This is a genomic window from Qaidamihabitans albus (genome assembly GCF_016464705.1).
Classification (GTDB): Bacteria; Actinomycetota; Actinomycetes; order Mycobacteriales; family Pseudonocardiaceae; genus Qaidamihabitans; species Qaidamihabitans albus.
This window is the reverse complement of the sequence record NZ_JAEHOB010000008.1, coordinates 1-56,992: the sequence shown is the minus strand read 5'-3', so window position 1 is coordinate 56,992 and position 56,992 is coordinate 1. Positions and strand designations below refer to the sequence as shown.

Genomic DNA, 56,992 nt, shown 5'->3' with positions numbered 1-56,992 from the left:
CTCCACGATCCACAGGTTGCCGTCCTCGATCAGCCAGCACGGCGGGCTCATCCAGTTCAACGGCTTGTAGGCCCGGTCGTCCGAGTGCACGGACACCGACCCGTCCGCCTTGACGAGCAGGAGCCGGGTGGCCATCGGGAGGTGCGCGGTGAGCCGGCCGGCGTAGTCGACCTGGCAGCGCGCGATCACAAGTCGCACGGGCGAGAGATTAGGGCACGCGGTCCGGGCGTGCCCGCAGGGCCACGGACGTAACATCTGCTTTTCATCCGGGCGATCCGCGAAGCACGCACGATGCTAGCCCGTTAGTGTCTACCCGGATCCGAAGCCGATCACTGCCGGTCGCGACGGGAGGTGACCGGCCGACAGCCCGACGAGAGGTGGCCGAGCGTGCTCAGTCAACGCCACGGACCGCGCCGATCACAAACAGCGTGGAGAGGGTGAGCGAGATGGATGGACCCCCTGGCCTGCTCGACTGGGTGCCGAACCTCATGCGGGGCCTCGGCAACACGATGCTCGTCACCCTGTTCGGCACGCTGCTCATGCTCGTGCTGGCGGTGGTGCTGGGGCTGATGGCCCGTTCCCACCGGCTGCCCGTGCGTGGTGTCGCCCGGGTCGTCATCGAGTTCTTTCGGGGCACCTCGCTGCCGATTCAGCTGTTCTGGCTCTACTTCGCCCTGCCCATGGCCGGCTTCCGGCTGGAGCCCATCGTCGCCGGCGTGGTCGCCTTCGGCCTGAACTATGGCGCCTACGGGGCCGAGGTGGTGCGTGGCGCCATCAACGCCGTTCCGAAGCCACAGTGGGAAGCGGCGACCGCGCTGAACCTCTCGTCGCGGCAACGGATGACCCGGGTCATCTGGCCGCAGGCGATCCCGCTGATGATTCCCGCGATGAACAACCTGTTCATCCAGCTGTTCAAGAGCACACCGCTGCTGTTCGCGATCTCGATCTCCGACATCATGTTCATGGGTGAGTCGTTCCGCTTCGCCGGCGGCAACTCGACCGCGATGTACCTGCTGCTGATGGTGATCTACTTCGTCATCGCCTACGCGGTCACGTTGCTGGCCAACCTTGCCGAGGTCGCCGTGAAATCGCGGCTCGGCCAACACGAGGGCATCCGCAGTCTGTTCCGCACCCGCAAGCCTGTTCCGCAGGAGGTGGCCCCGTGAACTGGAGCTGGGAATTCGCCTTCGAGATCCTGCCCGAGCTGCTGGAGCACTTCGTCCAGTACACGCTGGTGGCCACCGTGCTTGGCACCATAGTCGGAGCCGCGCTGGGGCTGATCTTCGCGGTCATCCGCCAGCTGCGCATCCCGCTGCTGGCACAGCTCACGACGGCGTTCATCGAGTTCGTCCGCAGCACCCCGCTGCTGATCCAGCTGTTCTTCCTCTTCTACGCGTTGCCCGGCATGGGAGTCACCCTGTCCCCGATGTTCGTCGGCGTCCTGGGACTCGGCGTGCACTACGCGTGCTACATGGCGGACGTCTACCGCTCGGGCATCGACGCCGTCCCGAAGGGACAGTGGGAGGCCAGTGTCGCGTTGCACCTGCCGCCGCGGATCACGTGGCAGCGGGTGGTGCTGCCGCAGGCGATCCGGAACGTGCTCCCGGCGCTGGGCAACTACGCGATCGCGATGTTCAAGGAGACGCCGTTCCTGGCGTTCATCACGGTTCCCGAGTTGCTGCGCACCGCGCAGTCGATCGGCGGGGAGACCTTCCGGTACCTCGAACCGTTCACGATGGCCGGGCTGATCTTCCTGGCGGCGAGCTACCCGACCGCACTCCTGCTGCGCAGGATGGAGTACCGGCTCGCGGCCTACTGACAAAAGGTCGTGAGTGCCCAGCCGAGTTCTAACTCGACTGGGCACTCACGACCATGGGGGCGCGCTGACGGCGGCGCCTCAGCTCTCGGTGGCGCAGAGTTCCTCGGTGGTGGCCTTGCGGGAAGCCTCGGCGTCGAAGCCCCACTGGTTCATGATCTCCTCGAACTCCTGGGTCTCCTTGAAGGCCTTCATCTCCTGGTTGTACTTCTCGAAGAAGGTCTGGTCGCCCTTGCGGAACGCGTGACCGGAACCTGTGGTCGGGAACTGCTCGAGCGGTGGGGTCACCTCGAAGTTCGCGTTCTGCTGCTCCTTGAGCGACTCCAGGGTCAGCGTCGGCAGCAGGATCGCGTCCACCCGGCCGTCCTGCATGGCCTGCAGCGCGTCCGGCGCCTGCTGGTACGTGGGCAGCTTGCCCTCGTCCACGCCGAGCGCGAGAGCCGTCCGGCGCTCGTAACCACCGGCCAGCACGGCCACCTGCACGTCCTTGTTCATCAGGTCGTCCACCGTGCGCAGGCCCTCCGGGTTGCCCGGCGCCACCGCGAACGACTCCGTGGACACGAGGTCCGGGGTCGTGTACTGCACCTGCGCGCAGCGGTCCTTGTTCATGAACAGGCCCGCGGTGACGATGTCCCAGCGGTTCGCCTGCAGGCCGGGGATCATCGAGTCGTAGCCGGTCTGCTTGGGCTCGACGTTCTCGATGCCCATCCGCTTGAGCACGGCCTTGGCGATGTCGGGCGCGGCTCCGGTGAGGGTGCCGTCGGCCTCCAGCTTGGTGTACGGCGGCTCGTTGGCGATCGCGAGGCGGATCGGCTGGCCCGAATCGGCACGCTGCTGCAGGCCGCCACCGCCCTCACCTTCCGGCGCGCCCGTGTTCGGGTCGGTCGTCTGGCACGCCCCCAGAAGCGAGCCACCCCCGACAGCGGCAAGCCCCACTGCCGAGTAGCGCAGCATGGCTCGGCGGGAAAGGCGGTTCATCTTCAGTTCGGACACAGAACACTCCGTTCAGACGGACTCCTAGATCGTGTGACCCTACCCAATCGGACGCAGCAATGCGGCCGATCGTTACCGAATGACGATAGCGAGTACGCCGGATGTGTCTCCATGAGCGACGCGGGCAGAATCGGCGACATGGAAACGGTGAACTCGCACGAGGTGTACGCGAATGCCTGGATGACCGTGCGCGAGGACGCGATCCGCCGCGCGGACGGCTCGGACGGCATCTACGGCGTCGTGGACAAGCCGGACTACGCGCTCGTCATTCCTCTCGAGGGAAATCGCCTGCATCTCGTCGAGCAGTACCGCTATCCGCTTGGCCTGCGCCGCTGGGAGTTTCCGCAGGGCACCGCCCCCGGCCGGGCCGAGACCGCCCCGCTGGAGCTGGCGGCGCGGGAGCTGCGCGAGGAGACCGGGCTCTCCGCAGGCAGGCTGGTGGAGATCGGGCTCCTCGACGTCGCGCCGGGCCTGTCCAGCCAGCGCGGCCGGGTGTTCCTGGCGACAGACCTCACCGGCGGCGAGCCGGATCGCGAGCAGGAGGAACAGGACATGCGGACCGGCTGGTTCGACCGTTCCCGGTTCGAGAAGATGATCGCCTCGGGCGAGGTGACCGACGCTCAGTCGATCGCCGCGTACGCGCAGTTACTGCTGTGGGAAAAGGACTAGTCGGGCCATTCCGGCTTGCGTTTCTCCAGGAATGCCGCCATCCCCTCGCGCGCGCCCGGGAGCTGGGAGGCCGACGCCATCACCTCGATCGCGATCGCGTAGGCGTCCTGCTCGGTACGGTCGAGCTGTGCGTACAGGGTCTGCTTGCCGAGCGCCTTGGCCGCCCGGCTGCCGCGGGTCGCCCTGCCGAGCAGCTCCGCGACCGCGTCGTCCAGCTCCGCGTCGGGCACCACCCGGTTGACCAGGCCCCAGTCCAGTGCCGTCGCCGCGTCGATGGTGTCGCCGGTCAGCGCCATCTCCATCAGCCGTTTGCGGCCCACCGAGCGGGCCACCGGCACGGCAGGGGTGTGGCAGAACCAGCCGCCCTTGCCGCCGGGTAGCGCGAACCCCGCCGACTCGGCCGCGACCGCGAGGTCACACGAGGCGACCAGCTGGCAACCCGCCGCGGTCGCCAGGCCGTGCACGCGGGCGACGATGACCTGCGGGACCGACTGGATGGTGCGCATCAGCTCGGTGCACAGCCGCAACAACTCGCGCACGCCCGGCAGATCACGCGCGGCGACATCGCCGAAGTCGTGGCCTGCGGAGAACACCGGCCCCGCACCGGCGAGCACGATGCCGGTGGCATCGGTCTTCCCGGCCTCCGTGAAGGCCGCCAGCAGCTCCCGCAGATGCTCCTCGGACAGCGAGTTGCGCCTGCTCCCCCGGTTCATCGTGATCGTGACGGTGTCACCGTCCCGCTTGCTGAGGAGATGCTCGTACTCGGCCATGACACGACCGTAACCGAGCCGACACGGCCGCGGGAAGCTCAGCGGCAGGTCAACGGTCGTGAGTGAGGAGCCGCGTTCTAACTCGGGTGCGCACTCACGAGCGGTGACCAGGCACAACGCCGCGCCTGCACGGGATCAAGGACAGGCTCTCAGACCTCGCGGTCGATCACCGCGTGCAGGAACTCCTTGGTGCGCTCGTGGTCCGGGTCCGTGAAGATCTTGTCCGGATGGCCCTCCTCGACCACCTGGCCGTGGTCGAACATCATCACGCGATCGGACACGTCCCTGGCGAACTGCATCTCATGGGTGACGCACAGGAAGGTGATCTCGGTGGTCAGCGCGATCTGCTTGAGCACGCTCAGCACGCCGGCCACCAGCTCGGGGTCCAGTGCCGAGGTGACCTCGTCCAGCAGCAGCACGTCCGGCTCCATCGCCAGCGCCCGCGCGATCGCCACCCGCTGCTGCTGGCCGCCCGAGAGCTGCGAGGGGTGGGCGTCGACCTTGTCGGTGAGCCCGACCATGTCGAGCAGCTCCCGGCCGCGCTCCTCGGCCTCCGCCCTGGACTTGCCGAGCGTGCGAATGGGCGCCTCGGTGATGTTCTGTAGCACCTTCATGTTCGGGAACAGGTTGAACTGCTGGAACACCATGCCGATGCGCCTGCGGACCCGGCGCAGGTGGCGCTCGTCCGCCGGTACGAGCTTGCCGCCGCGCTCCATGTGGCTGAGGTACTCGCCGCCCACCTGGATGGTGCCCCCGTTGACCTTCTCCAGCGTCATGAGCAGCCGCAGGATCGTCGTCTTGCCCGAACCGCTGGGACCGATCAGCGCCACGAACTCCCCGGGGGCCACCGTGAAGTCGAGCTCCCGCAGCACGACGTTGTCGCCGAACTGCTTGACGACCCCGTCGAAACGGATCATCTCGCGGTCGGCGGTGGCAGTGGCCGCCTGCGGTTCGGTGTGCGGCTGGTGAGAATCCAAGGCAGCGCTCCAGTGTCGAAAAGTAATACGCGGCGACGGGGGCAGGATAACCCCGCGCGGCGAGGAACGGCCGCCGGACCGGCCCGCGTCGTTGCGAGAACGAGATCAAGCGGCCAGACCGCGCGCCTCCCGGATGACAGTCACGATCTCGTCCATGATCTGGGTCAGCTCGTAGTCCTTCGGCGTGAACACCCGGGTGATGCCGCGGTCGGTCAGCAGCTTCGCGTCCTCGGGCGGGATGATCCCGCCGACGATCACCGGGATGTCCCCCGCGCCCGCCGCGCGCAGGCCGTCCACCACCTCGGGAACGACCTCGAGGTGCGAACCGGACAGCACCGACAGTCCCACCACGTGCACGCCCTCCTGGACGGCCGCCGCGACGATCTGCTCCGGCGTGAGCCGGATGCCCTGGTAGACGACCTCGAAGCCGGTGTCCCTGGCCCGGACGGCGACCTGCTCGGCACCGTTGGAGTGCCCGTCGAGACCCGGCTTGCCGACGAGGATGCGCAGCCGCTCACCGAGCTCCCGCCCGGTCGCCCGCACCCGCTCCCGTACGCGGGTGATCTCGGTGGCACCGTCTTCCGAGGCCGACGCGGCGGACACGCCGGTGGGCGCGCGGTACTCACCGAAGACCTCGCGCAGCGCGCCCGCCCATTCACCGGTGGTCACCCCGGCGCGGGCGCAGGCCAGCGTGGCCTCGAACAGGTTCGCGGTGGTCCGCGCGGTCGCCCGCAGGTGCTCCAGCGCACTCGCCACGGCGTCGTCGTCCCGGCTCTCCCGCCACCTTTCGAGCGCCGCGACCGCCTCCTTCTCGACGCGCGGGTCGACGGTCTCGATCGCCTTGGCTCCCTCGGCTTGCAGGGGACTCGGCTCGGTGGTCTCGAACCTGTTGACGCCGACCAGAATCCGGTCGCCGTTCTCGACGCCGCGCCGGTACTCGGCGAGTGAGGAGACCAGCTGGGACTTCATGTAGCCGCTCTCCACGGCGGCCACCGCGCCACCCAGATCCTGCACGCGCCCGATCTCCTCGCGTGCCCCGGCACAGATCTGCTCCACCTTGGACTCGACGACCTTCGAGCCGTCGAAGAGATCCTCGTACTCCAGCAGGTCCGTCTCGTACGCGAGCACCTGCTGCATGCGCAGCGCCCACTGCTGGTCCCACGGCCGCGGCAGGCCCAGTGCCTCGTTCCACGCCGGGAGCTGGATGGCGCGTGCCCGCGCGTTGCGCGACAGCGACACGGCCAGCATCTCCAGCACGATCCGCTGGACGTTGTTCTCCGGCTGCGCCTCGGTCAGCCCGAGCGAGTTGACCTGGACGCCGTAGCGCAACCGGCGCGCCTTCTCCTCGATCACGCCGTAGCGCTCGCGGGTGATCTCGTCCCAGAGCGCGGCCAGCGCGCGCATCTTGCACATCTCCTCGACGAAACGCACGCCCGCGTTGACGAAGAAGGAGATCCGGCCGACCACTTTGGCCATCTCGGCCTGCTCGACCTGGCCGGAGTCGCGCACCGCGTCCAGCACCGCGATCGCCGTGCTCAGCGCGTAGGCGACCTCCTGCGTCGGCGTCGCTCCGGCCTCCTGCAGGTGGTAGCTGCAGATGTTGATGGGGTTCCACTTCGGGACGTGGTGCACCGTCCAGGTGATCACGTCGGTGGTCAGCCGCAGGCTCGGCCCCGGCGGGAAGATGTAGGTCCCCCGGGACAGGTACTCCTTGATGACGTCGTTCTGGGTAGTACCGGTGAGCTTGGCCAGCACCTCCCCGGCATCCCGGCCCTCGGCCAGGGCCTGTTCCTCCGCCACGGTCACGTACAGCGCGAGCAGCCACATCGCCGGGGCGTTGATGGTCATCGACGTGTTCGCCTCGGCCAGCGGGATCCCGTCGAAGAGGCGGCGCATGTCACCGATGTGCGCGATCGGCACCCCGACCTTGCCGACCTCGCCCCTGGCGAGCTTGTGGTCGGCGTCGTAGCCCGTCTGCGTCGGCAGGTCGAAGGCCACCGAGAGGCCGGTCTGCCCCTTGGCGAGGTTGCGCCGGTACAGCTCGTTAGACGCGGCGGCCGACGAATGGCCCGCGTACGTCCGCATCACCCACGGGCGATCCCGTTCACGATCCGCTGGATAGGGCACGCCAACCTCCCTGGGACGAATCCGCTGAGTGTACTTGCCGGTAACATCCCGCCGCGAACACTGTGACGGAAATCCGCGAGCCCGGCCAGGGGGCTACCGATACCGTTGGCGTACGTGACGTGGAGTTCGTACGGCAGCTATCTGGTCTTCGTCGTCATCGTGGTGCTGGCGCCCGGCCCGGACACGATGGTGACGCTCAAGAACTCGCTCGCGGGCGGCTTCCGTGGCGGGCTGCTCGCCACCTCCGGCATCGCCTTCGGCAACGTGCTCCAGGGCACCGCCGTGGCACTGGGGCTCGGCGCGCTGATCGTACGCTCGCAGCCGGTGTTCACGACGCTGCGCTGGTTGGGCGTCGCGTACCTCTGTTACCTGGGATTCCAGGCGCTGCGCTCCGCGTGGCGCGGCGACTACCGGGCAATGGAGGAGGCGAGCGGCAGGGCCACCGGGTTCCGCCGCTGGCGGGAGGGCTTCCTTTCGAACGTGACCAACCCCAAGGTGCTCGCGCTGTACCTGTCCGTGCTTCCGCAGTTCCTCGACCCGGTGCACGGCACGGCGTTCGACGCCCTGCTCCTCGCCTACACCGTCGCGGTCCTGGGCGCACTGTGGCTGCTGCTCCTGCTGCTGTTCGTGCACCGCGTGCGGGGCTGGCTCAAGCGCAGGCGCGTACGGCGCACACTCGACGCGGTGACCGGCGGTACGCTCGTCGGCTTCGGCGTCGCCCTCGCCGCGGAGTCCTGACCGGCGCGCAACCCGTCGATCGTCGGATGACTTCACGCCCCTCTCCGGGTTGAATCCGCGGAATGAAACCTCAACTCCGCCGCGCGGCGCTGCTCACCGCCGCGGCCACCGCGACGCTGCTGGCCGCCACCACCGGCGCTTCGGCCATCAGCTCCTACAACTCCGAGCCTGCGCCCGAACGCACCGAGGTCGGGGCACTCGTGGCGCAGTGGGACAACGACGCGGACCCGGCCACGCCCGACCGCATCGACTGGGTCTGCTCCGGCACGATGGTCGACCCCGGCACGTTCCTGACCGCCGCGCACTGCACCACGGGGTGGCCCGCGGGCGTGCGCTTCTACGTGTCCCTCGCACAGGACGTGCAGGGCGGCCTCGATGACGCGGGCGAGCGGTTCCCCGGCGACCCGGCGGCGATCGGGCAGGCGGTCGGGGTCGAGGGCACCGCGCACAGCGCGCCCGGCTACCCGGGCAACTCGGCTGACTCGCACGACATCGCCGTGGTCGAGGTGCCCGCGGACGAGATGGCGCAGCGCTGGTCGTTCACGCCTGCCACGCTGCCGTCCGCGGGGGCGCTCGACGAGCTCGGCCCGCGCGGGCTGAACGGCACCGACTTCGTGGTCGCCGGCTACGGCACCCAGGAGGCGCAGCGCGGCCCGGGCGGGCACACGCACCCGGGTGGCGGGGTCCGGATGAAGGCACCCGTCACCTTCAACGCGCTGAACAAGACGTGGGTCCGGCTGGCGATGACCGAGCCGCAGGGCAACGGCGGCGCCTGCTACGGCGACTCGGGCGGGCCGAACTTCGCGGTCCTCGACGGACAGCTGGTGCTCGTCTCGACCACGATCACCGGCGACGCGCCGTGCTACGCGACGAACGTCACCTACCGGCTCGACGCACCCACTGCCCGCGCGTTCCTGGGCCAGTACGTCGACCTCCCCTGACCCGCGCCCTCGTGAGTGCGCACGCGAGTTCTAACTCGCGTGCGCACTCACGAGCGGTCGGGCTGGGTGGCGACGCGGTCGATGCGGGCACCGAGGCGGTTCAGGTTCTCCACGAAGTGCGGATAGCCGCGGTCGATGTGGAAGACGTCCCACACCTCGGTGACCCCGTCGGCACAGAGCCCGGCGAGCACGAGCCCGGCACCCGCGCGGATGTCGGAGGCCCACACCGGCGCGCTGGAGAGCCGGTCGATTCCCCGGACGACCGCGTGGTGGCCGTCGGTACGCGCGTCCGCGCCGAGCCGGATCATCTCCTCGATGAACCGGAAGCGCGCCTCGTAGACGTTCTCGGTGATCATCGACGTGCCCTCGGAGACGGAGGACAGGGCGACCGCGAACGGCTGGAGATCGGTGGCGAACCCCGGGTAGGGCAGCGTCACGAAGTCCACCGAGCGCGGCCGGTCGGCCTGCACGATGCGGAAGCCCTTGTCGTCGTACGCCGTGACCTCCGCCCCGGCGAGCCGGAGCTTCTCCAGCACCAGGTCGAGGTGATGCGGGTTCACGCCGGTGACCGTCAGGTCACCGCGCGTCATCACCGCCGCGAAGGCCCACGTCGCGCCGACGATCCGGTCGCCGATCACCCGGTGCTCGGTCGGGTGCAGTGCCTCCACACCGTGCACGGTGAGGGTCGAGGTGCCCCCGCCCTCGATCTTGGCGCCCATCTCGGTGAGCATCGTGCAGACGTCGACGATCTCCGGCTCACGCGCCGCGTTGTCGATCACCGTGGTGCCCTCGGCCAGCACCGATGCCATCAGGATGTTCTCGGTCGCACCGACGCTGGGGAAGTCCAGCCAGATCTGCGCACCGTGCAGGCCGTCGGACTCGGCGACGACACAGCCGTGCTCGATCGCGCTCGTCGCGCCCAGCTTGCGGAGACCGTTCTGGTGCATGTCGAGCGGCCGCGAGCCGATCGCGTCGCCGCCCGGCAGCGCCACGACGGCCTTCTTCAGCCTGCCGACCAGCGGGCCGAGTACACAGACCGAGGCGCGCAGCTTGCCCATCGCGGAGGAGTCCGCGCGATGCGACAGCTCGGCCGGCGTCGTGATGTAGGTGGTGTCCCCGTCGAGCACCACCTCACAGCCGACACTGCGCAGGACGTCGGCCATCAGCGGCACGTCCAGGATCTGCGGGCAGTTGGTGATGGTGGTGGTGCCCTCCGCGAGCAGTGCGGCGGCCATCAACTTCAGCACGCTGTTCTTCGCACCGACGACCTCGACCTCGCCGACCAAACGTGCGCCGCCATGGACGTCGAAGTGCTCGCTCATGGTCGCCCATCATGCCCGTCGCACTCGGCGCCGCTGCGGTGGGGCACAACAGAACTGAGCGCGGCCACAATCCGGCAGAAGTGTGAAACACCGGGGCCCGCCGCACCGATAGTCCCTTATGGGCTCCGGAACTCCGCCGTAGACTTCGGACATGCCCGTACGGATCAACCGCGTGTACACCAAGGTCGGCGACAACGGAACGACCGCGCTGGGCGACGGCGCCCGGGTCCCGAAGACCGATCCCCGCCTCGGCGCCTACGCCGACGTCGACGAGACGAACTCGGTGGTCGGCGTCGCGATCGCGCTCGGCGGGCTGCCGGACGAGATCGCCGACGTGCTGCGCTCGGTCCAGAACGACCTTTTCGACGTCGGAGCGGACCTGTGCACCCCGGTGGTGGACAACCCGGAGTTCCCCCCGCTGCGCGTCACCGAACCGTACGTGGAGCGGCTGGAGGGCTGGTGTGACGAGTTCAACGAGCGGCTCGGCAAGCTGACCTCGTTCATCCTGCCGGGCGGCACGGCAGGGGCCGCACTGCTGCACCAGGCGCGGACCGTCTCCCGCCGCGCGGAGCGCTCCGGGTGGGCGCTACTGGAGGCGGACGGCGAGCGCACCAACATCCTCGCCGTGAAGTACCTGAACCGGCTCTCCGACCTGCTGTTCATCCTCGCCCGGCTGGCCAACCCGGATGGCGACGTGCTCTGGAGGCCGGGTGGCGACCGCTAGCGTTGTGACCGGTCAGCTCGCCCTGGGGACCCTGCGGCCGGGCGGGGCCGACTCCAGCCAGGAGAGGAAGCCGGTCAGCGCGCCGGGGCCCATCGCGATCTCGATGGCCTCCTGGGCGATCGACTCGCAGCGCAGCACGGTCGAGCCCGCGGGAACGGCGTAGGACTCGGTGCCGATCGGATCCCGCCGGTCGGTGATCTCCAGTTCCTCGCGGTGGAAGACCCGGTCCGGGCCGGTGCGCAGGCTCCAGACCCGGTACCAGACGAACTCCTCGCCGTGGTAGCGGCCGATCCCCAGGTGCCAGCCCGAGCGGTCCCGGTCCGGCTGCCAGCGCAGCGCGACGCTCACGCCACCGAGCCGGCGCATCCGCACCCAGCGCAGCGAGTACCAGGCGGCGACGACGAGCAGAACTAGCAGGACGGCTAGGAGCACCAGTGCGATGTCCATGGCCGGCCCCCGCTCGTCGTCCGGCTCAGACCGAGTGACCGGCCGCGCGGAGCCTCGCGCTCGCTCTCGTGCGCTCGGCCTCGTCCTCGCCGGACAGCGCGCGCCTTGCCGCGTCGATGTCGATCTCCTCGCCGAGGTCGGCCGACTCGGCGAGCACACTCACCTTGTCGCCCGTGATCGAGAGGAAGCCACCGTGTACCGCGGCCGTGACCGTGTCACCGTCGGTGGTGGTCACCTTCACGATGCCACCCTCGGCCAACTGGCCGAGCACCGGCTCGTGGCCGGGAAGCACACCGATCTCGCCCTCGGTGGTCTGCGCGACCACGAACGTGGCCTGACCGGACCACAGGCGGCGCTCGACGGCGACAAGCTCGACCGACATCGCCGAATTCTCAGCCACGTAGCTCTCCTTCCGCCTCGGGCGCTGCCATCAAGTGTAATGGCTGCGCCGAGACGACTCAGCACGACCGAGCGAACGGCGGGGCCGCATCCACAGTGGACACAGACCCCGCCGGTCGCCGGCCGTCACTTGCCGGTGATTTCCTTGTACTTCTTCTCGAGGTCCTCGAGCCCGCCGATGCCCAGGAACGCCTGCTCCGGGTAGCTGTCGAAGTCGCCCTTGGCGATCTTGTCGAAAGCCTCGATGGTCTCGGCAAGGGGCACCGTCGAACCCGGCTGGCCGGTGAACACCTCGGCGACCAGCATGTTCTGCGAGAGGAACCGCTCGATGCGCCGCGCCCGGTTGACCGTGAGCTTGTCCTCCTCGGAAAGCTCGTCCATGCCGAGAATCGCGATGATGTCCTGCAGCTCCTTGTACTTCTGCAGGATCCGGATGACCTCGGAAGCGACCCGGTAGTGCTCGTCACCCACGATGGCCGGGTCGAGGATCGTCGAGGAGGAGGCCAGCGGGTCCACGGCCGGGAAGATGCCCTTCTGGAACACCGACCGGGAAAGCTCGGTGGTGGCGTCCAGGTGCGCGAACGTGGTGGCAGGCGCCGGGTCTGTGTAGTCGTCCGCGGGCACGTAGATCGCCTGCATCGAGGTGATCGACCGGCCCCGGGTCGAGGTGATCCGCTCCTGCAGGGTGCCCATCTCGTCGGCCAGCGTCGGCTGGTAACCCACGGCCGAGGGCATGCGGCCCAGCAGGGTCGATACCTCCTGGCCCGCCTGGGTGAACCGGAAAATGTTGTCGATGAACAGCAGCACGTCCTGGTTCTGCACATCGCGGAAGTACTCCGCCATGGTCAGCGCGGACAGCGCGACACGCAGCCGGGTGCCGGGCGGCTCGTCCATCTGGCCGAACACGAGCGCGGTGTCGTTGATGACACCGTCCTCGCTCATCTCCAGGAACAGGTCGGTGCCCTCACGGGTGCGCTCGCCCACACCGGCGAACACCGACGTACCGCCGAAGTTACGGGCGACACGGGTGATCATCTCCTTGATGAGCACCGTCTTGCCCACACCGGCACCACCGAACAGGCCGATCTTGCCACCCTGCACGTACGGGGTGAGCAGGTCGATGACCTTCAGCCCCGTCTCCAGCATCTCGGTCCTGCCCTCGAGCTGGTCGAACGCTGGCGGCTTGCGGTGGATGCCCCACCGCTCCAGATCCGTGCCGTAGCCGGGCTCGTTGAGGCAGTCGCCGAGGGCGTTCCACACGTGGCCCTTGACCTTGTCGCCGACCGGCACCGAGATCGGGCCGCCGGTGTCGGTCACCTCGGTACCACGGACGAGACCGTCCTGCGGCTGCAGCGAGATCGTGCGGACCAGGTTGTCCCCGAGGTGCTGGGCGACCTCGAGGGTCACCGTCTTGCGCAACTGCTCGAACTCGATCTCGGTCCTGAGCGCGTTGTAGAGCTCGGGCACCGCGCCGCGCGGGAACTCGACGTCGACCACCGGACCGGTCACGGAGACGATGCGGCCCTTGGTGGCGGTTGCTGTGTCCTGGGTAGCCGTTTCCTGGCTGACAGTCATTGCTTACTCATCTCCTGTGTCATTACCGCGCACCATCACCCATCGCTCCCGGCCCCTGAGAGCGCATCGGCGCCGCCGACGATCTCGCTGATCTCCTGGGTGATCTGGGCCTGGCGGGCCTGGTTCGCCATCCGGGTGTAGGTGTCCACCAGCTCGCTGGCGTTGTCCGACGCCGACTTCATCGCGGTCCGGCGCGCGGCCAGCTCCGACGCGGCCGATTCCAGCAGCGCCGCGAAGATCCTCGTGTTGATGTACTTCGGCAGCAGGGCGCGGAGCAGGGTCTCGGCGCTCGGCTCGAAGTCGTACGCAGGCAGGATCGTCTCGGGCGTCTCCTCGGAGTACTCGACCTCGAGCGGCGCGACCCGGCGGGCCGTCGGCGTCTGGCTCAGCATGGACTTGAACTCGGTGTAGACGACGTGCAGCTCGTCGACCCCGAGAACCCCGTCCGGGCCCGGCCGGTCGCCCTCGTCGTCGGCGCCGGCCAGGAACGCCTCCACCAGCGCCTCGCCCGCCGCCGCGCCGTTCTCGTAGTGCGGCTGGTCGGAGAAGCCGGTCCAGCTGGCCGCGATCTCCCGGCCACGGAACCGGAAGTAGTTCACGCCCTTGCCGCCGATGACGTAGATCACCGGCTCCTTGCCCTGCTCACGCAGCAGCGCGAGCAGCTCCTCCGTGGCCCGCAGCACGTTGGCGTTGTAGCCACCGCACAGACCCTTGTCACTGGTCACAACCAGGACGGCGGCCCGTCGCGGGTTCTCCCGCTCGGTGAGCAGCGGGTCGTCCAGGTTGGACGCCGCCCCGGCCAGCGCGGAGAGCACGTCGGTGATCTCGTCGGCATAGGGCCGGGACGCCTGCACCCGGGCCTGCGCCCGGCTGATGCGCGACGTGGCGATGAGCTCCATCGCCTTGGTGATCTTTCCGATCGACTTCGTCGCCCGGATCTTCTGCCGTAGTTCGCGGAGTTGCGCGGCCATCTACTTACCGATCACTTCTTCGGAGCAGGACGGTGGACCTTCACCGACTCCTGCCCGACCTGCTCGGCGTCCATGGCCTCGGCCTCGCTCCGGTCGACCAGCGTGCCGCCCTCCGAGGTGGTGAAGCCCTTCTTGAACTCGGCGGTGGCCGCGACGACGCGCTCGGCGAGGTCGTCGGTCCACTTCTTCTTGTCCCGGATCTCGGTGAGGATGTCCTCGTGCTTGTGCCGCACGTTGTCCAGCAGCTCGCGGTTGAACCGGGCGACGTCCTCGGTCGGCACGTCGTCGAAGTGCCCGTTGGTGCCCAGATACACGGTGACGACCTGCTGCTCCACCGGCACCGGCGAGTACTGCGGCTGCTTGAGCACCTCGTAGAGCCGGGCACCGCGGTCCAGCTGGGCGCGCGAGGTCGGGTCCAGGTCCGACGCGAACGCCGCGAAGGCCTGCAGCTCCTGGTACTGCGAGAGGTCGATCCGCAGCGAACCGGAGACCGTCTTCATCGCCTTGATCTGCGCGTCACCACCGACTCGCGAGACCGACGTGGTCACGTCGACCGCGGGGCGCTGGCCCGAGTTGAACAGGTCCGACTGGAAGAAGCACTGGCCGTCGGTGATCGAGATGACGTTCGTCGGGATGTAGGCCGAGATGTCGTTGGCCTTGGTCTCGATGATCGGCAACCCGGTCAGCGAACCGCCGCCCAGCTCGTCGTTCAGCTTCGCGCAGCGCTCCAGCAGGCGGGAGTGCAGGTAGAAGACGTCGCCGGGGAACGCCTCGCGGCCCGGCGGGCGGCGCAGCAGCAGCGAAAGCGCACGGTATGCCTCGGCCTGCTTGGTGAGGTCGTCGAACACGATCAGGACGTGCTTGCCCTGGTACATCCAGTGCTGGCCGAGCGCCGCACCGGTGAACGGCGCCAGCCACTTGAAGCCCGCGGAGTCCGACGCCGGCGCGGCGACGATCGTGGTGTACTCCAGCGCGCCCGCGTCCTCGAGGGACTTGCGCACACCGGCGATGGTGGAGCCCTTCTGACCGATCGCGACGTAGATGCAGCGCACCTGCTGCTTGTCGTCGCCGGTCTCCCAGTTGGCCTTCTGGTTCAGGATGGTGTCGACGCAGACCGCGGTCTTACCGGTCTTGCGGTCGCCGATGATGAGCTGGCGCTGGCCGCGGCCGATCGGGGTCATCGCGTCGATCGCGGTGATACCGGTCTGCAGCGGCTCGGACACCGGCTGCCGCTGCACCACCGACGCGGCCTGCAGCTCAAGTGGACGGCGCTCGTTCGCCTCGATGTCACCGAGGCCGTCGAGCGGATTGCCGAGCGGGTCGACGGTCCGGCCGAGGAAGTTGTCGCCGACCGGTACCGAAAGAATCTGGCCGGTGCGCTTGACCTCCTGGCCTTCCTCGATCCGCTCGAAATTACCGAGGATGACGACGCCGATCCGGCGCGGCTCCAGGTTCTGCGCCACACCGAGGATCCCGCCGGGGAATTCCAGCAGCTCGTTGGCCATGGTGGACGGCAGCCCTTCGACGTGGGCCACGCCGTCACCGGTGTCGACGACGACGCCGACCTCTTCCCGGCTCACATCCGGGGAGTAACTCGAGACGTAGTTCTCGATCGCACTGCGGATCTCATCCGAGGAGATCGTCAGCTCCGCCATGTCGTTCCCGCTCTCGCTTCGTTCTTGCCAGTGTCCAGAAGTATGTGTGCTGTCGCTGTGAGCGTCAGCCGGCCAGCCGCCTGCGCAGCGCCTCGATCCGCCCCGCGGCGCTGCCGTCGATGACCTCGTCACCGACCCGCACGACCAGCCCGGCGCCGAGTTCGCTGTCCAGCTCGACGTGCAGCACGACCTGCCGCCCGTAGATCTGCGCCAGCTTCCCGGCCAGCCGCTCCCGCTGCTCGTCGGTCAGCTCGGTCGCACTCATGACGTACGCCACAGACCGGTCCCGCCGGGCCGCGGCCAGCTCGACCAGCTCGTCGATGCCCCCGGCGATGTCGCGGCCACGCCGGCGGAGCACGACGTGCTCGACGAGCACCTCCGTGATCGGGTCGGCCTTGTCGGCGAACAGTGAGCGAATCAGGTTGCGCTTCGCCTCCACCGGCGCCGCCTGGTCGGACAGTGCCCGCTCGAGGTCCGGCTCGTTCTCCACGATACGGGCCGCCGAGAAGAGCTGACCCTCAACCGTGTCCAGTTTGTCGGCTTTCTCCGCCCCGGCGAGCATCGCCGCCCGGCCTACGGTTTCCACACCGTCGACGAGCTCGAGCGGGTTCGACCAGCGCCTGCCGATCACGGCGTCGAGCACCTCGAGGGTCGGCCCGGAGACCTTGCCCTCCAGCAAGGACCTGACCAGCCGCTTGCGGGCCTCGGGATCCGACGAGCCGTCACCGACGGCCCGGCGCAGCCCGACCTGCCTGCTGAGCAGGTCGACCACGGAGAGCAGCTCTTCCCCGACCGCGGACGGGTCGGTACCCGCGTCGCGGAGTACCTCGTCGAGACGAGTCTCGGCGAAGCTCAGAGCTTCCCGGCTCGCAGCATGCAGCGTCATGAGATCTACTTCCTCGCTCCGGCACCGTTGCCGCTGGCGTCGAGCTCGGCGAGGAACCGGTCGACCGTGCCGCGACGGCGGGCCTCGTCCTCAAGCGACTCACCGACGATCCGGCTGGCCAGCTCGATGGCGTTGCGCCCGAGCTCACCGCGCAGCTCGGTGGTGATCTGCGCCCGCTGGGCCTGCAGCTGCGCCTCGCCCTGCGCGACGATGCGCCGTGCCTCCTCCTGTGCCTCCGCCCGCAGCTCTTCCTTGATCTGCTCGGCTTCGAGCCGGGCGTCGTCGCGGATCTTCGCCGCCTCCGTGCGGGCCTCGGCGAGCTGCGCCTTGTACTGCTCCAGCGCCTGCTCGGCCTCGGCCTGGGCCTTCTCGGCCCTCTCCATGCCGCCCTCGATCTTCGAGGTCCGCTCCTCGTAGAGCTTCTCGAAGCGCGGGGCGGCGTACTTCTTGAGCAGCCACAGCAGGATCAGGAAGGCGACGAGGCCGAGGATGACCTCGGAAAGGTGCGGGACGACCGGGCTCGGCTCTTCTTCCTGAGCCAGGATCATCGATGTGTACAGCACAACGTCTCCCTAGATGCCGTCAGCCGGCTCAGGCGGCGAAGGCGATGAAGAAGAGGACCAGGCCGATCAGGGCGAGCACCTCGGACAGCACGAACGTGGTCCAGGCGATACCCATCAGCTTGCCCTGGGCCTCCGGCTGCCGAGCCGTGCCGTTGATGACCGCGGCCCAGATCAGACCCACACCGATACCGGGGCCGATCGCGCCGAGACCGTAGCCGATCATGGCGAGGCCCGGGTTGATGTTGGTCGCGGCCTCCGCGGCCTGCGCGAGAACAATGTTGCTCACTTGCATTTCCCTTTCAACTCGGTCCGCAGCTGTGCGGATCGGGGGCTTTCGTTGTCCCTCAGTGGTCCGAAGCGAGTGCCATGCCGATGTAGCCGGCGGAGAGCACCGCGAACACGTAGGCCTGGATGACCTGGATGAGCGCCTCGACGAAGGTCAGCAGGATCGCGAAGGCGAACGACACCGCCGACAGCGCCTTGAGCGCTCCGCCCGCCTCGACCAGCAGGAACTCACCACCGAGGGTGAACACCAGCAGGATGAGATGGCCGGCGAACATCGCCGCGAAAACCCGGATCGCCAGCGTGATCGGGTTCATGAAGAACTTCTGGAAGAACTCGATTGGCGTCAGCAGCAGGTAGATCGGCTTCGGCACACCCGCGGGGAAGAGCTGGTTCTTCATGTACCCGCCGAACCCGTGCCTGCGAATGCCGACGAAGTGGTAGACGGGGTAGACGACCAGCACCGACAGTGCGAGCGGGAAGCCGATGTGCGCCATCGTCGGGAACTGGATGATCGGGATGATCCCGAAGATGTTGTTCACCAGGATGAAGGTGAACAGCGCGAGGATGAGCGGCACGTAAGGACGGAAGTCCTTGGACCCGATCTGCTCCCTGGCGATGTTGTTGCGCCCGAAGTCGTAGACCGACTCGGCGGCGAACTGCCACCTGCTCGGGACGAGCTTCATGTTCCGCGACGTGACCAGGAAGAACGCCGCGATGATGACTACCGACAGCGCCACCAGAAGCATCGGCTTGGTGACGCCGAGGAAGATCGGCGGCAGAAAGAAGTCTCCGACGCCGGGGGGCGAGAACTCGCCGCCCTGGGCTGGTACCAGCGCGCCCAACTGGGCTCCTTCCGGTTCTCCCGGCCGGCGTTCACTCCGCCGGGGGAATCGTCACGATCTGGACTTAACGTACCCGACACTGATCGAGTACTCGGAAGCGGATACCACGGTGCGCGGACACGGCCGGGTTACCGGGGCCGACGTTCCGCTGGAGCGGGCACGCGCCAACACGGCTGGTCGCGACGCTGCCATCGGGATGTGCACCCCCGGAGTGCGGCCGTCACCGCCTCCATGGCGCGGACGATACCAGCCGGGTGAACGACGCCGTACGGCCGTACTCCTTTGGCGGGCCGAAGCCCTACCCGGAGGAGTCGGGGATGATCGTCGGGATCTTGGTCCGCTTGAACGCGACCACCTCGGCGCCGGCCCACACGATGATCACCGCGAGCATGGTGAATGCGAGCGCGTAGCGGTGCAGCGCGTCGATACCGCCGAGCAGCATCATCACGCCGAGCAGCACGAGGAGCTTGAAGATGTAGCCGCCGAGCGCGACGGCCAGCACCCCCATCGGGTCCATGGCGGAGGTCTTGCGCATCATCCACAGCGTGGCCAGCGACGAGCCGAACGCGACCAGGCCGCCGACGAGGGCACCGAGCAGGCCGGGCACACCGACCCAGACGGTGGCGACCACGGCGGCCAGCACGACGGTGATCACACCGGGCCACAGTGCGCCCTTCAGCATGGCGTCGGCCAGCTTGAGCACCTGCTCGGCGTGCGGATTGCGGTTTGCGCTGTCAGTGCCTGTCTGGAAACGCGCGACCCGATCGCGTCGCCGGGGCCCGGACTCGATCTCGTCTGCCCTTCCTTCCTGCTGGCGCGCCCCGCCGCCACCATCGTGGGGCTCCGCCGGGCGCGTGCGACCGCTCTCCCGAGCAGGCACGTCACCGTTCTCATTTGCACTGTCAGTCATGAAGCTCCCTGCTGGTTTCTCGACCTCAGTCTAGGGATGACCGAGATGAGCCCGGCCACCAGCAGGCCCCCGCACATGATCCAGAACACCGCGGCGGTGTCGAACAGGGTCACCGAGACGGCGCCGAAAGCGAGGATCCCCGCCCACAGGTAGATCAGCAGCACCGCGCGGCGCTGCGAGTGGCCGATCTCCAGCAGGCGGTGGTGCAGGTGCATCTTGTCGGCCGCGAACGGGCTCTCGCCGCGCCGTGTGCGCCGCACGACCGCGAGCACCAGGTCCAGCAGCGGCAGGAACAGCACCGCGGCGACGACGAACAGCGGGGAGAGCAGCGCGACCACGTCGGTGGCGTCGAAGGAGGTGTAGTTGATCTTGCCGGACGCGGATGTGCTCGCGGCTGCCAGCATCAGCCCGATCATCATCGAACCCGAGTCACCCATGAATATCTTCGCGGGCTGGAAGTTGTGCGGCAGGAAGCCGAGACAGGCACCGGCCAGCGTCGCGGCGATGAGCGCGGGCGGGTAGGTGCCGACGTCACCGCCGGAGGAGGCGAGCAGGCCGAGGGAGAACGCGCAGGTGGCCGCCGCGGCGATCAGGCCGAGGCCGCCGGCCAGCCCGTCCAGGCCGTCGACGAAGTTCATCGCGTTGACCATCACCACCACCAGCAGCACGGCCACCAGCCCGCCCTGGTTGCGGTCGAGGATCAGGACCTGCCCGAGCGCGGCCCCGTCGCCGCCCCAGGGCACCCAGAACGACACCCACTGCAGTCCGAACAGGACGAGAATGCCCGCACACATCACCTGCCCGGCGAGCTTGGTCCAGGCGTCGAGCTCGAAGCGGTCGTCGAGGGCGCCGATGAGCACGATCGCCCCGCCGCCGACGAGCACGGCGACCGGGTCGAAGGAGTACTCGAACGCGCGCCGCAGGACCGGCAGCTGGTGGGCCATCGCCATGCCACCGGCCACGCCGAGGTACATCGCGAGCCCGCCCATTCTCGGGATCGGGATCACGTGCACGTCGCGCTGCCGCGGAACGGCCACCGCTCCGGCTCTGATGGCGAAACGTCGCACGAGGGCGGTGAGCAGGAACGTCACCGCCGCGCTGATGAGGCCGACGAGGATGTACTCGCGGATGGGAAGGCCCGCGGTCAGGGATGGCGTCACGAAGTCGTCATCCTCCGTGCGCCAGGTACTGCTCGGTCACGAGGCGCAACGCTACCGCCGCGCCGCACCGTCATGACCGCGGGCTGAGCTCGATGCCGAGGACCTCCGACACCGCGTCGGCGGACACCGCGCCCTCGCGCAGCAGCACCGGCTCGTCCCCGGTGAGATCGACGATCGTCGACGGCACCGCCTCGCCGGTCGGCCCCCCGTCCAGGTAGACCGCGACGGACTCGCCGAGCTGCTCCCGCGCCTCCTCCGCCGTGGCTGCGGGCGGCCTGCCGGAGACGTTGGCACTCGACACGGCCATCGGGCCGACATCGCGCAGCAGCTCCAGCGCCACCGGGTGCAGCGGCATCCGCAGCATCACCGTGCCCCTGGTGGTGCCGAGGTCCCAGCTGAGGCTGGGCGCGTGCGGCAGCACGATCGAGAGGTCGCCGGGCCAGAACGCCTCGATCAGCGCACGCGCCTGCGGCGTGACGCCGAGCACCAGGCCGTCCACTGTGGACCAGGAGCCGACGAGCACGCCGACGGGCATGTCGGGCCCGCGATGCTTGGCCTGGAGCAGCGACCGCACGGCGCCGGAGTCGAAGGCGTCCGCGCCGATGCCGTAGACGGTGTCGGTCGGCAGCACCACGAGCCTGCCGGAGCGCACCGCGGAGGCCGCTGCCTTCAGCCCGTCCGCCCTGGTCACCGGCTCGCTGCAGTCGTAGATGGCGCTCATGCGGCAGAGCCTACTGTCCGCAGCGCGGTGACGAATCGCGGGCGCCCCGCCAGGTCCGGGTGGTCCACGACATCGGTGAGCACGCGGCGCGCGCTCAACAGCGCGGGCACCGCCTTGCCGTGCGTGTCGTCGTGCTCGATGGCCACTCCGCCGCCGGGGCGCAGCAGCCGCGCCGCAGCCGCGACCACGTGCCTGATGACCTCGAGTCCGCCGCCGGGCGCGAACACGGCCACCGGAGGATCGTGCTCGGCCACCTCCGGCGGCACCTGGGTGCCCTGCGGAACGTACGGCGGGTTGCACAGTACGAGGTCGACCAGTCCGTCGAGCTCGGCGAACACCGTCGCGTCGGTGACGTCGCCCGAGTAGAGCCTGATCGACGTGTCCCCGGCCGCGGCGCGCAGGTCGGCGTTGTGCCTGGCCCACGCCAGCGCGTTCGGGTCGACGTCCACCGCGTACACCACCGCGTCCGGTCTGGCGTGCGCCACCGCGAGCGCGAGCACGCCCGAACCGGTGCACAGGTCGACGACAACCGGGTACTCGCGGCCCTTCAGCAGCTTCAGGCCCCATTCGAGGAGCAGCTCGGTCTCCGGGCGCGGCACGAAGACGCCGGGGCCGATGTCGACCGTGATGTCGCCGAGCGCGGCCCAGCCGGTGAGGTGCTGCAACGGCACCCGCTTGGCGCGCCGCATCACGAGCTGCCGGATGGCCTCCACGACCGGCGGGTCGACCAGCGGCACGAGCGGAAGCCGCCCGCGCTCGACGCCGAGCACGTGGGAGGCGATCAGTTCGGCATCGGCCCGCGGGGAGGCCACGCCGGCGTCCTCCAGGATCCGGGTCGCCTCCATGATCGCCAGGCGCAAGGGCTGTCTGTTCACGGGTCCAAGCCTGGCACAACGATGCCCCCGCGCTCGGGAGGTACACCCACCGACCCGCGCGCCTCGTGAGTGCGCACACGAGTTCTAACTCGCGTGGCCACTCACGAGGGGCGGGCGGCGGGGCGGCGGGTCAGGCGGGCTGCGTGGCGGCCAGCCGCTCCTCCCGGTCGGCGTCGGCCAGCGAGTCGAGCACGCCGCTCAGGTCGCCGTCGAGCACCTGGTCCAGGTTGTACGCCTTGTAGTTCACCCGGTGGTCGGAGATCCGGTTCTCCGGGTAGTTGTAGGTGCGGACCCGCTCCGAGCGGTCCACGGTGCGCACCTGGGAGCGGCGGGCATCGGCCGCCTTCGCCGCGGCCTCCTCCTCGGCCATCGCCTGCAACCGCGCCTGGAGGACCCGGATCGCCCGCGCCCGGTTCTGGATCTGCGACTTCTCGTTCTGGCAGGACACCACGATCCCGGTCGGCAGGTGCGTCACCCGGACCGCCGAGTCCGTGGTGTTCACGCTCTGCCCACCGGGCCCCGACGAGCGGAACACGTCGATGCGCAGGTCGTTCGGGTCGAGCTCGACCTCGACCTCCTCCGGCTCGGGGTAGATCAGCACACCGGCAGCGGAGGTGTGGATGCGCCCCTGGGACTCGGTCGCGGGCACCCGCTGCACCCGGTGCACACCGCCCTCGAACTTCAGCCGCGCCCACACCCCGTCGGCCTCGCCGCCGCGGCCCTTGATGGAGACGGTCACGTCCTTGTACCCGCCGAGGTCGGACTCGGTCGCGTCCAGCACCTCCGCCTTCCAGCCCTTCCGTTCGGCGTAGCGCAGGTACATGCGCAGGAGGTCACCGGCGAACAGTGCGGACTCCTCGCCGCCCTCGCCCGACTTGATCTCCATGACCACGTCCGCACCGTCGTAGGGATCGCGGGGCAGCAGCAGCTCCGTCAGCCGGTTCTCCAGCCGCGGGATCCGCTCGGCGAGCTCCTCGGCCTCCGCCGCGAAGGCCGGGTCCTCGGCGGCGAGCTCCTTCGCGGCGGCCAGGTCGGAGCGGACAGCGTCCAGCTCCCCCAGTGTCTTGACGACCGGCGCCAGCTCGGCGTAGCGGCGGCCCAGCTTGCGGGCCCGAGCCTGGTCGGCGTGCACCGACGGGTCCCCGAGCTGTTCCTCCAGCTCGGCGTACTCGTCGAGCAGTCCGCGCAGCGAACTCGAATCCACAGCTGACCTCATTCCCTTGGGAGGGTGAACAGAGAAACGGCGCCCGCCCTGCCCTGGGGGCAGGCGCGGGCGCCGTCGGTGAAGCTACTTGCTGCCGGACTTCTTCGACCGCTTGCCGTAGCGAGCCTCGAACCGCGCGACCCGGCCACCGGTGTCCATGATCTTCTGCTTGCCGGTGTAGAACGGGTGGCAGTTGGAGCAGATCTCGACGTGGATGTTGCCGTCGGCCTTGGTGCTACGGGTGGTGAAGGTGTTTCCGCAGCCACAGGTCACGTTGGTGACCCCGTAGTCAGGGTGAATACCGCTCTTCATGGTGTCCTCTCTCGTTGGCTCCGGGTCCCCGCGTACGGGGTGAACCGGTGCCGGACTACAGCGGATCGATTCTGCCAGACGCGCTGACAGGGGTTTCAACGCGCCGGGCGCCGTGAGTGTTCCGGACGCCAGGGCTCGTGAGTGCGTACCCGCGTTAGAACTCGGGCGAACACTCACGACCCTGGCGGCGGGTTCCTCAGTCGTCGTCGGTACCCGGCGCGGTCTTCGAGACCTGCATCAGGAACTCGATGTTGGTCTTCGTCTTGCGCAGCCGGTCCAGTAGCAGGTCGATGGCCTGCTGCGAGTCGAGCGCGTGCAGCACCCGGTGCAGCTTGTGCGTCACGCCGAGCTCGTCCGGCGAGAGCAGCAGCTCCTCCTTGCGGGTACCGGACGGGTTGACATCCACCGCGGGGAAGACGCGCCGCTCGGCGATCTTGCGGTCCAGCTTGAGCTCGGCGTTGCCGGTGCCCTTGAACTCCTCGAAGATCACCGTGTCACCGGTCGAGCCGGTCTCCACCATCGCCGTGGCGAAGATCGTCAGCGAGCCGCCGTCCTCGATGTTGCGCGCCGCGCCGAGGAACCGCTTCGGCGGGAACAGCGCGGTCGAGTCGACACCACCGGAGAGGATCCGGCCGGACGCCGGGGCCGCCAGGTTGTAGGCACGGCCGAGGCGGGTGATCGAGTCGAGCAGGACGACCACGTCGTGGCCCATCTCCACCAGGCGCTTGGCGCGCTCGATGGACAGCTCGGCCGCCGAGGTGTGGTCCGACGGCGGGCGGTCGAAGGTGGAGGCGATGACCTCGCCCTGCACCGACCGCTGCATGTCGGTGACCTCTTCCGGCCGCTCGTCCACGAGCACGACCATCAGATGGCACTCGGGGTTGTTCGTCGCGATCGCGTTCGCGATGTCCTGCATGATCGTCGTCTTACCGGCCTTCGGCGGCGAGACGATCAGCGCGCGCTGACCCTTGCCGACCGGCATCACCAGGTCGATCACCCGGGTGGTCAGCTTGTTCGACGAGGTCTCAAGGCGCAGCCGCTCGTTCGGGTACAGCGGCGTCAGCTTGGTGAACTCGGGCCGCTTCTTGGCGACCTCGGGCTCCAGCCCGTTGATCGTGTCGACGCGCACCAGCGGGTTGAACTTCTGCCGCTGCTGCTCGCCCTCGCGCGGCTGGCGGACGACGCCGGTGATCGCGTCACCACGGCGCAGCCCGAACTTGCGCACGAGCGACAGCGAGACGTACACGTCGTTCGGCCCGGCCAGGTAACCCGAGGTGCGGACGAACGCGTAGTTGTCCAGCACGTCAAGGATGCCCGCGACGGGCAGCAGGACGTCGTCCTCGCGGATCTCGGTGTCGGGGCTGCCGCCGCCGCTCTCGCCGCGGCCACCGCGCCGGCGACGGTCACGGAAGCGCCGGCCACGCCGGCCACCACGCTCGTCGTCGTCATCGGTGTTGTTCTGCTGCCCCTGCTGGCCCTGGCCCTGCCCCTGCTGGCCACGCTGGTTGTTCTGGCGGCGCTGGTCGCGCTGCTCGCGCTGGTCGCGCTGCTCGCGCTGGTCGCGCTGGTCGCGCTGGTCACCGCCACCGCCGCGCTGCTCACGCTGGTCCGTGGACGCCTCGCCGCCGCGCTGGCCGCGCTGCTCGCGCGGTTCACGCTGCTCGCCGGCCTCCCCGCGCTGCTGTCCGCCCGCGTCCTGACCGCCACTCTGGCGGCCGGAGCTGCGGCGACGGCGGCTGGGACGGCCGCCCTCGTCGGACTGCGGCTGGCCGTCCTCGGCCGGAGCCGGCGCCACGATGTCCTGCCTTGCGGCCGGGGCCTCCCGCTCCGCCGGAGCGGGTGCGGCCTGCTCGGCCGGCGCCTCCGCGCGGCCCTTCGGCTTCTCGGCCTGCTTGGTCTCGCCCACGCCGTCGAGCGGCAGGGTGTCGCCGTCGGCCGCGGTGGACCTGACGCGCTTGGACTTGCCCTGGCGCTCACGGATCGCAGCGATCAGGTCCCCCTTGCGCATTCCTGTGGTGTCGTTGATGCCCAGTTCGCCGGCCAGAGCGCGCAGATCGGCGATGACCATGCCGGACAACCCGCCCGGGCGCCGCTTCGGCGCCGCCTCGGCGCCCTCGACGCCATTGGCCTGCGGCGTCTGCTCCCCGGTACCCGGCGTCTCAGCCTGGGTGTTCACGTCGCCGCTCAAGAGATCGGTGTTGCTCACACATGTCCTTCCTTACCGGCCCACGCCTCCACGGCGGACCAGCGGACCGCCGCCCGCGTCCGAATTGCGAGACGGCGTTCTAGTTCCCAGTGCGGACCGCCCCAGCCGAGACGTGCTCGCCACAGCGGTGGAACCGCCAGCACGGGATTGAATCGCCCACCGTGGTTACCGGGAGCCCGTCTTGAGTGACAGAAGATGCGATCCGGGATGATCCCGGAACCAGCACCGGGTGCGGAATATGCACGGTGACCGAACGCCCCCGAGGGTAGACCGCCCGAGGTCGAGGTGCAACAACCACCCCCCGCGTGGCGTGCCTCGCGGTGGCCGGCGTTCTACCGGCGACTTCCGGCGGCCACCTGCACGCCGAACGGATCGACGGGCATCTCGGTGACCTCGAAGTGTTCAACACCGGTGCCGGCCGGGAGTATTCCCGTCGTCGTGAACGCGATCACGGAGGGCCCCGCGCCGGACACGGCCGCGGCCACGCCCTGCGCGCGCAAGGCGCGCACGAGCCGCATGCTGGCCGGGAAGGCGGGTTCCCGGTAGTCCTGGTGCAGCCGGTCCTCGGTGGCGGGCAGCAGCAGCTCCGGGCGCGTGGTGAGCGCGTGCACGGCGAGCGCGGCACGGCCCGCCGTGAACGCCGCGTCGGCGTGCGGCACCTGTTCGGGCAGCAGGCCCCTGGCGGCACGGGTGGACGAGCGCTCCGCGGGCACGGCGAGCACGGGCCGCAGCGTCGGGTGCGGTTCGAGCCGCTCCGCGTGGAACCGTCCGTTCTCCTGCCAGGCGATCACCGCACCGCCGTACAGGCTGGCGGCCGCGTTGTCGGCGTGGCCCTCGAACGCCGCCGCGAGCTGCAACGCCTCATCGTCCGGCTCCCGGCCGGCCAGTGCGTAGCCTGCGGCGATCCCGGCGACCACCGCGGCGGCCGAGGAGCCGAGCCCGCGCGCGTGCGGGATCGCGTTGTGACAACGCAGGTGCAGGCCGGGCACGTCGACGTCGAGCAGCGTGCACGCGCGGCGCAGCGCCCGCACCACGAGGTGGTTCTCGTCGGTCGGCACGCCGGCCTGCTCGCCCGCACCGGCGTCGAGCACCTCCACCTTCAGCCCCGAGCCGGTGACCCGCACCTCGATCACGTCGTGCAGGCCGAGTGCCATGCCGAGGGCGTCGAACCCGGAGCCGAGGTTCGCCGTGGACGCGGGGACCGTGATCTCGAAGCTCATGAGAGCTCGAGCGCCGTGGCGACGGCGCGGGGGTCGACGGAGAGCGGCTCCACCTCGACGTTGCCCTCCAGCGCGGTCGCCGGATCCTTCAGCCCGTGACCGGTCACCGTGCACACCACGGTCGAGCCACGCGGGATACGCCCGTCGGCGGCGGTCTGCAGCAGGCCCGCGACGCTGGTGGCGGACGCGGGCTCGACGAACACGCCCTCACGGCGGGCGAGCAGCCGGTACGCCTCGAGGATGCGCTCGTCGGTGACCGCGTCGAACAGGCCGCCGCTGGCGTTCTTCGCCCGCACGGCCGGCTCCCACGAGGCCGGGCTGCCTACCCGGATGGCGGTGGCGACCGTCTCCGGCAGGGCCACCGGCTCACCGTGCACGAGCGGCGCCGCACCCGCCGCCTGGAAACCGAACATTCGTGGTGTGCTTTCCACCACACCATCGGCGGCGTACTCGGTGTAACCGGCCCAGTAGGCGGTGATGTTGCCCGCGTTTCCGACCGGCAGGCAGTGGATGTCCGGCGCGAAGCCGAGCACGTCGCAGATCTCCCACGCGGCGCTCTTCTGCCCGACAAGGCGCACCGGGTTGACGGAGTTCACCAGCGTCACCGGGTAGTCGGCCGCAGTCTTGCGGGCCAGCTCCAGGCAGTCGTCGAAGTTGCCGTCGACCTGGAGGATCCGCGCCCCGTGCAGCACCGCCTGGGCCATCTTGCCGAGCGCGATCTTGCCCTGCGGCACGAGCACGGCGCTGGTCAGGCCCGCACGGGCGGCGTAGGCGGACGCCGATGCCGAGGTGTTGCCGGTGGACGCGCAGATCACCGCCTGCAGACCGCTGGCCAGCGCGTGCGTGATCGCGACCGTCATGCCGCGGTCCTTGAACGAGCCGGTGGGATTAGCGCCCTCCACCTTGAGGTAGACGGCGCAACCGGTGGCCTCGGAGAGGTACGGCGCCGACAGCAGCGGCGTGTTCCCCTCGCCGAGGGTCACCACCTGCGCGCCCTCGGGGATCGGGATGCGCGCCGGGTAGGTGTTGATGATGCCGGGCGAGCCCGGCTCGACGCCCACGATGCCCGGGTTCACGAGTCCTCGCCCTCCACCCGCATCACGCTCACGACCTCGCGGACGACGTCGAGCTTGCCGATCTCCTCCACCGTGGCGCGCAGCGCGGCGTCCGGCGCGGAGTGCGTCACGATCACCAGGCTCGCGGTGGACGTGCGGTCGCGCTGGCGGACCGCCGCGATGCTCACGTCGTGCGTCGCGAAGGCCTGCGCCACCTGGGCGAGCACGCCCGCACGGTCGGCGACGTCGAGGCTGATGTGGTAGCGCGTCGGGGTCTGCCCCATCGGGCGGACCGGCAGCGCGGCGTGCGCCGACTCCCGCGGGCCTCGGCCGCCCGCGACCCGGTTGCGGGCCGCCGCCACCAGGTCGCCGAGGACGGCGCTCGCCGTCGGCGCACCGCCCGCGCCCTGGCCGTAGAACATCAGCTCACCGGCCGCGTCGGCCTCGACGTAGACGGCGTTGAACGCACCGTTCACCCCGGCGAGCTGGTGGGTACGCGGGATCATCACCGGATGCACCCGCGCGGACACCGACTCGGTGCCGTCATCGGCTTGGACCCGCTCGCAGATCGCCAGCAGCTTCACCGTGCGGTTGAGCAGCCTGGCGGCCGCGATGTCCGAAGCGCTGATCCCGGCGATGCCCTCCCGGTGCACGTCGGAGGCGGTGACCCGGGTGTGGAAGGCCAGCGACGCGAGGATCGCAGCCTTGGACGCGGCGTCGTAGCCGTCGACGTCGGCGGTCGGGTCGGCCTCGGCGTAACCGAGCCTGCTCGCCTCGTCTAGGGTGTCGGCGTAGCCGGCGCCCGTGGAGTCCATCGCGGACAGGATGTAGTTCGTGGTGCCGTTGACGATGCCCATCACGCGCGTGATGCGGTCCCCGGCGAGCGACTCCCGCAGCGGCCGCAGCAGCGGGATCGCACCGGCGACGGACGCCTCGTAGTAGAGGTCGGCTCCCGAGATGCCGGCCGCCTCCGCGAGCTCCGCCGAGTGTTCGGAGAGCAGCGCCTTGTTGGCGGTGACGACCGCCTTTCCCTTGCGCAGCGCGGTGAGCAGCCAGTCGCGGACCGGCTCGATGCCGCCGATGAGCTCCACCACGACGTCCACATCGGACTCGACGAGCGCCCCGGCGTCGGCGGTCAGCAGGTGCTGCGGCAGCTCCGGATGCTTGTCCGGACGGCGGACCGCGATCCCGGCCAGCTCGACCTTGGCACCGATCCGCGCCGCGAGCTCGTCGGCGTCGTCGATGAGCACCCGGGTGACCTCGCTGCCGACGGTGCCGCAGCCGAGCAACGCCACCCTGACGCTTCCGTCCTCACCGGGCACGTTCACGACACCTCCTGTGTCCTGCGGGGCACCCGCACCCGGTCGGCTCTCGTGAGCGGAAGCTCCGCGATTGTCACTCACGACACCTCCAACCGCAGCATGTCCTCGTTCGTCTCCCGCCGCAGCAGCAGCCGTGGGCTGCCGTTACGGACCGCGACCACCGCGGGCCGCGGCTGCCGGTTGTAGTTGCTGGCCATCGAGTAGCAGTACGCACCGGTCGCCGCGACCGCGAGCAGGTCGCCCGGAGCCAGGGTGTCGGGCAACCAGCAGTCGCGGACCACGATGTCGCCGGACTCACAGTGCTTTCCCACGACTCGGGACAGCGCGGCGCCGACCTGCTCCGGCTGACCGTCGTCGCTCGCGCGCGACACGAGCCGGCAGTCGTAGGCGGCGTCGTAGAGGGCGGTGCGGATGTTGTCGCTCATCCCGCCGTCGACGCTGACGTAACGCCGCACGGCCTCGTCACCGAGGGCGACGTCCTTGATGGTGCCCACCTCGTACAGCGTCACCGTGCCCGGCCCGGCGATGGCCCGCCCCGGCTCCCCCGCGATGCGCGGCACCGGAAGGTCGGCGAACTCGCATTCCTTGCGGACGATCTCGCGGATCTGGGTGACCATCTGCGCCGGCGGCGGCGGGTTGTCCCGGTCGGTGTAGGCGATGCCGAACCCGCCACCGAGGTCCACAGTGGCCAGCTGCTTGACGAGCTCGTCGCCGTGCTCCTTGCGCAGCTCCCCGATGAGGCCGATCACCCTGCGGGCGGCGACCTCGAAGCCGTCCGCGTCGAAGATCTGCGAGCCGATGTGGCTGTGCAGGCCGATCAGCTTGAGCGACGGCGAGTTCAGCACCCGGCGCACCGCCTCGGCGGCGCCACCGGAGGCAAGCGAGAAGCCGAATTTCTGGTCCTCGTGCGCGGTCGCGATGAACTCGTGCGTGTGCGCCTCGACGCCCACCGTGACGCGGACGAGCACCTGCTGCACGATGTCGTGCCGCGCGGCGACGTCGGCGAGCCTGGCGATCTCGTAGAAGGAGTCGAGCACGATGGTGCCGACCCCCGCCTCCACGGCCGCCTCGAGCTCGGCCGTGGACTTGTTGTTGCCGTGGAAGGTGATCCGCTCCGGCGGGAACTCGGCGCGCTGGGCGATCACCAGCTCACCGCTGCTGCAGACGTCGAGGCTCAGACCCTGGCCGGCGACCCAGCGGGCGATCTCCGTGCAGAGGAACGCCTTGGACGCGTAGTGCACCAGCGCCGGATCGTCGAAGGCCTCGGCGTACTCGGCGCAGCGCGACTTGAAGTCGGCCTCGTCGATGACGAACAGCGGGGTCCCGTAGGTCTGCGCGAGCTCGCGCACGTCGACGCCCGCTATCCGGACGACGCCGTCCGGTGCCCGGTAAGTGTTGCGGGGCCACACCTTCGGGTAGAGCCGGTCGAGCTCGGCCGAAGTGGACGGTGGGAAACCGGCCTGGTCAACATGCGGGTAAACCTCGGCGTGCCGGGGCCCCGCGGGGTGTGCGCACATAGCTGATTACTACATCCGTTCCGGGGCCGACACCCCGAGCAGGGACAGTCCGTTGGCGAGCACCTGCCGAGCCGCCTCGCACAGGGCGAGACGCGCATGGGTGAGCGGAGTCGCCTCCTCGTCACCCTGCGGGAGCACGCGCGCCACGTCGTAGAACTTGTGGTATGCCGACGCGAGCGACTCGAGGTAACGGGCGACGCGGTGCGGTTCGCGCAGCTCGGCCGCCTTCCTCAGAACGGTCGGGAACTCGCCGATCGTGCGGATCAGGTCGCCTTCCCTTGGGTGCGTGAGCAGGCCGAAATCGGCGTCGGCCCGCGTCTGGAGCCGCAGTTGCGCCGCGTTGCGCTGCAACGAAGCCAGCCGGGCGTGCGCGTACTGCACGTAGTAGACGGGGTTCTCGTTGGTGTGCTTGCGCAGCAGGTCCAGGTCGACGTCCAGCGTCGAGTCGACCGAGTAGCGCGTCAGCTCGTAGCGCGCCGCGTCGACGCCAACGGCCTCGACCAGATCCTCCATGGTCACGACGGTGCCCGCGCGCTTGCTCATCCGCACCGGCCTGCCCGCGCTGACCAGGTTGACCATCTGGCCGATCAGCACCTCGACCACGTCGGGATGCTCGCCCATCGCGGCGGCCGCGGCCTTGAGCCTGGCGATGTAGCCGTGGTGGTCGGCGCCGAGCATGTAGATGCACAGGTCGAACCCGCGGTCGAGCTTGTCGCGCAGGTACGCGATGTCGGCCGCGATGTAGGCGGGCGCGCCGTCCCGCTTGATGACCACCCGGTCCTTGTCGTCCCCGAAGTCGGTGGAGCGCAGCCACCAGGCGTCGTCGGCGAGGTAGAGGCTCCCGGACTCCTTGAGGCCCTCGACCGCGGTGTCGACGGCACCCGAACCGTGCAGCGAGTCCTCGTGGAAGTACACGTCGAACACGGTGCCGAACTCGTGCAGGCTCTTCCTGATCTCGGTGAACATCAGGTCGACGCCGATCCGGCGGAAGGTCTCGCGCCGCTCGTCCTCCGGCTTCGACAGCACGCTCGGCTCGGCGCGGATCACCGCGGCCGCGATGTCGTCGATGTAGGCACCCGCGTAGCCGTCCTCGGGCGTCGGCTCGTCCTGCGCCGCCGCGAGCAGCGAGTTGACGAACCGGTCGATCTGGGCCCCGGCGTCGTTGAAGTAGTACTCGCGGGTGACCTCGGCGCCCTGCGCCTGCAGCAGCCGGCCGAGCGCGTCGCCGACCGCGGCCCAGCGCGTGCCGCCGAGATGGATCGGGCCGGTCGGGTTGGCCGAGACGAACTCGAGGTTGATCTTGCGCCCGGCGAGGATGTCGCCCCTGCCGTAGCCGTCACCGGCGGCCAGGACCTTGCGCACCAGGTCACCCTGGGCGTCGGCGGCGAGCCGCAGGTTGAGAAAGCCGGGGCCGGCGACCTCTGCGGCGGCCACCTCGGGCGCCGAGGAGATCTGCTCGGCCAATGCCTCGGCCAGTTCCCGGGGCACGAGCCCTACTTTCTTCGCTACCTGCAGTGCCAGGTTGGTCGCGTAGTCTCCGTGCTCGGGGTTGCGCGGTCGCTCGATCGTCACCGGGTCCGGCAACACGCTGTGGTCGAGGCCACGCGCGGTCAGCACCTGCACGGCGGCCGAACGAACGAGGTCGGCAAGAGCGGCGGGAGTCACCAGGCGAGTGTACGGCCGGAGGTGGCGACGGTAAGTGACCACCTGCCGGGCGGCACGTGGGCGTTGACACCGAGCAGACACGCGCTCCCTACACTCGGAGCAGGCACGACCACGTCCTCACGTCCGACGAAACGCGGGAGCCATGGCTAGCGGCACGAACAAAAAAGGCGCAGGCAGGAAAGGCGCAGGCAAGAACCGTGCCGTCAAGGCGGCCCGCGGCTCGGTGGTCGCCAAGAAGCACACCCCCTGGGGCACGATCATCGCGGTCATCGCGATCCTGGCGCTGGCGGGCGGTGTCTTCGGCTACTACTGGATGGCCTCCGCCGACCAGCGCGAGCAGCGCAGCCGTGAGGAGGCGGCGGCCGCGTTCGCCCCGAGCGAGCAGAACCCGGATCCCTCCAAGCAGCTGGAAGGCATCACCATCAAGCAGTACGAGGGCGGTGCCCACGTGAAGCCGAACGAGCGGGTCGCCTACGACCAGACCCCGCCGTTCGGCGGGCCGCACGACGGCTACTGGGCGGCGTGCAGTGGCATCACCTACCCCCAGCCCGTCCGCACCGAGAACATGGTGCACTCGCTCGAACACGGCGCGGTGTGGATCGCCTACAACCCGGAGCGGGTCAAGGGTGAGGCGCTGGAGAAGCTCAAGGTCAGGGTGGACGGCAAGCCGTACACGATGATGTCGCCCTACCCCGGTCTCCAGGCGCCGATCTCGCTGCAGTCGTGGGGCCACCAGCTCACCGTGGAGAGCGCGGAGGACGAGCGGATCGACCAGTTCATCGCGGCGCTGCGGCGCAACCCGAACACCTATCCCGAGGTCGGCGCCTCCTGTGACGCGCTCGGCCAGGGCATGTTCGACCCGGACAACCCGCCGCCGTTCGACCCCTCGCCGCCCGGCCCGGACGCCAAGCCGATGGACTACCAAGGCTCCGAGGACGCGCAACAGATGGGCGAACAGCCGGCTCCGCAGACCCCTGAGGGCTGATCTCCGGTGAGCACGGAGACCGAGACGTCCCAGCCGGAGGAGGCGCCCGAGCGGCCCACGTGGTCCCGGGTGCTGGTCTTCGGCGCGGGCACCCTCGCCGTCCTGCTGATCGGCGCCACGATCGGGATGCTGCTCACCGGAGCGACCAGCGAGGAGCCCGTGCCCACGCCGGGTGCCGACTCGGTGGCGGTCGGCTTCGCGCAGGACATGTCGGTGCATCACGAGCAGGCCGTCACGATGGCCAACTGGGCGCGCGACCACAGCACCGATCCGGCGATCAGGCAGCTGGCCTTCGACATGGCCAGCACGCAGCTCGAACAGATCGGCCGGATGAAGGGCTGGCTCATGTTGTGGGGGCAGCCCGAGCAGCCGATCGGCGACTACATGACCTGGATGTCGGGCGCCGGAGGACACGCGCACCAGCACAGCGCGCCGAGCGGTGGGGCCACCGCAGGTGACGCGCCGATGCCGGGCATGGCGACGACGGAGGAACTCGCGGAGATGCGGTCGCGCTCCGGCGAGGAGCTGGATGTCACCTTCCTCCGGCTGATGCTGCGACACCATCAGGGCGGCACCGACATGGCGCAGTACGCCGTCGATCACGCGTCGGTGCCCGCCGTGCGCACGCTGGCCGACAGCATGCTCAGGTCGCAGGGCGCGGAGATGGACCTGATGCGGCGGCTGCTCGCCGAGCGGGATGCGCAGCCGCTGCCGTTCCCCTGATCACCACGACAGCTCGTCACAGCGGCGAGCCGACTCACGCGGTTCCACCTGCAGCGTGGCGTGCTCGATCGAGTAGTCCCGCGCGAGCAGTGCCTGCGCCGAGGACAGGACGTCGGACGAGTCGGCCTCCGGCGCGATCGTCAGGTGTGCGGACGCGACCTCCATACCCGAGGTGAGCGTCCAGACGTGCAGGTCGTGCACGTCCTCGACGCCGGGCAACGTGTTGAGCTCGCCGCTGAGCCTCGCGACGTCCACCCCGTGCGGAGCGTGCTGGAACAGGATCCGCAGCGCGCGGCGGGCCAGCATGACGGTCCTCGGCAGCACGAAAACGGCGATCGCGACACCGGCGATCGGGTCCGCGTACCGCCACCCGGTCGTCAGGGTGACGGCGGCGCTGATGAGCACGCCGACCGAGCCGATCATGTCGGCGAGCACTTCCAGGTAGGCGCCGCGGACGTTCAGGCTCTCCTTGGCACCGCCGCGCAGGAGCAGGAACGACACGAGGTTGGCGAGCAGTCCGGCGGCGGCGACGAGCAGTACCGGCAGCCCGGGCACCCGCGGTGGGTCCGCGATCCGGTCGATCGCCTCGTAAAGGACGTAACCGGCGACGCCGAACAGCAGCACGGCGTTGGCGAGCGCGGCCAGCACCTCCCCGCGGTACATGCCGAACGTGCGGCTGAAGGTGGGCCCGCTGCGCCGGGCCAGCAGGATCGCCAGCAGCGCGAGCCCGACGCCGAGCACGTCGGTGAACATGTGCGCGGCGTCGGAGAGCAGGGCAAGGGAGGACGTCGCGAGGGCGACCACGAACTGCAGCACCATGAACACGGCGCCGATGGCGAACGCGGCCGCCAGCCTGCGCACGTAGCGGCCCGACGCGCTACCGGACGACGGCCGCACGTGCCCGTGTCCGTGTCCGTGACCCATCGCCATGCCTCCCTCGATCGCTCGCCCGAGGAACATATAGTGACATGCGCATAGCTGCAATACAGGTGAGGCTTGCCTGACATCACACGGTACTCGGCGCGCGCCGCAGGCCCATCCCTCGACCGGGCTTTCCCCGCTGCCGGGACGGCAAACGGGCGCGTAGCGTCGGAGTCGTGGATGTCGCCATCGTCGGAACGGGACCGAACGGGCTGGCCGCGGGAGTCATCCTCGCGCGGGCGGGGCTGTCGGTGCGGATGTACGAGGCCGGGGACACGATCGGCGGCGGACTGCGCTCGCGAGCGCTGTTCGACGACGAGATCGTGCACGACCTCTGCTCGGCGGTGCACCCGATGGGCGCCGCCGCCCGGTTCTTCCGCGAGTTCGACCTTGGCGCGCGTGGTGTGGACATGCTGCAACCGGAGGCGAGCTACGCACACCCGTTCCCCGACGGCCCCGCGGGCGTCGCCTACCACAGCCTGGACCGCACCTGTGCGGAGCTCGGCGCGGACGGCCCGCGCTGGCGCCGCCTGATGGCACCGCTGCTGGAGCACAGCCGGGCCATCGTCGACCTCTTCCTGTCCGACCAGCGGCGGTTGCCGAACGACCCGCTGGTGCCGCTACTGCTCGGTAGCCGCACGCTCGCGCACGGCACGCCGCTGGCCACGCGCCGGTTCTCCGGCCGCACGGCGCCGGGGCTGCTGGCGGGCGTCGCCGCCCACTCGCTCGGACCGCTGCCCAGCCTGCCCGGCGCGGCCGTGGCGATGCTGCTCGGCCATCTCGCGCACGGCAGCGGCTGGCGCCTGCCGCGGGGCGGCAGCCAGCGCATCGCCGACGCGATGGCGGCCGACATCACCGCGCACGGCGGCGTGCTGCACACCGCGGCCCCCGTCGAGGACCTGCGCGAACTGGCCGGGGCGAAGGCCGTGGTGCTGAACGTCAGCCCGAAGGTGCTGCTGCGACTGGCCGGGTCGCTGCTCCCGGCGCGCTACCGGGAACGGCTCGCCGCGTGGCGCTACGGTCCGGCCGCCGCGAAGGTCGACTTCCTCGTCTCCGAGCCGATCCCGTGGGCCGATCCGGAGGTCGGCAAGGCGGGCACCGTGCATCTCGGGGAGGACCAGCGGGACATCTTCGCCCATGAGACCGCCGTGTCCAGGGGGGTCACCGTCGCGCACCCGTTCACGCTGGTGGTCGACCCGGCGGTGGCGGACCCGGCCCGTGCCCGGCCGGGCAAGCGGCCGGTCTGGGCCTACTGCCACGTGCCCAACGGCGACCGGAGCGACCCGGCCGAGCGGGTGCAGGCCCGGATCGAGCGCTACGCCCCGGGCTTCGGCGACACGGTGCTCGCCCGCCGCGGCGTCCCCGCCGCCGAACTGGAGGAGTACAACCCGAACTACGCGGGCGGCGACATCGCGGGCGGGGCCGTCACCCTGCCGCAGATGCTGTTCCGGCCGACGCCGCGCTGGCACCCGTACCGGACGCCGCTGAGCGGGGTCTACCTGTGCTCCGCGTCGACGCCGCCGGGACCGAGCGTGCACGGCATGGCGGGCTACTACGCGGCGGCCGACGTCCTCCGCCGGGAGTTCGGCATCCGCGACCTGCCGTCGCTGAAGCCGGACCACCGGTGAGGCCCCGGGAGGCGATGCGCTAAGCTGCACGGGTCGCAACGCGATGGGCCCTCGTAGCTCAGTGGATAGAGCACCGCCCTCCGGAGGCGGGTGTCGCAGGTTCGAATCCTGCCGAGGGCGCCCAAGCTTGACCTCGCCCGCCCCTCGTGAGTGCGCACGCGAGTTCTAACTCGTGTGCGCACTCACGAGGGGGCCGGCGTAGTGGCAGGCGGCGGGATGACCGGTGCCACGGTCGGTCAGCGCGGGTTCCTCGGTGCGGCAACGATCCCGCGTCATCCAGCAGCGCGGATGGAAGCGGCAGCCCGAGGGCGGGTCCAATGGCGACGGCGCGTCGCCGTGCAGCAGGATCTCCTCGCTCTCCTGCTCGCGCCAGTCCTCGACGCTCGGCGCGGCGGACAGCAGCGCCTGCGTGTACGGGTGCGCCGGGCTTTCGTAGATCCGTTCGGTCTCCCCGGTCTCCACGATCGTGCCCAGGTGCATCACCGCGACCCGGTCGGCGAACTGACGCACGACGCCGAGATCGTGCGTGATGAACAGGTACGCGACACCGAGCTCCTCCTGCAACCGCTTGAGCAGCGCGAGGATCTGCGCCTGGATCGACACGTCCAGCGCGGAGACCGCCTCGTCGCAGACGATGAGCCGAGGCCGCACCGACAGTGCCCTGGCGATGCAGATCCGCTGCCGCTGCCCACCGGAGAACTGGTGCGGATACCGGGAGGCGTGGCCGGGGTTGAGCCCGACCCGTTCCAGCAACCCGGCCACCTCGGCGTCCCACCGCTCCCGCTCGACGATGCCGGGATGGATCCGCCACGCCTCGGTGATCAGCTCCCGGACCGTCATCCGCGGGTTGAGCGAGGCGTACGGGTCCTGGAACACGAGCTGCACCTGCCGCCGCATGGCCCGCAGCTCCCGGCGGCTCATCCCGGTCACATCGGCTCCGTCGAAGCGCACCTCGCCGGAGCTTGGCCGGAGCAGGCTCAGCACCGTCCGGGCGACCGTGGACTTGCCGCACCCCGACTCGCCGACGAGGCACAGCGTCTCCCCCGCCCCGACCGAAAGACTCACTCCGGCGACCGCGTGGACGTCCCGCCGCCTGCCGAACAGTCCTTGCCGCAGCCGGTAGCCGGCGACCAGGTCGACGAGCTCAAGCACCGGCGTGGTCGACTGCCGCTCCACGGGCGAGCACCTCCTCCGCGTAGTGACACGCGCTGGCCCGGCCGGGGGCGACCTGGCGCAGCGTGGGTTCCTCGGTCCGGCACCGCTCCCGCGCGAACGGGCAGCGGGGATGGAACGTGCAGCCGCCGGGCAGCGACGACAGGTCCGGCGGGTAGCCGTCGATCGGCCGCACCTGCCTGCCGCCGTCGCGGGCCGAAGGGCTCGCGGCCATCAGGCCGAGCGTGTACGGGTGCGCGGGCGCGGGATAGACGTCGGCGACGGTGCCCGACTCGACCGCCTGCCCCGCGTACATCACCACCACCGACTGCGCGGTCCGGGCCACCACCCCGAGATCGTGGCTGATGATGATCATCGCCAGCCCGTCGCGCTGCAGCCGGCGCAGCAGCCGGAGGATCTGCGCCTGCACGGTGACGTCCAGCGCCGTGGTGGGCTCGTCCGCGATGAGCAGCCTCGGCCGCAGGGCCAGCGCGATCGCGATCATCACCCGCTGGCGCATCCCCCCGGAGAACTCGTGCGGGTAGGCGTCAGCGCGCCGGGCGGCGTCCGGGATGCCGACCTCGGTCATGGCCTCGATCGCCTGCCGCTTCGCCTGCTCCCGGCCGAACCCGCGGCGGCGACGGTACATCTCCCCGACCTGGTAACCGACGGTCAGCGCAGGGTTCAGCGCGCTCAGCGGGTCCTGGAAGATCATCGCCAGCTCCTCGCCACGCAGCCGGCGCAGCTCGTCGGCTTCGAGGGCGAGCAGGTCCTGGCCGTCCCAGCGGACGCTGCCCGCCGCGACCCGTGCCTGCGCGGGAAGCAGTCCGAGCACGGCCAGCGAGCTGAGACTCTTGCCGCTGCCGGACTCGCCGACGATCGCCAGCGTCTGCCCTTCGTCGACGCTGAAGGAGACGCCGCGAACCGCCCGCACGCCGCCGAACGCGACCGCCAGCCCGGAGACCTCGAGCAGCGCGCTCATCGGACCACCGCCTTCGCCGGATCGGCACCTTCCCGCGCCGCGTCACCCAGCAGCCCGATGCAGATCACCACCAGGGTCAGCGCGAGCCCCGGAATCGCCGCGATCCACCACGCCGAGGCCAGGTAGTCGCGGCCGTTGGCGATCGTCGATCCCCACGACGCCTGGTCGATGGGCACGCCGAGGCCGAGAAAGCTCAGCGCCGCCTCGGCGACCATCGTCAGTCCCACCTGGACGGTCGCCGCGACCAGCAACGGCTGTACGCAGGAAGGGTAGATGTAGCGCGCCATGATGCGCAGGTCGCCTGCCCCCATCACCCGCGCCGAGTCGACGAACTCCCGGCCGCGCGTCGACAGCGCCGAACCGCGCACGACCCTGGCGAAGATCACCCAGCGAGTAACCGCAAGCGCGATGATCACGTTGGTGAGGCTCGGCCCGAGGGCACCCGCGAGCAGAATCGCCAGCAGGATGCTGGGGAACGCGAGCTGCATGTCGCCGATCCGGGAGATGATCGTGTCCAGCCATCCGCCGTAGTAGCCCGCGAGCAGTCCGAGCGCGAGCCCGAGCAGCCCGGCGACCACCACCACGGTCACCGCCACCAGCAGCGAGACGCGCGAGCCGGCGACCACCTGGGCGAGCACGTCCCGGCCGAGCTGATCGGTGCCCAGCGGCGCGAACGCGCCGTCGGAGCGGGTGCTGCCCGGCGGCAGCAGCCGGTCGGCCACCCCGGTGGACACGCTGTCGTACGGAATCAGCAGCGGTCCGAACACGGCGACGAGCACGAACAGCGCCAGCACTCCGGCTGCGAACCTGGCGGCCTTCGACTTCATACGGTCTCCAGCGTGATTCTCGGGTCGAGATAGAAGTAGAGGACGTCGACAAGCAGGTTGAGTCCGATGTAGAACACGGCGATCAGGACGATCGCCGCCTCGGCGACGGCGTAGTCCCGGTTGACGATGGACTCGACCATCAGCGAGCCGATGCCGGGCCACGCGAACACCTGCTCGATGATCACCGCGTCGGCGATGAAGTTGCCGAGTACGAGGCCGAGCACCGTCACCACGGGGGTGAGCGTGTTGCGCAGCACGTGGACGTTGAAGACCACGCGCTCGGACAACCCCTTGGACCGGGCGGTGCGGACGTAGTCCTTGCCCAGCTCCTCCAGCGTGCCGTTGCGGACCAGCCGCGCGAGCCAGCCGAGGAACGGCAGCGCGAGCGTGAACGCGGGCAGCACCAGTGCCTGTGGCGTGCCGTCCGCGGTACCGGGCAGGATGTCCAGCATCCGCGAGAAGATCAGCACGAGCATGATGCCGACCCAGAACGACGGCAGCGCCTGGCCGGTCAGCGAGAGGTAGGACACGAGCCGGTCGACAAGCTGTCCGGTGTGCCTTGCGGCGTGCACTCCCAGCGGGAAGCCGATGAGCAGCGTCAGCACCAGTGCGTACCCGGCCAGCGTGAGGGTGGCGGGCAGTCGCTCCACGACACCCGCGAACGCGTCGCCACCGAGACGCCACGACTCGCCGAAGTCCAGCCGCACGACCTCACCGAGGTGGCGCACGTACTGCACCGGCAGCGGGTCGCTCAGGCCCATCTCCTGCCGCAGTGCCTCGAGCTCCTCCGGCGTGGCCTGGCTGCCCAGGATGAGCGACGCCGGGTCGCCCGGGATGACCCGCAGCACCAGAAACACGATGGTGATGGCGCCGAAGATCAGGAATGCCGACTGCCATAGCCGGCGTGCCACGTAGATGATCACGTCACTGTGCTCTCTCGGTGCTTGGTTCAGGCCCGGCTGGAGGCGCGCTCGACGAGTTCCGAGCGCAGCCGCCGCTTCTCCGTGGGCTCCTGGTCGTCACGGCCCTTCACGCGCCGCAGCAGCAGATCAACGGCCGTGGTCCCGATGTCCGCGGCGGGCAGCCGGACGGTGGTCAGCGGGGGATTGAGGTACGCGGCGAACGGATGGTCACCGAACCCGCCGACGAGCACGTCGCCGGGGACCCGCAGGCCGGCCTCGTTCAGCGCCCGGTAGACGCCGAGCGCGAAGTAGTCGTTGCCGACCATGATCGCGTCCGGCAGGTCACCGCCGTGCACGATCTCCTGCGCGAGCCGGTAGGCGTCGGCCGGTTCCCACGGCAGGGCAAGGGATTCCCGGCGCCGGGTGGGGACCGAGAGCACCGGGTCGGCGCCGGGCGCGATGCCGGAGTCGGCCAGCGCCCGGCGAAAGCCCGCCGTGCGGTCCGCGACCGGCGAGATCGGCAGGTCCTCCTCCAGCAGGCACAACCTGCGCGCGCCGCCGTCGATCAGGTGCCGGGCGGCCTCGTACGCGCCGTGCTCGTAGTCGACGCCGATGAAGTCGAGATCCAGCGCGGGGAAGTCACGGTTGAGGCAGACCAGTGGCACCCCGGACTCGTTGAGCCGGTCCCAGTGCTCGCCGTCGCCCTGCACCGGCACGACCAGCGCGCCGTCGACCCCCCACCGCAGGAGGGTCTCCGCCGCGGCCTGGTCGCCCTCCGGGCTCTCCTCGGTGACCAGCAGCATGAGCGAGTACCCGTGCACGCGGCCGCGCTGCTCGATCGTGCTGATGAGCTGGGCGTAGAACGGGTTCGACGGGTTGGTGATGACCAGGCCGAGGGTCATCGCCGAGCCGAGCACGAGGGAGCGGGCCATCGAGTTGGGGACGTAACCGAGGCGGTCGGCCTCGGCCTTGATCCGCGCGCGGGTCTCCTCGCCGACGCTGTCCTTTCCGGTCAGCGCCCGGGACACCGTGTTGACCGACACCCCGAGCGACCTCGCGATGTCCTTCAACGTCACCCGTCGTGACTCGACCATGGATCGCTCCCTCAGGTGGCCAGCGTGACGCCGCGCAGGTCGGGCTGGTTGCTCGGCGCAGGCTCGAAACCGTCGATGGTGTCGCGCAGACCGTAGGTGCTGATCAGCGCGGCCGGGAAGATGCCGACCGCATCCTCCCAGATGATCTTGCAGGCCCGGCTGTAGAGCTCGCTGCGCCGGTCACGGTCCGAGTTCTCGTGGGCCTGCCGCAGGATCGTGTCGAGCTCCGGGTTGCGGTAGCCCATCCGGTCGGCCTCGGAGTCGTACAGCCTGCCGAGGGTGAAGTCGGCGTCGCCCGTGGTCACGGTGTTGGTCTGCAGGTCCATGTCGAACTCCTTGGCGTTGAGCCGCCGCAGCCACTCGGCCTTCTCCAGGCTCTGCGGCTCGACGGTCACACCGATCTTTGCCCAGTCGGAGATCATCGCCTGGGCGAGCCCGTCCGCGAGCGGCCCGGTGTCGCCGAACCACATCAGCGACGTGCGGAACCCGTCGCCGAGGCCCGCCTCGGCGAGCTCGCGCGCGGCCGCGTCGGGATCGTAGGCGTAGGGCTCCTGCGGGGCGTGGCCGAACACCGTCGAAGGGACCGGCGCCGTCATGACCTCGGCACCGGCGCCGAAGAGGTTCTTCACGATCCCGGCGACGTCCACCGCCCGCCACATGGCCCTGCGCACCCGCGGGTCGGTGAACGGCTCGCGCCCGCAGTTGAACCAGTTGAAGTAGTAGACGTAGCTGGGCACCGTCTCCAGCCGGATGCCGTCCACACCCTCCAGTTCACGGAGCTGGTCCGGCGGAACCGGCCACAGGATGCTGAGGTCGCCGGTGCGCAGCGCGGTGATCTGGCTGGAGGTCTCCGGAATGTAGGGCAGGGTCACCTTGGCGAGCTTCGGCTTGCCGTTCCAGTAGTCGACCGCGACCAGCTCCAGCTCGTCGGAGGGCGTGAACGACTCGACGCGGAAAGGCCCACTGCCGATCGGCTTGCGGAAGAACCCCTCACTGTCCATTTTGTCGGCGGGCAGGATGAACATCAGCGTCAGGTTCACGGGCATCGTGCCCAGCGGCTGCTCGGTGGTGATGCGCAGCGCGTGGTCGCCCGTCGCCTCGACCGAGGACACCGATGTCCACAGCGCGGACTGCGCGGTGCCGGCTTCCTTGACGCGTTCGAGCGATGCCTTGACGTCGCGTGCGGTGAGCGGGGTGCCATCGTGGAACGTGACGTCGTCGCGCAGGGTGAAGACCCAGGTCGTCGGGTCCGTCTGCTCCCACGACGTGGCGACGCCCGGTTCGAGCTTGTCGCCGTTGCGTCTGATCAGCGTGTCGTAGATGAGCCGTCCGGCCAGCAGCGTGCTCTCGTCGACGCTGCTCGGCCCGTGCGGGTCGAGGTCGTTGATCGGCTGGGCGAACGCGGCCCGCAGTGCCTGCTCGGCGGCGTTGCGGTCACCGCCACCGACACTGCACGCGGCGAGATAGGCGCTCGCGAGGCCGATGCTGCTGATCTTGAGGAAGCTTCGCCGGTTGTACGTGGTCACCATGTGTCTCTCCTATGCTCAGCTCTTGAGCGTGAGGTAGATCAGAACCTTGACCGAGCCTTCGTCTCCCTCGACGGATCCCCTGACCCGCAGCCACTGCCCGAACTCCCGCACCGGCCAGGACACCATTCCCTCCCCCTCGGCGACCTGCGGAGGATCCCCGGCGTCGCACCAGTGCAGGCCGTCCGGGGAGATCTGCGTGGTGAGCACCAGCTTGGTGTCCGGGCTGGACGACCTGAGCACCTGCACGAACCAGCGTGCCTCGGTGGCCCAGCCTGCCTCGTACGGCTCGGTGGCGAACTCCCCTTCGAGGATCCGGTAACGCTCGAGTACCGCGGCTTGCGACTGTCGCATGTAGACCTACCTACCAATCCACCGAGACGAGGACCGAGTCCAGGAAGAGGAAGTTCCTGACATTGGTGTGCGTGCGCGTGCTGACGTAGAAGTTGAGCAGGTTGTCGAGCGCGTCGTAGCGCTCCGCGTATGCGGGCACGGGTACGTCTCGCATGTCGAAGACCTGGTCGTTGACCTGCAGCTCCACGTTGCGCTGCAGTTCGGTGTCGATCTGCCAGCGCAGGTAGTGCCAGTTGACCTTGGTCGGAACCTCGTTGTAGCAGAAGGACTGCGGTTCGCCGAAATACCGCCAGTCGTCCGGGTTCGGCGCGGTGAAGTCGTCGGTGCGGCCCAGTTTCGCCTTGCCCTCGAGGTGTTCGCGAGGGGTTGGCTCGGGCACGACCGGGTACATCCAGCGCCGGGTGAACCGGTTGTCGAGATCGGTGTTCTGGTATCGCGCGACGCAGTGGTAGCGAACGCCGCGGTCGTCGCAGATGTCGGTGGCGACGGTGAACGCCCCGAACTGCTGCTCGGAGGGGTGGATGTTGCCGTCCCACTCCCCGGCGCCGGCCTGGTTCGCCGCCCCGTTCTCGGCCGAGGCCGCCTCGGCCTTGTAGGTGAAGTAGGTCTCGAACTGCACCCGGCCCTTCTTCGCCATGGTCAGCCTTCGGATGGCCACCGCGGTGTGCCCGGCGATCGGGCGGGTGGCGACCTTGAGCGCGTAGGTCCCGCTCATCGCGCCGTGCGTGCCGACGTCGAAGAACGTGCAGGAGCTCAGTTGCGGCGGGCGGAAGTCCCGCATGTGGTCGTCGACGGTGTCGAGGTTGCCCTCGCCGTCGTGGTTGCCGATCAGCTCGGTCCAGCCGTGCGTGCCCGAGTCGAACTGGTCGAACACGAGGATGCGGGACAGCGGGTTGAAACGGGACAGCGCCGGGTCGGCGTCGAGCATCGCCCGCCGCAGGTGGCCGGCAAGGGCCGCGTCATCGGTCTTACCCAAGGTCTCATGCTCCTAAGGAGAAGGCGCACTCAGATGAACGTTAACGTGAGCGCTAATTGAAGTCGCATGAACGTTAACTTGCCGCCGCATCCGAGTCAACGGTCGCGCCAGGCGAAATGGCCACGCCCTTCGTTTCACCTGGCGAACCTTGACAGCGCCAGATCGTGACAAGTAACGTCTGGTCGCCGCCTACATTAACGTTAACTTTAACGTTAATGTGACGAGCTCGGCTCGGTGGCGAAGCTCTTCCACAACGACGGTCTCCTGATCGGCCGCTGACCTTCACCGGTTGTTGGTGCTCCGTTATCGGCTCCCGGGCAACGTGGCCCCGGACGGAAGGAAACGATCAATGCGTGTCAAGTCAGTCCTGTTGCCGCTGTCGTCGCTGTTGACCGCCGCGCTCGCGATGGCGATCGTCTCGGCGCCTGCCGGTGGTGCCACGGCGGCGGAGAGCGTGCGGCCGTGCCGCGACGCCCCGGTAACCCCGGTGACCACCGGCGCCGTGTTCAACGACCCGGCCGCCGGCGATCCGACCGCGATCGTGCGGCGGATCTGCGATCTCGTGCACCAGGCGCCGAGCGGTTCCCGGATCCGCATCGCCCACTTCGTCATCTCCGGCGACGCCGGTATGGACTTCGCGAACGAGCTCATCGACGCGCACCGGCGAGGCGTGGACGTGCAACTCGTACTCGACGGCTGGCAGGTCGACAACCCCGCGGTGCACGCGCTGCGTGACGAGATCGGCACCGACGAGACGCGGCGCTCCTGGCTGCACGTCTGCACGGGTCTCTCCCCGGAGGGCAACACCGCGGCGTGCATCGGGAACAAGGGGCAGCACAACAAGTTCTACCTGTTCTCGCGCACCGGCGGCAGGTCCGATGTGGTCGTCCAGTCCTCGGCCAACTTCACGGACCTCAACTCGTCGACGTACTGGAACAACGCGACGACGTTCGTCGGCAACACCCGCCTCTTCCAGGCGTACGGCTCGTACTTCGAGGACCTGGCCGCGGAACGGCGGACGAGCGACTACTACCGCGAGGTGACGACCGGCATGCGGGGCGGCGCGGTGACTGCGTACTTCTTCCCGAGGGCGGAAGGCGACCCGATCGTCGAGAATCTGGCCAAGGTCGGCTGCGCAGGCGGCACCACCGTCCGTATCGGTATGTCCGAATGGGACACCTACCGGATCGCCATCGCGGAGCGGATCGCGGAGCTCGCCGGTGAGGGCTGCTCGGTCGCCGTCGTGCACGGCAAGCTGGACGCCGAGGTCCGGGAGGTCCTTTCGGCCGGTCCGGACATCGAGCTGTACGAGCTCGACGACGCCCGCGCGCTGCCCGGCCGCATCCACTCGAAGTACCTGCTCGTCGAGGGTGAGTTCGACGGCGACCGGAATGCCAGGCGGGTCTTCACCGGCAGCCCGAACTTCAACCAGACTTCCCTGCGGCGCAACGACGAGGCGATGATCCAGACCAACATCGGGAAGCTGTACGACCAGTACCGCGCGAACTTCGCGACGATGTCCGCGGCGGCCGGATAAGCCCGCGAGTCCCCCGCTCCAGCCCACGAGTTCTGCATCCAGGCCCGCGGGTTGCACGTTGAGGGCCGCCGGACGGGCAACTCGCAGGTTCAGGCGGGCAACTCGCCGGCTCGAGGGCACAACTCGCGGGTCCAGGCGGGGAACTCGCGGTCACGTCGGCAGTACCGGCCGGTTGCCCTCGCGCGCCCCGGCCGGCTCGGAACCCGGCCGGGGCGCGCGAAGGGCGTACGGCAGCGCGGCGGCCACCAGCAACACCAGCGTGGCCGCCGCGAGCACCGCCCCGAGCACCCACGCGGCGTAGACGACGAAGACGGCCAGGTCGGTCGCCAGCCCGGCCACGGAGGTCACCGTCGCCCTGGCGGGCCCTTCGATGCGGTCCTGCAGCCGCGCGTCGGCAACGACGAGAACCATCCGGTAGAGGCCGTAGAACACGGCGACACCGGCCAGCCCGGCCGGATGTGCCGCGAGTCCCGTACCCGCCAGCAGCAGGGCTCCGGCGCCGAGCGTCAGGCCGAGCGCGACCGGGCCAAGCCGGCCGGCACGACCACCGAGTGCCGCCCCGACGGCTCCGGCGAACGGGATCGCCACCATCGCCAGCGGGATCACCCCCGTGGCGACGCCCCAGTCCTGCGCGAGCAGCGGGAAGTACTCCTCCAGTGCGTCCAGCCCGGTCAGCAGCGCCACGGCGAGCACCGCCCGGCGCACCACCGGACGCACGAAGGCCTGGGCAACTCCGGCACGCAACGTCGGCAGGTAGCCCGTGTCCGGCTCCTCGCCTGCCGAGCGCGGCGGCTCGGGCAGCCGCGACGCCAGCGCGGCGGCGCCGAGGCAGGTCGCCACGCTGACCCAGCCGACCAGCTCGTAGTCGCCGAGTGAGAACAGCACGGTCGCCGCGGCGGCGGCAGGCAGCTGCGCGAGCAGGCCCACGGCCTCCACCTGCCCGTACACGTGTGCGTAGTGCCGCTGCGCGCCGTGCGCGACGAGGCCGTCGTACAGCAGCGCCTGCAGGGCTCCGGACACGAACGAACCGCCGAGTCCCCACAGCACGAAGCCGGCCGCGAACGCGGGGAAACCGGGCAGTGCGACCCAGAGCGCGTAACCGGCCGCCTGCAGCAACCCGGCGACGACCAGCGAAGTCCGGCGGGAGAAGCGGTCGGCGAGCGCACCGGTGGGAATCTCGGCGACGATGCCGACCACCGACCACAGCGCGAACAGCGCCGAGATCTCGGCATGCGAAAGGCCGGTGTCGGCGAACAGCAGCGCGTACAGCGGGTAGATCGGAACGCTGTCCGCGAGCAGGGCCCAGCCGAGCGTCAGCCGGACGAGCGGGCGGGCCTGGAGCGGGACAGTGCGTCAACGAAACGGCATGGCAACAGGCTAACTCGCTGCGGCGTGGTTGTCGCACGGTTATCGTGGTCGCCGTGGTGCTTCCCCGCCGACTGGCCCGGTTCAACCGGGTGGTGACCAACAGGATCACCCGGCCCTTCGCGGGCGCCCTGCCCGGATTCGGCGTCGTCACGCATCGCGGCCGCGGCTCCGGCCGCCTCTACCGGACCCCGGTCAACGTCTTCCGCACGCGGGACGGCTACGTCGTGCCGCTGACGTACGGCCCGGACGCCGACTGGGTCCGGAACGTGGTGGCCGCGGGCGGTTGCGACCTCCGGACCCGCGGCGGCAGCGTACGGCTCACCGAGCCCCGCGTCGTGCGCGACGAGGCCCGGCGGGCCATGCCGCCCGGCGTCCGCGACGTCCTGAACCTGGTCGACGTCGGCCACTTCCTGTTCCTGACTCGTGAGTGAGCACACGAGTTAGAACTCGTGTCCGCACTCACGAGTCAGCTCCGCGATCTCCTGGTCCGAGTAGCCGAGTTCGGCGAGCACCTCGTGTGTGTGCTGGCCGAGGGTCGGTGGCGCCGAGGTGGGCGCCACCGGGGTGGCCGAAGCCTTGACCGGGAAGCCCGTGCCGACATAGGTACCGATGCCCGGATGCGGCAGCCGCACCACCTGCTCCCGCTCCCGCGCCCACGCGTCCTCGTACACCTCGTCGATCGTGTTGATCGGCCCTGCGGGGATGCCCGCGGCGTCGAAGTCGGCCATCCACTCGTGCGCGGTCCGTGTGCGCAGCACCGCCGTGAGCCGCTCGTTGAGCTCCTCCCGGTGCGCCGCCCGCGCCGCGTTGCTCGCGAACCGGGGATCCTCCGCGATATCCAGCCCCAGCACCGCGCAGAACCGGCGCCACAGCTTCTCGCTGCCGATCGCCACGTTCAGCCAGCCGTCGGCGACCGGATACGCCTGGTACGGCACGATGCTCGGGTGCGCCGAGCCCATCCGCCGTGGCCGCGGCGCGTCGTAGAAGTGCGCCCCTGCCGCGTAGACGTGCCACGCCACCTGCGCGTCCAGCAGCGACACGTCGAGGTACTGCCCACGGCCGGTGCCGTGCCGCGCCTGCAACGCCATCAGCACCCCGATGATCGCCCACGTGCCCGCGTTGAGGTCGGCGACCGGCAGACCCACCTTCGCCGGCGGCCCGTCCGGCTCACCGGTCAGCCCCATCACGCCGCCCATGCCCTGCGCGACGAGGTCGTAACCCGCCCGGTCGCGGTAGGGACCGGTCTGGCCGAACCCGGTGATCGACACGTGGATCAGCCGCGGGTTCGACTCGGCGAGCCGCTCGTAGTCCAGGCCCCACTTCTCCAGCGTGCCGGGCCGGAAGTTCTCCACGAGCACGTCCGCCCCTGCGGCGAGCCTGCGCAGCGCCTCCCGGCCCCGCTCCGTCTTGAGGTCGAGCACGATGCCGCGCTTGTTCCGGTTCGCCGCGAGGAAGTACACGGCCTCGCCGGTCTCCCCGACGAACGGCGGACCCCAGCCACGCGTGTCGTCCCCGGACGGCGGTTCGACCTTGATCACGTCCGCGCCCATCTCGCCGAGGTACTGCGTGCAGTACGGCCCGGCGAGCACGCGCGAGAGATCGAGCACGCGGAGTCCGTCCAGCGGCCGCATCAGCGCTGGATGGCCTTCGTCTCCAGGAACTCCTCCACGCCGAACCGGCCGAGCTCGCGCCCGTTACCGGACTGCTTGTAGCCACCGAACGGCGCGAGCGGGTTGAACGCCCCGCCGTTGACGTCCACCTGCCCGGCCCGGAGCCGCCTGGCGACGGCGGTCGCGTGCTCGGTCTCGCCCGCCCACACCGCTCCGGCCAGCCCGTACGGGGTGTCGTTGGCGATCGCCACCGCCTCGTCCTCGGTGTCGTAGGTGAGCACCGAAAGCGCGGGACCGAAGATCTCCTCACGCGCGATCGTCATGTCCGGCGTCACGTCGGCGAACACCGTCGGCCGTACGTAGAAGCCCTTCTCCACGCCCTCCGGTGCGTCCGGTCCGCCGCAGACGAGCGTGGCACCCTCCGCGATGCCCTGCTCGATGTAGCCACGCACCCGGTCGCGCTGCGCCTCCGAGGCCATCGGCCCCAGCCGCGTGGCCGGGTCGCTCGGATCGCCGACGGTGAACTTCGCGACACCTGCCTTCAGCAGGTCGAGCACCTGATCCCGCTGGTCGCGGTGCACGATCATCCGGGTCAGCGCCGTGCACGTCTGCCCGCCGTTGAGGTAGGCGTTGTTCAGCCCCGCCTTGACCGCCTTCTCCACGTCGGCGCCGGGCAGGATCACGTTCGGCGACTTGCCGCCCAGCTCCAGCGCGATCCGCTTGATCGTGCCGGAGGCGACCTCGGAGACGCGTGCCCCGGCGCGCGCCGAGCCGGTGAACGACACCATGTCGACGTCCGGATGCGCGGCGATGGCCTCACCGACCACCGGTCCCGTGCCGCTGACCATGTTGAACACGCCCGGGGGCACGCCCGCCTCGTCGACGATCTCGGCGAAGAGGTACGCGGCCATCGGCGCGACCTCGCTCGGCTTGAGCACCACGGTGCAGCCCGCGGCCAGCGCGGGCGCCACCTTCGCGACGACCTGGTGCAGCGGGTAGTTCCACGGCGTGATCGCACCGACCACACCGATCGGCTCGCGCACGACGAGCGAGTTGCCGATCTCCTCGGGCCCGGGCAGCAGGGCCGGGTCGCGGAACGTGCCTGCCACCGTGATCGGCAGGCTCGCCTGCACCAGCTGCGCGATCTTGATCGGGCAGCCCATGTCGGCGCTGATCGCGGAGGCGATCTCGTCGCGCCGCCGTTCGAGCGCGTCCGCGATCTCGCCGACGTAGCCGCAGCGCTGCTCGGCCGGCGTCGCGGCCCAGCCGTCGAACGCCCCGCGGGCCGCGGCGACGGCGGCATCCACGTCCCGTGCCGACCCGGCGGGCACGGTGGCGATGACCTCCTCGGTGGCCGGATTGACCACGTCGATCCCGTCCGTGCCTGCCGACGGGATCCAGGCCCCGTCCACGTAGATGTCGCGCATCAGTCGTTGCTCTCCTTCCGGATTCCGGCGACCGCGCGCACGACCGCCACGCACCTGTCCTCGACGTAGTCCATGCCGGCCTCCGCCGCGATGGCGCGGGCCTCCGCCGACACGATGCCCTGCTGCAACCACAGCGCCTTCGCCCCGATGGCGGCGGCCTCGCGGGCCACGCTCGCCGCCTCCGCCGAGGGCCGGAACACGTCCACCAGGTCCACCGGCTCGGGAATGTCGGTGAGGCTGCGATACACGCGCTCGCCGAGCAGCGTGCCGGCCACCGGGTTCACCGGGATGATCCGGAACCCGGCCGCCTGCATCACCGCGGGCACCGAATGCGCCTCCTTGCCGGGGTCGCGGCTCAGCCCCACCACGGCGATCGTCGTGGCCTCCCGCAGGATCCGCTCAGGGGTGTCGTCCATCGGGTCATCCTCCGCTCGAACTGGTCATTTGCGGTACCACCGTGGCGAGGTGTTCAGCGGCGGGCTCAGCTCCGCGGTCACCACGAGCACGTTGGGTTCGTCGGCACGGGTGAACTCGCGGAGCAACCTGCGGAACGCGCGGCCGAACCCGTCGACCCGGTCGGCGTGCACGCCGAAGGACTTGGCGAGCCCCACGAAGTCCGGCGTCACGAGGTCCACCCCCCGGTGTGGCAACCCGGCGCGGGTCTGGTCGTAGCGAAGCATGCCGTAGCCCCCGTCGTCGACGATGACGACCGTGATCGGCAGGTTCTCCTGGATCGCCGTGGCGAGTTCCGCGCAGCCGTAGAGGAACCCGCCGTCACCGGTGATGCACACCGCCCGCCCCGAGCCGGCCGCGGCGACGCCCAGCGAGGCCGGGAAGCCGAAGCCGAGCGTGCCCCAGCCCATCGGGTAGGCGAGCTTGCGTGGAGCGGCGATGCGGTGGAAGCCACCGACCCAGTACCCGGCGACGCACATGTCGGACACCAGCACCGAGTTCTCCGGCAGCGTCTCCCCCAGCGCGGCGAGAAACTCCGCGGCCTGCGGCTCCTCCTTGCGGATCCGCCGCCGCACCCGGAGCTCGATCTCGTCGAGCCTGCGGCTCAGCGCGTTCAGCCCCGGCCGTTCCGGCAGGCCGTCGAGCAGCAATGCGGCGACCTCCCGCGCGTCTCCCCGCAACAGCAGGTCCGGCGGGTAGTTCTTGGCCGCGTCGGCGGCGTCGACGTTGATGGCGACGAGCTTCGGCGGCTGTGGCATCAGCCAGTTCTGCGTCATCAGGCCGTCGAAGTCGGTGCCGACGGCGAGCACGACGTCGGCCTCGTCCCACAGCACGCCGACCTCCGGCGCGTGCACCGGGTTGGACGCGAGACACGGATGGTCGGGCGGCACGAGGCCGCGAGCGGCGAAGGTGGTGACGATCGGAGCGGCCAGCCGCTCCGCGAGGTCGCCGAGGACGTCGCCAGCCGCTGAGCGCAGCGCACCCCCGCCCGCCCAGATGAGCGGCCGCTCGGCCGCCCCGAGCACGTCGCGCGCCCGGTCCAGGTCCTCGACGCCGAGCGCGGGGATGCTCTCGGTCGGCTCCGTCCCGGGCTGGTGGGCCACCTCCTCGTGCAGGAAGTCGGTCGGGATGCCGACGTACACCGGTCCGCTCTGCGGCTGTAGCGCCAGCCGGGTCGCGCGCACGAGCACCGGGGTGATCGTGTCGGGGTGGCCGACCGTGAAGCCCGCCTTGGTGACCGGCGCGAACATCGCCTGCTGGTCGCTGGTCTCGTGCAGCACGCCGCGCACCGTGCCGGGACGGCGCAGCGTGGACGGGATGTCGGTGGCGATGACGAGCACCGGCGACGCCGAGGCCATCGCCTCCCCGACCGCACCGAGTGTGTTCGCCGCACCGGGGCCGGTGGTCACCAGCGCGACCCCGAGCCTGCCGGTCGCGCGGGCGTAGCCGTCGGCTGCGTAGCCCGCCGCCTGCTCGTGCCGCACACCGACGAGCCGGATGCCCGAGGACGCGAGCGCCTCCCAGATCGGCAGGTTGTGCACCCCCGGCAGGCCGAAGACGACCTCCGCGCCGACCTCGGTCAGGACTTCGACGAGGCGCTGAGCTCCGGTCTGCGACACGGGGCGAGGATACGACCCGGCGCGGACGGTCCGTGACCGGGCGCTCACCACTGGGCGGGCAGGATCTCCGTGGCCGGCGGCGGGCCGGGCGGGGTGCCGTCGCCGAACGGCCGCCCACCGAGGTCCTCCCTGCCGTGCGGCGTCGCCCACCACGACAGGTCGGGTCCCTTCGGCACGATCCTGGTCGGGTTGACCTGCTCGTGCACCTGGTAGTAGTGCCGCTTGATGTGGTCGAAGTCGACCGTGTCGCCGAATCCGGGCGTCTGGAAGAGATCCCGGGCGTAGGCCCACAGCACCGGCATCTCGGCGAGCTTGTTGCGGTTGCACTTGAAGTGCCCGTGGTAGACGGCGTCGAAGCGCACCAGCGTGGTGAACAGCCGGATGTCGGCCTCGGTGATGGTGTCGCCGACCAGGTAGCGCTGGGTCTCCAGGCGCCGGGACAGCTCGTCGAGCCGGGCGAACAGGCGGTCGTACGCGTCCTCGTAGGCGGGTTGCTTGGTGGCGAAGCCCGCCTCGTACACGGCGGCGTTGACGTCGGCGTGCACGGCGCGGTTGACCTCGTCGATCTCCTCGCGCAGTGGCTCGGGGTAGAGGTCGGGCGCACCTTCGCGGTGGTGGGCCTTCCATTCGGTGGAGAGGTCCAGCGTGATCTGCGGGTAGTCGTTGGTGACCAGCCTGCCGCTGGGTACGTCCACGACGGCGGGCACGCTGATGCCGCCCGTGTAGTCGGGGTCGGCCTTGTAGTACGCCTCGCTCAGGTACTTGATGCCGAGCACCGGGTCCACGTCGCCCGGGTCGAGGGTGAACCGCCAGCTCCGCTCGTCCTGGATCGGATCGGCAACCGCCAGGGAGAGCACGTGCTCGAGGCCGAGCAGTCTGCGCACCACGAGGCCACGGCTCGCCCAGGGACAGGCGCGGCTCACGACGAGCCGGTAGCGGCCGGGCTCGACCGGCCAGCCGTCCCTGCCGTCGGCGGTGATGCGGGCGGCGAAGTGGTTCGGAGCCCGGTGGAACTCACCCGTCTCCGGATCGGTCGGGATCGTCATGTCACCGACGATAGTCGCGTTTCGCGCGACGGTCAGGGCGTCGCGAGGTGCGTAGACTCAGCCACTCGGCGTGCACACACAGCGCAGGCAGAGCGAGCGAGGTGAGGCTGATGCCAATGATGCCAGTGACGGACTCGATGTTCCTCCTCATCGAGACCCGGGAGCATCCGATGCACGTCGGCGGCCTCCAGCTGTTCACCAAGCCCGAGGGCGCGGGGCCCGACTACCTGAGCAAGCTGCGCCACGACATGCTGGAGAACACCGGCGTGCGCAGCCTGTTCCGGCGCCGCGTCGCCAAGCCGGTGAACACCATGGGCTACCTGGCGTGGACCGAGGACGACGACCTCGATCTGAACTACCACTTCCGGCACTCCGCGCTGCCGCAGCCGGGCCGGGTGCGGGAACTGCTCGAGCTGACGTCCCGCTGGCACAGCACACTGCTCGACCGGCACCGGCCGCTCTGGGAGATCCATCTCATCGAGGGTCTGCACGACGACCGCTTCGCGATGTACAGCAAGATGCACCACTCGGTGATGGACGGCGTGGCGGCGCTGCGGCATCTGCAGGGCATCCTCAGTGACGACCCCACGGCGATGGACTGCCCGCCGCCGTGGGGTTCGCGCAGGCCGCCGCGCGAACGCCGCAAGCCCGGTCCCGGGCAGCTGCTGCGCTCGGCGCGCGGCACGGTGAACCAGCTCGCGGGGCTGGCGCCCGCCGCGTTCAAGGTGGCCAACGAGGCGTTCCGCGAGCATGCGCTGACGCTGCCGCTGCAGGCGCCCAGGACCATGCTCAACGTGCCGATCGGCGGCGCCCGCCGGTTCGCCGCCCAGTCGTGGCCGCTGGAACGGGTACGCGGGGTGGCCACGGCCGCAGGCGTGTCCCGCAACGACGTGGTGCTGGCCATGTGCGCGGGCGCGCTGCGCGACTACCTGATCGAGCAGCGGGCGCTCCCGGACGCACCGCTGGTGGCGATGGTGCCGGTGTCGATGCGCAAGCGCTCCGACTCCGCCGACGCGGCGGGCAACCAGATCGGCGCGCTGCTGTGCAACCTCGGCACCGACCGGTCGTCGCCCGCCGAGCGGCTCGCGGTGATCGCCCGGTCGATGGCGGACGGCAAGCGGCTGTTCAAGGAGCTCTCGCCGCTGCAGATGCTCGCGCTGTCGGCCGTGAACGTGGCGACACTGGGCGGTTCGCCCCTGCCGGGCTTCGTGAACCACACCCGTCCGCCGTTCAACCTCGTCATCTCGAACGTGCCCGGCCCGCGCAAGCAGATGTACTGGAACGGGGCCCAGCTGGACGGGATCTACCCGGCGTCGGTGCTGCTGGACGGCCAGGCGCTCAACATCACGCTCACCAGCAGCGGCGACAGCCTCGACTTCGGCATCACCGGCTGCCGGCGCAGCGTGCCGCACCTGCAGCGCATCCTGACCCACCTCGACACATCGCTGGCCGAACTCGAGTACACCACCAGGTAGACGCGGATCAGGCGATGCCTCCGGGGCTGGCGCCCTGCACCTGCACGCCCTTGGCGGTGATCCAAGGCCGTATGCCTGCGCGGTGTCGAAGAAGTTGACGCCCGGTTCTCGGGCATGCCGGATCGCCGCAGCGGCCTCGTCGAACGAACCCGGTCCCCGCCGGGCGGCCACGTGCCGAAGCAGATCCGCCGGCCCGATAACCCGTTGACGACCGGCCGACCTGCGAGAACACTCCCCGCACATGGTCGAGGACACACGTCCGGGCAGGCGGTGAGCCCGCGGCTGCGGGAACCGCTGGGACATCGTGGTTTCCGTTGGCTGTTCTGCGGTCGCACATTCGCCGAGATCGGAAACGCCATCGCCCCGGTCGCGCTCGCGTTCGCGGTACTCGACCTGACCGGCTCGCTGGTGGATCTCGGTGTCGTCGTCGGGGCCAGGTCACTGGCGAGCGTGGTGCTGCTCCTGTTCGGCGGCGTGCTCGCCGACCGGCTGCCCCGGTCACTGATCCTCCAGGGCACCGAGATCGCCGCGACCCTGACGCAGGGCCTCATCGCCGCGAGCGTCCTGTGTGGATTCTCGTCGGTCCCGCTGCTGGTGGCGCTGAGCCTCGGCAACGGCGCGGTCGCCGCGATCTCGCTGCCCGCGGCCGCGGCACTCACCCCGCAGACCGTGCCCGCGGGCCTGCTCACCCAGGCCAACGCGCTGGTGCGGATGGGCTCGAACACCGGTCGCATCACCGGTGCCGCACTCGGCGGCGTCCTGGCGGCCGGAGCCGGACCCGGCTGGGCCATCGCCGTCAACGCCGGGATGTTCCTGCTCGCGGCCGTCGCCTACCGCGGTGTCGGAGCGGTGCGGCTGCCGCGGTCCGGCGGTGCGCGGCCCCTCGCCGACCTCGCCGAGGGCTGGCGGGAGTTCACCGCGCGGCGGTGGGTCTGGCTCGTGGTGGCGCAGTTCATGGTCGTCAACGCCGTGATCGCCGGCTGTGTCGTGGTCCTCGGCCCGGCGATCGCCGACGACACGATCGGCCGGGCGGGCTGGGGTTTCGTGCTCGCCGCCGAGACCACGGGCGCGTTCGCCGGTGGCGTGCTGGTCGCGCGCTGGCAGCCGCGCAGGGCACTGCGGATCGGCGTGGCGGTGACCCTGTTCGACGCCGTTCCGCTCGTCGTGCTCGCCGGGGCCCCGGCACTCGTGCCGCTGATCTTCGTGATGTTCTTCGCCGGGGTGGCGCTGGAGCAGTTCGTCGTCGCGTGGGACGTGTCGCTGCAGGAGAACATCCCCGCCGACCGGCTGGCCCGCGTCTACTCCTACGACATGCTCGGCTCGTACATCGCGCTGCCGGTGGGTGAGGTCGCCGCGGGCCCGCTCGCCGAGCACTTCGGCCGGGACGCCACGCTGCTCGGCGGCGCGGCGTTGATCGTGCTCGTCACGCTGTTGACCTTGCTGAGCCGTGACGTCCGCACGCTGGCTCGCAAGCCCGCAGCGACTGCTCCGTTGGTGTTGTAGCTGGCTACATTGCCGGT

The 56,992-nt window shown here is 70.1% G+C and carries 55 protein-coding genes and 1 tRNA gene (1 of these 56 cut by a window edge); 14 read left to right on the top strand and 42 right to left on the bottom strand.

All coding sequences use genetic code 11. The features are described 5' to 3' along the window. Positions 1–198, bottom strand: partial view of an endonuclease NucS gene (nucS, locus tag JAP66_RS17085; RefSeq protein WP_199432755.1) — the start only. 462 nt of this gene lie to the left of the window's left edge; only the first 198 of its 660 coding nucleotides appear in the window; it begins with the start codon at positions 196–198; the stop codon falls past the left edge of the window. A 248-nt stretch (positions 199–446) separates the two neighbouring features. Here nucS and ehuC point away from each other — a divergent pair, with 248 nt between their 5' ends. Beyond that, on the top strand, positions 447–1,166 hold the full coding sequence (ehuC, locus tag JAP66_RS17080) for an ectoine/hydroxyectoine ABC transporter permease subunit EhuC (protein WP_199432754.1): 720 nt from the start codon (positions 447–449) through the stop codon (positions 1,164–1,166). Then, the gene (ehuD, locus tag JAP66_RS17075; protein WP_199432753.1) at positions 1,163–1,819 is read left to right on the top strand and encodes an ectoine/hydroxyectoine ABC transporter permease subunit EhuD; all 657 of its coding nucleotides are present in this window, start codon (positions 1,163–1,165) and stop codon (positions 1,817–1,819) included. Before ehuC ends, ehuD begins: the two co-directional genes overlap by 4 nt. Positions 1,820–1,897: 78 nt before the next feature. Here ehuD and ehuB read toward each other — a convergent pair whose 3' ends face one another. Then, the gene (ehuB, locus tag JAP66_RS17070; protein WP_307849597.1) at positions 1,898–2,809 is read right to left on the bottom strand and encodes an ectoine/hydroxyectoine ABC transporter substrate-binding protein EhuB; all 912 of its coding nucleotides are present in this window, start codon (positions 2,807–2,809) and stop codon (positions 1,898–1,900) included. A gap of 138 nt (positions 2,810–2,947) precedes the next feature. Here ehuB and JAP66_RS17065 point away from each other — a divergent pair, with 138 nt between their 5' ends. Next, positions 2,948–3,478 (top strand): NUDIX domain-containing protein, encoded by a 531-nt coding sequence (locus JAP66_RS17065; protein WP_199432752.1) that lies wholly within the window; start codon positions 2,948–2,950, stop codon positions 3,476–3,478. On the opposite strand, the gene JAP66_RS17060 is transcribed toward JAP66_RS17065, so the two are convergent. From JAP66_RS17060 to JAP66_RS17050, 3 genes are all read right to left on the bottom strand, one after another. Beyond that, positions 3,475–4,248, bottom strand: coding sequence for an enoyl-CoA hydratase-related protein (locus JAP66_RS17060; RefSeq protein ID WP_199432751.1), 774 nt, complete (start codon positions 4,246–4,248; stop codon positions 3,475–3,477). The genes JAP66_RS17065 and JAP66_RS17060 overlap by 4 nt on opposite strands. Before the next feature lie 149 nt (positions 4,249–4,397). Continuing rightward, the gene (gene ehuA / locus JAP66_RS17055) at positions 4,398–5,165 is read right to left on the bottom strand and encodes an ectoine/hydroxyectoine ABC transporter ATP-binding protein EhuA (protein ID WP_199432936.1); all 768 of its coding nucleotides are present in this window, start codon (positions 5,163–5,165) and stop codon (positions 4,398–4,400) included. 165 nt (positions 5,166–5,330) lie between these two features. Beyond that, a complete protein-coding gene (locus JAP66_RS17050; protein ID WP_199432750.1) occupies positions 5,331–7,352 on the bottom strand; it encodes an ethylmalonyl-CoA mutase in 2,022 nt (673 codons plus the stop codon). Positions 7,353–7,466: 114 nt separating this feature from the next. Here JAP66_RS17050 and JAP66_RS17045 point away from each other — a divergent pair, with 114 nt between their 5' ends. Together JAP66_RS17045 and JAP66_RS17040 are read left to right on the top strand one after the other, a co-directional pair. Beyond that, the gene (locus JAP66_RS17045; protein WP_199432749.1) at positions 7,467–8,090 is read left to right on the top strand and encodes a LysE family translocator; all 624 of its coding nucleotides are present in this window, start codon (positions 7,467–7,469) and stop codon (positions 8,088–8,090) included. Positions 8,091–8,152: 62 nt separating this feature from the next. Next, positions 8,153–9,031, top strand: coding sequence for a trypsin-like serine protease (locus tag JAP66_RS17040; protein WP_199432748.1), 879 nt, complete (start codon positions 8,153–8,155; stop codon positions 9,029–9,031). Positions 9,032–9,078: 47 nt separating this feature from the next. Here JAP66_RS17040 and murA read toward each other — a convergent pair whose 3' ends face one another. Beyond that, positions 9,079–10,353: a UDP-N-acetylglucosamine 1-carboxyvinyltransferase gene (gene murA, locus JAP66_RS17035; protein WP_199432747.1), complete on the bottom strand. Its 1,275-nt coding sequence runs from the start codon at positions 10,351–10,353 to the stop codon at positions 9,079–9,081. Between the two features lie 151 nt (positions 10,354–10,504). Between murA and JAP66_RS17030 the strand changes: the two genes are divergently transcribed. Further along, positions 10,505–11,077, top strand: a complete 573-nt coding sequence (locus JAP66_RS17030; RefSeq protein ID WP_199432746.1) for a cob(I)yrinic acid a,c-diamide adenosyltransferase — start codon at positions 10,505–10,507, stop codon at positions 11,075–11,077. 12 nt (positions 11,078–11,089) lie between these two features. Here JAP66_RS17030 and JAP66_RS17025 read toward each other — a convergent pair whose 3' ends face one another. From JAP66_RS17025 to argS, 21 genes are all read right to left on the bottom strand, one after another. After that, positions 11,090–11,524, bottom strand: coding sequence for a DUF2550 domain-containing protein (locus JAP66_RS17025; protein WP_199432745.1), 435 nt, complete (start codon positions 11,522–11,524; stop codon positions 11,090–11,092). A gap of 25 nt (positions 11,525–11,549) precedes the next feature. Continuing rightward, positions 11,550–11,906: a F0F1 ATP synthase subunit epsilon gene (locus tag JAP66_RS17020; protein ID WP_199432935.1), complete on the bottom strand. Its 357-nt coding sequence runs from the start codon at positions 11,904–11,906 to the stop codon at positions 11,550–11,552. 143 nt (positions 11,907–12,049) lie between these two features. After that, entirely contained in the window at positions 12,050–13,498 is a 1,449-nt protein-coding gene (gene atpD / locus JAP66_RS17015; protein ID WP_199432744.1) for a F0F1 ATP synthase subunit beta, read from the bottom strand. A gap of 35 nt (positions 13,499–13,533) precedes the next feature. Then, positions 13,534–14,469, bottom strand: a complete 936-nt coding sequence (locus JAP66_RS17010) for a F0F1 ATP synthase subunit gamma (RefSeq protein ID WP_199432743.1) — start codon at positions 14,467–14,469, stop codon at positions 13,534–13,536. Between the two features lie 11 nt (positions 14,470–14,480). Then, positions 14,481–16,124, bottom strand: coding sequence for a F0F1 ATP synthase subunit alpha (atpA, locus tag JAP66_RS17005; RefSeq protein ID WP_199432742.1), 1,644 nt, complete (start codon positions 16,122–16,124; stop codon positions 14,481–14,483). A gap of 64 nt (positions 16,125–16,188) precedes the next feature. Then, on the bottom strand, positions 16,189–17,010 hold the full coding sequence (locus JAP66_RS17000; protein WP_199432741.1) for a F0F1 ATP synthase subunit delta: 822 nt from the start codon (positions 17,008–17,010) through the stop codon (positions 16,189–16,191). A gap of 5 nt (positions 17,011–17,015) precedes the next feature. Next, positions 17,016–17,573 (bottom strand): F0F1 ATP synthase subunit B, encoded by a 558-nt coding sequence (locus JAP66_RS16995; protein ID WP_307849596.1) that lies wholly within the window; start codon positions 17,571–17,573, stop codon positions 17,016–17,018. Between the two features lie 28 nt (positions 17,574–17,601). Then, positions 17,602–17,859, bottom strand: a complete 258-nt coding sequence (locus tag JAP66_RS16990; protein ID WP_307849595.1) for an ATP synthase subunit C-like protein — start codon at positions 17,857–17,859, stop codon at positions 17,602–17,604. Positions 17,860–17,917: 58 nt separating this feature from the next. Next, complete coding sequence (gene atpB, locus JAP66_RS16985; RefSeq protein ID WP_199432740.1) at positions 17,918–18,700, bottom strand: F0F1 ATP synthase subunit A; 783 nt, start codon at positions 18,698–18,700, stop codon at positions 17,918–17,920. 298 nt (positions 18,701–18,998) lie between these two features. Next, positions 18,999–19,610 carry a Cg1360 family ATP-synthase-associated protein gene (locus tag JAP66_RS32165; protein ID WP_235999085.1) on the bottom strand — a complete coding sequence of 204 codons (612 nt, stop codon included), beginning with the start codon at positions 19,608–19,610 and terminating at the stop codon, positions 18,999–19,001. After that, positions 19,607–20,770, bottom strand: coding sequence for a glycosyltransferase family 4 protein (locus JAP66_RS16975; RefSeq protein WP_199432739.1), 1,164 nt, complete (start codon positions 20,768–20,770; stop codon positions 19,607–19,609). Before JAP66_RS16975 ends, JAP66_RS32165 begins: the two co-directional genes overlap by 4 nt. A 70-nt stretch (positions 20,771–20,840) precedes the next feature. Beyond that, positions 20,841–21,491, bottom strand: coding sequence for an L-threonylcarbamoyladenylate synthase (locus JAP66_RS16970; protein ID WP_199432738.1), 651 nt, complete (start codon positions 21,489–21,491; stop codon positions 20,841–20,843). Further along, positions 21,488–22,366 carry a peptide chain release factor N(5)-glutamine methyltransferase gene (gene prmC, locus JAP66_RS16965; RefSeq protein WP_199432737.1) on the bottom strand — a complete coding sequence of 293 codons (879 nt, stop codon included), beginning with the start codon at positions 22,364–22,366 and terminating at the stop codon, positions 21,488–21,490. Before prmC ends, JAP66_RS16970 begins: the two co-directional genes overlap by 4 nt. A 130-nt stretch (positions 22,367–22,496) precedes the next feature. After that, the gene (gene prfA / locus JAP66_RS16960) at positions 22,497–23,570 is read right to left on the bottom strand and encodes a peptide chain release factor 1 (RefSeq protein WP_199432736.1); all 1,074 of its coding nucleotides are present in this window, start codon (positions 23,568–23,570) and stop codon (positions 22,497–22,499) included. A gap of 84 nt (positions 23,571–23,654) precedes the next feature. Continuing rightward, positions 23,655–23,882: a 50S ribosomal protein L31 gene (gene rpmE, locus JAP66_RS16955; RefSeq protein WP_199432735.1), complete on the bottom strand. Its 228-nt coding sequence runs from the start codon at positions 23,880–23,882 to the stop codon at positions 23,655–23,657. 196 nt (positions 23,883–24,078) lie between these two features. Then, positions 24,079–26,088, bottom strand: a complete 2,010-nt coding sequence (gene rho, locus JAP66_RS16950) for a transcription termination factor Rho (RefSeq protein WP_199432734.1) — start codon at positions 26,086–26,088, stop codon at positions 24,079–24,081. A 332-nt stretch (positions 26,089–26,420) separates the two neighbouring features. After that, positions 26,421–27,308, bottom strand: coding sequence for a homoserine kinase (thrB, locus tag JAP66_RS16945; RefSeq protein WP_199432733.1), 888 nt, complete (start codon positions 27,306–27,308; stop codon positions 26,421–26,423). Beyond that, positions 27,305–28,384, bottom strand: coding sequence for a threonine synthase (gene thrC, locus JAP66_RS16940; protein ID WP_372448982.1), 1,080 nt, complete (start codon positions 28,382–28,384; stop codon positions 27,305–27,307). Before thrC ends, thrB begins: the two co-directional genes overlap by 4 nt. Continuing rightward, positions 28,381–29,685 carry a homoserine dehydrogenase gene (locus tag JAP66_RS16935; RefSeq protein WP_199432930.1) on the bottom strand — a complete coding sequence of 435 codons (1,305 nt, stop codon included), beginning with the start codon at positions 29,683–29,685 and terminating at the stop codon, positions 28,381–28,383. Before JAP66_RS16935 ends, thrC begins: the two co-directional genes overlap by 4 nt. Before the next feature lie 77 nt (positions 29,686–29,762). Then, the gene (gene lysA / locus JAP66_RS16930; RefSeq protein ID WP_199432732.1) at positions 29,763–31,202 is read right to left on the bottom strand and encodes a diaminopimelate decarboxylase; all 1,440 of its coding nucleotides are present in this window, start codon (positions 31,200–31,202) and stop codon (positions 29,763–29,765) included. A 9-nt stretch (positions 31,203–31,211) separates the two neighbouring features. Beyond that, a complete protein-coding gene (gene argS / locus JAP66_RS16925) occupies positions 31,212–32,867 on the bottom strand; it encodes an arginine--tRNA ligase (protein ID WP_199432731.1) in 1,656 nt (551 codons plus the stop codon). A 142-nt stretch (positions 32,868–33,009) separates the two neighbouring features. Between argS and JAP66_RS16920 the strand changes: the two genes are divergently transcribed. Both JAP66_RS16920 and JAP66_RS16915 read left to right on the top strand, forming a co-directional pair. Next, positions 33,010–33,852 (top strand): thioredoxin-like domain-containing protein, encoded by an 843-nt coding sequence (locus tag JAP66_RS16920; RefSeq protein ID WP_199432730.1) that lies wholly within the window; start codon positions 33,010–33,012, stop codon positions 33,850–33,852. A gap of 6 nt (positions 33,853–33,858) precedes the next feature. Then, positions 33,859–34,575, top strand: a complete 717-nt coding sequence (locus JAP66_RS16915) for a DUF305 domain-containing protein (RefSeq protein WP_307849594.1) — start codon at positions 33,859–33,861, stop codon at positions 34,573–34,575. Here JAP66_RS16915 and JAP66_RS16910 read toward each other — a convergent pair whose 3' ends face one another. Next, complete coding sequence (locus JAP66_RS16910) at positions 34,576–35,499, bottom strand: cation diffusion facilitator family transporter (protein ID WP_199432729.1); 924 nt, start codon at positions 35,497–35,499, stop codon at positions 34,576–34,578. Between the two features lie 173 nt (positions 35,500–35,672). Here JAP66_RS16910 and JAP66_RS16905 point away from each other — a divergent pair, with 173 nt between their 5' ends. Beyond that, the gene (locus JAP66_RS16905; protein ID WP_307849593.1) at positions 35,673–37,124 is read left to right on the top strand and encodes a phytoene desaturase family protein; all 1,452 of its coding nucleotides are present in this window, start codon (positions 35,673–35,675) and stop codon (positions 37,122–37,124) included. 47 nt (positions 37,125–37,171) lie between these two features. Then, positions 37,172–37,244, top strand: a tRNA-Arg gene (locus tag JAP66_RS16900). Between the two features lie 45 nt (positions 37,245–37,289). On the opposite strand, the gene JAP66_RS16895 is transcribed toward JAP66_RS16900, so the two are convergent. The 8 genes from JAP66_RS16895 to JAP66_RS16860 are packed head-to-tail and all read right to left on the bottom strand — an operon-like array spanning position 37,290 to position 44,937. After that, on the bottom strand, positions 37,290–38,300 hold the full coding sequence (locus JAP66_RS16895; protein WP_199432728.1) for an ABC transporter ATP-binding protein: 1,011 nt from the start codon (positions 38,298–38,300) through the stop codon (positions 37,290–37,292). Further along, positions 38,269–39,258, bottom strand: coding sequence for an ABC transporter ATP-binding protein (locus JAP66_RS16890; RefSeq protein WP_199432727.1), 990 nt, complete (start codon positions 39,256–39,258; stop codon positions 38,269–38,271). Before JAP66_RS16890 ends, JAP66_RS16895 begins: the two co-directional genes overlap by 32 nt. Next, the gene (locus tag JAP66_RS16885) at positions 39,255–40,085 is read right to left on the bottom strand and encodes an ABC transporter permease (protein WP_199432726.1); all 831 of its coding nucleotides are present in this window, start codon (positions 40,083–40,085) and stop codon (positions 39,255–39,257) included. Before JAP66_RS16885 ends, JAP66_RS16890 begins: the two co-directional genes overlap by 4 nt. After that, complete coding sequence (locus JAP66_RS16880) at positions 40,082–41,008, bottom strand: ABC transporter permease (protein WP_199432725.1); 927 nt, start codon at positions 41,006–41,008, stop codon at positions 40,082–40,084. The genes JAP66_RS16885 and JAP66_RS16880 overlap by 4 nt, the downstream gene beginning before the upstream one ends. A 26-nt stretch (positions 41,009–41,034) precedes the next feature. Beyond that, positions 41,035–42,081: a LacI family DNA-binding transcriptional regulator gene (locus JAP66_RS16875; protein ID WP_199432724.1), complete on the bottom strand. Its 1,047-nt coding sequence runs from the start codon at positions 42,079–42,081 to the stop codon at positions 41,035–41,037. An 11-nt stretch (positions 42,082–42,092) separates the two neighbouring features. After that, on the bottom strand, positions 42,093–43,610 hold the full coding sequence (locus JAP66_RS16870; protein WP_199432723.1) for an ABC transporter substrate-binding protein: 1,518 nt from the start codon (positions 43,608–43,610) through the stop codon (positions 42,093–42,095). Between the two features lie 15 nt (positions 43,611–43,625). Next, positions 43,626–43,961: a hypothetical protein gene (locus JAP66_RS16865; RefSeq protein WP_199432722.1), complete on the bottom strand. Its 336-nt coding sequence runs from the start codon at positions 43,959–43,961 to the stop codon at positions 43,626–43,628. Between the two features lie 10 nt (positions 43,962–43,971). Further along, the gene (locus JAP66_RS16860) at positions 43,972–44,937 is read right to left on the bottom strand and encodes a DUF6772 family protein (protein WP_199432721.1); all 966 of its coding nucleotides are present in this window, start codon (positions 44,935–44,937) and stop codon (positions 43,972–43,974) included. Between the two features lie 349 nt (positions 44,938–45,286). Here JAP66_RS16860 and JAP66_RS16855 point away from each other — a divergent pair, with 349 nt between their 5' ends. Next, on the top strand, positions 45,287–46,474 hold the full coding sequence (locus JAP66_RS16855) for a phospholipase D-like domain-containing protein (protein WP_199432720.1): 1,188 nt from the start codon (positions 45,287–45,289) through the stop codon (positions 46,472–46,474). A 150-nt stretch (positions 46,475–46,624) separates the two neighbouring features. Here JAP66_RS16855 and JAP66_RS16850 read toward each other — a convergent pair whose 3' ends face one another. After that, positions 46,625–47,743: an MFS transporter gene (locus JAP66_RS16850; RefSeq protein ID WP_268963251.1), complete on the bottom strand. Its 1,119-nt coding sequence runs from the start codon at positions 47,741–47,743 to the stop codon at positions 46,625–46,627. Positions 47,744–47,895: 152 nt separating this feature from the next. Between JAP66_RS16850 and JAP66_RS16845 the strand changes: the two genes are divergently transcribed. Then, on the top strand, positions 47,896–48,273 hold the full coding sequence (locus JAP66_RS16845) for a nitroreductase family deazaflavin-dependent oxidoreductase (protein ID WP_199432719.1): 378 nt from the start codon (positions 47,896–47,898) through the stop codon (positions 48,271–48,273). Between the two features lie 9 nt (positions 48,274–48,282). Here the strand turns inward: JAP66_RS16845 and JAP66_RS16840 are convergent, their stop codons facing one another. From JAP66_RS16840 to JAP66_RS16820, 5 genes are read right to left on the bottom strand one after another with little or no spacing between them, the layout of a single operon-like run. After that, the gene (locus JAP66_RS16840) at positions 48,283–49,473 is read right to left on the bottom strand and encodes a CaiB/BaiF CoA transferase family protein (protein WP_199432718.1); all 1,191 of its coding nucleotides are present in this window, start codon (positions 49,471–49,473) and stop codon (positions 48,283–48,285) included. Continuing rightward, on the bottom strand, positions 49,473–50,879 hold the full coding sequence (locus JAP66_RS16835) for an aldehyde dehydrogenase family protein (RefSeq protein WP_199432717.1): 1,407 nt from the start codon (positions 50,877–50,879) through the stop codon (positions 49,473–49,475). The genes JAP66_RS16840 and JAP66_RS16835 overlap by 1 nt, the downstream gene beginning before the upstream one ends. After that, complete coding sequence (locus tag JAP66_RS16830) at positions 50,879–51,295, bottom strand: CoA-binding protein (RefSeq protein ID WP_199432716.1); 417 nt, start codon at positions 51,293–51,295, stop codon at positions 50,879–50,881. Before JAP66_RS16830 ends, JAP66_RS16835 begins: the two co-directional genes overlap by 1 nt. Before the next feature lie 24 nt (positions 51,296–51,319). Next, a complete protein-coding gene (locus JAP66_RS16825) occupies positions 51,320–52,951 on the bottom strand; it encodes a thiamine pyrophosphate-binding protein (protein ID WP_199432715.1) in 1,632 nt (543 codons plus the stop codon). Positions 52,952–52,995: 44 nt separating this feature from the next. Further along, a complete protein-coding gene (locus tag JAP66_RS16820) occupies positions 52,996–53,997 on the bottom strand; it encodes a glutathione S-transferase family protein (RefSeq protein ID WP_199432714.1) in 1,002 nt (333 codons plus the stop codon). A 110-nt stretch (positions 53,998–54,107) separates the two neighbouring features. Here JAP66_RS16820 and JAP66_RS16815 point away from each other — a divergent pair, with 110 nt between their 5' ends. Next, positions 54,108–55,472 carry a WS/DGAT/MGAT family O-acyltransferase gene (locus tag JAP66_RS16815; protein WP_199432713.1) on the top strand — a complete coding sequence of 455 codons (1,365 nt, stop codon included), beginning with the start codon at positions 54,108–54,110 and terminating at the stop codon, positions 55,470–55,472. Positions 55,473–55,742: 270 nt separating this feature from the next. Next, complete coding sequence (locus JAP66_RS16810; RefSeq protein ID WP_199432712.1) at positions 55,743–56,975, top strand: MFS transporter; 1,233 nt, start codon at positions 55,743–55,745, stop codon at positions 56,973–56,975. Positions 56,976–56,992: the final 17 nt, after the last annotated feature.

Coding starts and splice junctions, on each gene's coding strand:
- JAP66_RS17025 (WP_199432745.1), bottom strand. CDS start 11,524: ATGGACATCGCACTGGTGCTCCTAGCCGTCCTGCTAGTTCTGCTCGTC.
- JAP66_RS16865 (WP_199432722.1), bottom strand. CDS start 43,961: ATGCGACAGTCGCAAGCCGCGGTACTCGAGCGTTACCGGATCCTCGAA.
- JAP66_RS32165 (WP_235999085.1), bottom strand. CDS start 19,610: ATGACTGACAGTGCAAATGAGAACGGTGACGTGCCTGCTCGGGAGAGC.
- atpA (WP_199432742.1), bottom strand. CDS start 16,124: ATGGCGGAGCTGACGATCTCCTCGGATGAGATCCGCAGTGCGATCGAG.
- JAP66_RS16820 (WP_199432714.1), bottom strand. CDS start 53,997: ATGACGATCCCGACCGATCCGGAGACGGGTGAGTTCCACCGGGCTCCG.
- JAP66_RS16835 (WP_199432717.1), bottom strand. CDS start 50,879: ATGCGCGACATCTACGTGGACGGGGCCTGGATCCCGTCGGCAGGCACG.
- JAP66_RS16870 (WP_199432723.1), bottom strand. CDS start 43,610: ATGGTGACCACGTACAACCGGCGAAGCTTCCTCAAGATCAGCAGCATC.
- JAP66_RS17010 (WP_199432743.1), bottom strand. CDS start 14,469: ATGGCCGCGCAACTCCGCGAACTACGGCAGAAGATCCGGGCGACGAAG.
- JAP66_RS16970 (WP_199432738.1), bottom strand. CDS start 21,491: ATGAGCGCCATCTACGACTGCAGCGAGCCGGTGACCAGGGCGGACGGG.
- JAP66_RS16890 (WP_199432727.1), bottom strand. CDS start 39,258: ATGAGCGCGCTGCTCGAGGTCTCCGGGCTGGCGGTCGCGTTCGGCGGC.
- JAP66_RS17000 (WP_199432741.1), bottom strand. CDS start 17,010: ATGACGCTGCATGCTGCGAGCCGGGAAGCTCTGAGCTTCGCCGAGACT.
- atpD (WP_199432744.1), bottom strand. CDS start 13,498: ATGACTGTCAGCCAGGAAACGGCTACCCAGGACACAGCAACCGCCACC.
- rpmE (WP_199432735.1), bottom strand. CDS start 23,882: ATGAAGAGCGGTATTCACCCTGACTACGGGGTCACCAACGTGACCTGT.
- ehuA (WP_199432936.1), bottom strand. CDS start 5,165: ATGATCCGTTTCGACGGGGTCGTCAAGCAGTTCGGCGACAACGTCGTG.
- JAP66_RS16910 (WP_199432729.1), bottom strand. CDS start 35,499: ATGGGTCACGGACACGGACACGGGCACGTGCGGCCGTCGTCCGGTAGC.
- JAP66_RS16815 (WP_199432713.1), top strand. CDS start 54,108: ATGCCAATGATGCCAGTGACGGACTCGATGTTCCTCCTCATCGAGACC.
- JAP66_RS16920 (WP_199432730.1), top strand. CDS start 33,010: ATGGCTAGCGGCACGAACAAAAAAGGCGCAGGCAGGAAAGGCGCAGGC.
- JAP66_RS17065 (WP_199432752.1), top strand. CDS start 2,948: ATGGAAACGGTGAACTCGCACGAGGTGTACGCGAATGCCTGGATGACC.
- JAP66_RS17020 (WP_199432935.1), bottom strand. CDS start 11,906: ATGTCGGTCGAGCTTGTCGCCGTCGAGCGCCGCCTGTGGTCCGGTCAG.
- murA (WP_199432747.1), bottom strand. CDS start 10,353: ATGAGCGAGCACTTCGACGTCCATGGCGGCGCACGTTTGGTCGGCGAG.
- JAP66_RS16885 (WP_199432726.1), bottom strand. CDS start 40,085: ATGAAGTCGAAGGCCGCCAGGTTCGCAGCCGGAGTGCTGGCGCTGTTC.
- JAP66_RS17060 (WP_199432751.1), bottom strand. CDS start 4,248: ATGGCCGAGTACGAGCATCTCCTCAGCAAGCGGGACGGTGACACCGTC.
- ehuC (WP_199432754.1), top strand. CDS start 447: ATGGATGGACCCCCTGGCCTGCTCGACTGGGTGCCGAACCTCATGCGG.
- lysA (WP_199432732.1), bottom strand. CDS start 31,202: ATGTGCGCACACCCCGCGGGGCCCCGGCACGCCGAGGTTTACCCGCAT.
- thrB (WP_199432733.1), bottom strand. CDS start 27,308: ATGAGCTTCGAGATCACGGTCCCCGCGTCCACGGCGAACCTCGGCTCC.
- JAP66_RS16840 (WP_199432718.1), bottom strand. CDS start 49,473: ATGCGGCCGCTGGACGGACTCCGCGTGCTCGATCTCTCGCGCGTGCTC.
- JAP66_RS16855 (WP_199432720.1), top strand. CDS start 45,287: ATGCGTGTCAAGTCAGTCCTGTTGCCGCTGTCGTCGCTGTTGACCGCC.
- JAP66_RS16830 (WP_199432716.1), bottom strand. CDS start 51,295: ATGGACGACACCCCTGAGCGGATCCTGCGGGAGGCCACGACGATCGCC.
- JAP66_RS17030 (WP_199432746.1), top strand. CDS start 10,505: ATGCCCGTACGGATCAACCGCGTGTACACCAAGGTCGGCGACAACGGA.
- JAP66_RS16875 (WP_199432724.1), bottom strand. CDS start 42,081: ATGGTCGAGTCACGACGGGTGACGTTGAAGGACATCGCGAGGTCGCTC.
- JAP66_RS17040 (WP_199432748.1), top strand. CDS start 8,153: ATGAAACCTCAACTCCGCCGCGCGGCGCTGCTCACCGCCGCGGCCACC.